This is a genomic window from Streptomyces sp. NPDC060064, assembly GCF_042736455.1.
Lineage (GTDB): Bacteria > Actinomycetota > Actinomycetes > Streptomycetales > Streptomycetaceae > Streptomyces.
The window spans coordinates 1-56,965 of record NZ_JBHWWF010000040.1; the positions used below are offsets into that span (position 1 = coordinate 1).

Below are 56,965 nucleotides of genomic sequence, written 5' to 3' on the forward strand. Positions count from 1 at the left end.
GGTTCGCTTCGCTCACCGCGCCCGGCTTCGCCGGGCAACTCCCTGCGCTTCGCTTCGGGAGTTGAGGGAGGCCGGCCGCGTCGCGGCCGGCGCGGCCCGGGGTTGACGGTGTGCCAGGTGCGGCTATTTGCGTTTTTATTACGGGAGTTGGGGAGTGCTTCGCACTCCTGAGGGCGGATCCGCTGCGCTCCCCCGCCCTGACAGTCCTTCAGGCTGCGCCTTGCGGTGCGTTAGCCCGCTGCCGCGGGCTGGGCTGGCTATCGGGGTGGGGGGTCGCTCGTCCGTGTTCTGGTTTCCGTGTAACGCATCGTCGATTTGATGCAGCATGTAGAGTTGGTGGAAACAGGAGACACACTCTGGCAGCGAGGGAGCTGGGCTCATGTCGGTCTACGAATATCTTCCGGCTGAAGTAGCCCGGCTTGGTGTGACGAGAAAGGCCGCCGGGCTCGTCTTAGGCCAGGTGCAGACGCATGCGCGGCTCTCCCGGGAGCGCGAGGAACGTGCACGCGAAGGACCGGCAGAGATCCTCAACTTGAGTGAGCTGCTGATCGCCATGTGGGAGTGCGTTGAATGGGAGCGGATCGCCCATGTGATGACGGAGCAGCAGATGCCTGTCTACGTACCGGGGCGGGATCCGCGTGTAGGCCGTCGTGAGGAGCAGCGGATGCAGCGTGTGGCTCTTGACGTGGCCGCTGCAGAGCAACACGGCGGGGCGCCGGCCGAGATGCTGCGTCATCGGGTCTACCGGATCGTCGCCCAGCGGGCCGGCTCTCCGGGCGAACCACGGCTCACCGTCCACATGATGGCCTCCTCTCTCGGTGAAGCCGCCCATCGGGCCTGGACCGTCTACGGGCGGCCAGGCGGTCTCTACCAGGAGGGCGCATACCGGATTACCTCGGTCGAGCAGGTCCTTCCCGAACCCGGAGAATTGCTGTGATTCAGCTTCAGAACACCAGGTGGACGCGAATACGCGTATCCGCAAGTGGGTGGGATTCCCTGCAAGATCATCTGTGTCCTCGGTGGGAGCGCGCGCCACGGTCGTGTCCGCCACCGGCTCCGGGAAGACGATCACTGCCGCTACGGCCGCGCTGGAATGCTTCCGGGGCGGGCGGGTCCTCGTCATGGTCCCCACCCTTGATCTTCTGGTGCAGACCGCACAGGCGTGGCGCCGGGTCGGTCACAACGCGCCCATGGTCGCCGTGTGCTCGCTGGAGAAGGACGAAGTCCTGGAGCAGCTCGGGGTCCGTACGACCACGAACGCGATCCAGCTCGCCCTGTGGGCGGGGAACGGGCCCGTGGTCGTGTTCGCCACGTACGCCTCCCTCGTGGACCGTGAGGACATCGACGCACCGATGGGCCAGCGGAAGGTTCGCGGGCCGCTGGAGGCCGCTCTGGCGGGCGGGGAGCGGTTGTACGGACAGTCGATGGACGGCTTCGACCTCGCCGTCCTGGACGAAGCCCACGGACTCGCCGGGGACACCGCCCGGCCCTGGGCAGCCATCCACGACAACACCCGCATCCCCGCAGACTTCCGGCTCTACCTCACCGCCACCCCGCGCATCCTCGCCTCACCCCGCCCGCAGAAAGGCGCGGACGGCCAGGAGCTGGAGATCGCCTCCATGGCCAGCGACCCGGACGGGACGTACGGCGAGTGGATCTACGAGCTCGGGCTGTCCGAGGCGATCGAGCGGAACATCCTCGCGGGCTTCGAGATCGACGTCCTGGAGATCCGCGACCCCTCCCCCGTCCTCGGGCTGTCGGAGGAGGCGCTGCGGGGCCGGCGCCTGGCACTGCTGCAGACCGCGCTCCTGGAACACGCCGCGCGCCACAACCTGCGTACCGTCATGACGTTCCACCAGCGGGTAGAGGAAGCCATGGCGTTCGCGGAGAAGATGCCGCAGACGGCCGCTCAGCTGTACGTCACCGAGGCGTCCGACCAGGCTCTGGCCGGCGCGGACGCATTGCCGAAGTCGCCGATCGACGCGGAGTTCTACGAGCTGGAGGCCGGCCGCCACGTACCCCCGGACCGGGTGTGGTCGGCGTGGCTGTGCGGCGACCATCTCGTCGCCGAACGCCGCGAGGTACTGCGGCAGTTCGCCAACGGCATCGACGCGGCGGCCCGCCGGGTGCACCGCGCCTTCCTCGCGAGCGTGCGCGTCCTCGGGGAAGGCGTCGACATCGTCGGCGAACGGGGAGTCGAGGCCGTGTGCTTCGCCGACACCCGCGGCTCCCAGGTCGAGATCGTCCAGAACATCGGCCGCGCCCTGCGGCCCAACCCGGACGGCACGACGAAGGTGGCCAGGATCATCGTGCCCGTCTTCCTGCAACCCGGCGAAGACCCCGACGACATGGTCGCCTCCGCCTCGTTCAAACCGCTCGTAGCCGTCCTCCAAGGCCTGCGCTCACACTCGGAACGCCTCGTCGAGCAGCTCGCCTCACGGGCCCTGACCAGGCAGCCACAGACCAAACGGCACCACCTCATCCGCGACGAAGACGGGCAGATCATCAGCGCCGACGGCGAAGGCGACGGCAAAGACCAGGAACAGGACGGCGCGCAGGGCGCGGTCGAATCGGAGCTGTTGCACTTCTCCAGCCCCCGCGACCCAGCGACCGTCGCCGCCTTCCTGCGCACCCGTGTCTACCGGCCCGAGAGCCTCGTCTGGCTCGAGGGCTACCAAGCACTCATCCGCTGGCGGACCGACAACGGGATCACCGGTCTCTACGCCGTGCCCTACAACGTGGAGACCCGGGTGGGCGTCACCGAGACGTTCCCCCTGGGCAGGTGGACACACCAACAGAGAAAGGCCCTGCGGGCCGGCGAACTCGACGACCACCGCAAAGAACTCCTCGACGCACCGGAAGCCGGAATGGTCTGGGAACCAGGCGACGAAGCCTGGGAGAATAAACTCGCCGCCCTGCGCAGCTACCACCGCGCCCACCACCACCTCGCACCCCGGCAGGACACCATTTGGGGTGACAACGACGCCGACCTGATCCCCCTTGGGCAACTGACCGCCAATTTGCGAAGGAACGGCGGCCTGGGCAAGAACGCGGAGCGGGCCGAGAAGCGCGCCGCGCAGCTCGCCGCCATCGACCCCGACTGGAACTGCCCCTGGCCCCTCGACTGGCAACGCCACTACCGCACCCTCGCCGACCTCGCCGACACCGAGGCCGGCGGCATCCTCCCCGACATCCAGCCCGGCGTGACCTTCGAAGGCGACGACCTCGGCAAATGGCTCGCCCGGATGAGAGAAGCCAGCACCTGGGCGCAGCTGTCCACCGAGCAGCAGGAGCGGCTGTCCCAGCTGGGCGTGAAGCCCGTCCAGGCGCCGTCTCCCGCCCCGGCGGCCACGCGTACGGCGAAGGGCCCGAGCAAGGCAGAACAGTCGTTCCAGCGGGGCCTGGCGGCCCTCGCGCAGTGGGTCGAACGGGAAGGCGCGGACCGGCCCACGCCGCGCGGGCACAGCGAGCAGATCGTGGTCGACGGCGAGGCGGAGCCGGTGGTCGTGAAGCTGGGCGTATGGAATTCGAACACCCGGGCGAGGTGGGACAAGCTCACCTCCGAGCAGCAGGCCGTCCTCGCCGCCTTGGGCGTGCCCTGGGCGAAGGCAGCGGTGCCGGCCCCGTCCAGCCCGGCATCGGTGGACGACGGTTCCGTGCAGCCCGCGCCGTCGGACGCGCAGGCGCAGGAGGAGGACGACCAGGCCGACACCGTGACGGAGGGCGAGGCTCAGGCGGCGCGGGGCAGGGCTCGGATGTCGCGCATGAACGAGCTGATGCGCAAGCACACCAAGGCCGAACTGCTGCGCATGGCCTACGCGGGCGGCCTGGTGAACCACAACTCCCCCGAGAAGTGGCGCAAGGACGAAATCGCCTCCGCCGTCGTGGACATCGAGTTCCGCGCGGCTGACCGGCCAGCCCTGGCTCGGCCCGCCGCAGTCACCGCGCGGCCCGTTCCGGCGAAGCCGCTGCTGGAGCGGGACCACCATGACGAGTGCGAGAAGGAGTTGTACGAGGGCGGCACCTGCACCTGCGACCTCATCGAGCAGTACGGGCCGCCCTCCGAACGGGACGACTACTGAGCCTTCCCTGACTGCACCCTCCCCACCACGCCGGACCCCGGGCCCTTTCTTCAGGCCTGGGGTCTCGTGCTGTCGGGTTCGGGCCGGGCGCAGTCGTACGGACCGCGTAGGCCGCTGGCAGCCGCGGGAGGAGACGTCACCAGCGACCGGCTCGAACCGGACTCGCCGCCGTGTTCTCCCAGGTACGGAGTCACGGCGTGAACTATCCAAGAGTTGGGCTCCAGAACATCAAAGATCACCTTCTGAAGCGTTAAAGGTTCCAGGTGCCAAGCAAGCACCTGCCTGCAGCTTCGGGCACCAATGGTTTCCTACTGGGGTCATCTGTTATCCCATGTTTTCCGATAGCCCGGTCTGAACGGGAGGCGGCCAAGCGGTCGCACCGGAATTCGACACCCGCTTCGTACGACCGATCGGTGAACATGGACTCCGTGAACACCGAACTGACCGTGCTCAAGAGGGACATGGCCGTGAGCCAGGACGACACGATACGGATGCTGCTGGAGCAGTCCAAGCGCACCGGCCGTGCCGTCCTCATCCGGCGTGCCTTCGTCCAGGATGCCGATCCCGGCCTCCGCCTGGTCACGCGGCCCGGCCCGTTCTCCAAGATGCTGCGCAGTAACGAGCGGCTGGATCTTTTCCTCCTGATCCACTGCGTCACCGCGCGCGCCGACTGGGGCGTCGCTCACCGGTCCGAGACCTGGGGCCGCGCTGCGGGGATCTCCTTCGCCACCAACGGCACGGCGAGCGCTGCGGTCTCCCGGCACCTGCACAAGCTCAAGGAACTGAAGCTGATCAGCACCGAGCCGTACGGCCGGATGACGAAAATCACCAAGTTGCTCGAGGACGGCTCCGGCGATCCGTACACGCTGCCGTCGGGCGACAAGGAGGGCTCCCGCAAGAGCACCTACTTCAAGGTGCCGTTCGCGTACTGGGAGCAGCACTACTACCGGTCGCTCTCGATGCCGGCGAAGACGATGCTGCTCATCCTCATGAGCCAGCGCAGCCCGTCCTTCGCCCTGCACAAGGCCAGGGAGTACGCGCTCTGGTACGGGGTCTCCCCGTCAACGGTCGGGCGCGGCATCGAGGAGCTGAAGAAGAAGCGCCTGCTGTACGAGTTCCTCTCCGAGCAGCAGTTGGACGGCTTCTCCGTCCTCGGGCAGAGCACGCACGTCCGCTGGGCTCTCGCCGCGCCATTCGACCTGAACGTCAACAAGACGGAGCGCGAGGCGGCAGAGGCCGCCTGGACTCCTGAGGGCGTCACCCGCACCGCGCTGCGGATCGGCTCCCGTATCCCCGCGCTCTCGGGGGCCGCGATTCCGCGATGAGCACCGCCGGGGCGCTACGGCCCCCGGCCCCACGACTCCCGGCCCGGCACACCCGGGTCGGGCGCGGCACAGGCCGCCGCCCCGCAAACGGGCGACGGCCCCCTGTTCCAGCAGGGAGCCGCCCAGTGAAGAAACCGACAGTCACTCGCCAGGGAGGCACCATCAGCATGTCCAACGATCCTAAGGGCACTGTCCAGCCGGCGTCGACCCGGCATCACCAGGGCAACGGCAAGCTGCGCCACATCTGGTCCGCGATCCGGACCCGGCTGCGGCAGCTGCTGAACGGCGGCCTCCGCCGTCGCCTGCGCGCCCTCGCCCGTACGGCGGGCCACGGCATCGTCCGCGGCTCCGCCGGCGCCGTGGGCGCGAGCGGGACCGGGTGGATCATCTGGTGGATCCAGCAGCGCTGACCCGGCGCACCCGCTGATCCCCTCTCCCCCGACCTGGTGGTCCCGGTCCCGGTCCCGAGGCCGGGGCCACCAGCGGAGCACACGCCGGTCGGTGACGGCACAGCGCCACCTATAAGGCTGTCGTCCAGCTCACCGAGCCGGACGGGTCGCAGACCACCGTAGAACTGGGGCTGTTCGTCGACAATTGCTGGCGCCGCGCCGACAAGCTCAGCCCGAGCGGCGCGCGGAACTCGACGCACTCGGCATGCGCGGGTAGCAGCAGCCGTCTACTGGACACGCCCATAGGCCACCCAGACCGGTGGATGGGAGTCTTAGCGATCTTCGACGATGAAGCACGCCCGCTGGTAGAGTTCGTCGAACGTGATGACCTCGACGTCCTGGATCGATGTCCGGTACAGCTCGAAGGAGTTGATCTTCTCCGGGTTCACGGCGCCGTTATGGGTGAACTCGCGCAGGCTCCCGATCACCACCACCTGCCGGGGCCGGGTGGTGGACAGTTCGACGCCGGTCGGGGTGCCGTCGTCGTCGTAGATGCGGGTGAGGAACTCGCGGGAGATGAGCTGCTGGGCCTTGCTGACCGTCTTCTGCACCTGCGCCACTCCGCCGCCCAGTTCTTTCGATGCCTGGTAAACGCCCGCGCGGTATGGGGTCTTGGCGAGCAGCTCCGTGTCGTGGGTCTTGATTTCGCAGAAGAGCATGCTGCTGATCAGGCCCTTGGAACGCATGATGGCGTCGATGCGTTTCCCGGCTCCGCCGAAGATGTTGGCACCGGTGGTGATGCGTTCCAGTTTGCCGTCGTCGATGGATTCGCAGGCGATGAGGTTGAGCCCGTAGCCGAAGATCCACTGGTTCGCCTCGAAAAAGGCCTGCCAGACCGCCTCCGCCCCGCGCGACGTTGCCAGGCTCTCCTCCTGCTGGAAGTAGTCCGGATCGGTCAGCAGCCGCTCGAACCTATGGAGCTGCTCTCTGCGGTTGCTGATCAACCGGATGTCCTCTTCGGTGAGCCCACCGCCGATCGCGGTCCTGACCGCACCGAGAACCATCGTCCGGTCCTGGCCGGTCAGCAGCTGGGTCAGCTGGGCCTGGTCCCCGGCCACGAGCTGGAGGGAGTCGCCTGGCGTGCTCAGCCCGGCGCAGCCCTGGAGGAAGTTGATGACCTTCCAGAAGTTCTCGTGGACATCCCCGGTGTCGACGAGCGCCTTGACGGCCCGGGTGGCCCCGGTGTCGGGCACCGTCTGCGTGGCGGAGACCTCCCCGGCCTTCTTCTTGTCCTTCTTCCACAGCTTGATCCTCGGCGTGAAGGTGTTGCCCTTCTTGATGATGGTGACGCTGCACAGTGTGGCCACCTGGGGCCGGTCGTCGAGGACGAAGTCGGTGATCATCCGGCGTGCGCGGGTGTCGTAGAGGTAGTGGAACCCGCTGCTGTCATGCGAGCCGCGGATCTCCAGGTCGGCGAAGTCCCCTCGGGTGACGTCGAACTCGGTGGTGGAGAAGGAGAGGCGCAAACCTCGAACGATGGGAGTGGCGGGTGCGGTGGCTTGGGCCCGCCAGTCCGGCGGGATGTTGGGCAGCGGCCGGGTATCGCCTTCAACCACGAGGTCCTGGACGTCGGTGCGTCCGAGCTGGCTGAGCAGGGTCTCCAGCGTCCGCCAGATCACCTCCTTCGTCTCCGGGGCGCAGGTGGGCTGGAGCTCGCGCTCCACGGTCAGGACCGCCGCGTAGGTGTCCGCCGTCCAACCGTCACCATGCATGGGGTGGAAGAAGCCGCCGTCGCGGCGCAGGGTCAGGACAGCTGTGCGCAGCAGGTCGCGTGCGGTCTCCTCGCCGGCGCAGTCCAGGAGGCTGTAGGTCTGCCCCAGGACCAGGTCGAGCTTGCCCGTGTCGTCGTCGTTCAGCGGCAGCGGGATCAACGGGCCCGTGGGCGGAAGTCGGACCGGCGTGTAGATAGGGCGGCCGGAGAGGAACTCGTAGGGACGCAGGCCCCATCCGTCCGGTGCCAACAGCCGGTTCAGCTCCTCGACCTGCTTCGTCGCCTCATCGACGTCGGCCGCAACCTCGGGATGGACGGTTCGTGCCAGGAAGGCGAGCAGCACCTCGTCCGGTCCGTCGGAGAGCTCCAACCGAGAGTCCTCGAAGATCCAGTCGTCGGGCAGGTCGTAGTTGTTAATCCGGTGCTGCTGGATGTCAGCGCGGACAGTCGGGAGCCGGCTGTTCTCGGACGTAGGTCGGTCCAAGTCGTAGAGGTCCTCCAGGAACGTGACCTCGTCCAGTTTCCCCCACCAGGGGCTCGATATCCCGCGCAGGTAGTTGAAGATGTCGTGCCGCGTCACCGTTGTGATCGATGGCTGCGCGTGTGCCGGGGCGGGGTCGCTGGACGTCATGTGTCCAGGATGGAGGGCAGGGCGGTCAGGCGCCGGTCGATCGGGACTTTCCATCTCCCGGACGAGACGTCAGGCGGCGAAGCGCAGCGCGATAGCGGGACGCTAGGGGATGTGTCCGTCGTAGGCGCAGTCCAGAGCGGTGGCGACAGCTGCGACGGTTTCGTGGGCGTACTTGAGTAGGCGGCCGTCTGACACGGAAAGCACACCAAGGCAGAACTGCTGCACATGGCCTACGCGGGCGGCCTGGTACAACTCCCCCCGACAAGTGGCGCAAGGACGAGATCGCCTCCACTGTCGTGGACATCGAACTGCGGACCGCTGCCCAGCCAGCCCCGGCCGGGCCCGCTGCAGACACCATGCGTCCCGCTCCAGCGAAGGGTTCTCATCCGTTCGAGTGAGCGGCAGTGATCGGAACATCTGCGCTTGTGCTCATGTACTTGGCTTCGGGTATGGAGCATCGCGGAGTTGTTGGCTTGGCCGGAGATGCGGCGGGCGATTTCGAGGTGTCCGCTGCGACCGTGGCTGCTGCCTGGGCAAGCGTCGGCGTCTGATCAAGGCGTACCGGAAACTCGCAACCTACGTACGGCACGACTACGTCGAAGGGCTGTTCGGCGAGCCCGCATGGGAGCACAAGCAAAGCGTCAAAGTGTATGGCGCCGATGAGCGCGACGAGGCAGTCCTTCGCGAGGTTGAGCTGACGGTGCGGGCCTGGCCGTTGGGCATGCTGGGGTACTTGGTGACCTGGTGCAACGAGGACGGCGAGGTGCTGATGCACTCCCTGACCACCCGCAGCCGGCTGTTCCGGCCACGGGTCACGGTCGGGCCGTACCGGATCACGCTCGGCAGGTCCCGGCTCGCCGATCTGCCCGCTACCGCACCCGAGGACTTCGGGCCCTGGCCAGCAGTCGGGGCACGACGGTTCAGTTACGCAGAGCAGCACTACTTCGGTAACCCGGGCGGCTATCTGCACTGGGTGGTCGGGGTCAGCGACGTGGGCTCGCCAGCCTCTCCGCCGGTCGGCTGCAATGAGTGGAAGCAACCGCAATTGGCGGACTACCGGGAGCATGCCCGCATCAACTCAGTACTCATCGTCGGCTCCACGATCGACCTCGACAGTGTCCTGCCGTACGGCATCGCACCCGACCACGACCGCGTCCGGCTCCTCGAACTACGCCATCCCTTCCGCGTCGCACTCGTGCGACGCGGAAGGGAAGCCCAGCAGTTCCTGCAGCGCTGGCGCTCGCGCACGCAGCCCACAGGCGCCCCTCTGCCCGGCCTGAATCGCACCGCCGACGCAGGGTCGGAGCCCGAGTCGGGCGGGCCGTAGCCCCACTACACGGTCCGGCGGCGCGTCAATTGTGACTGAGCGCTTCAGATGGCGGATGAGCGTGCGAGTCGGCGGACTGAGCGCCCGAGCGTCGGGACACCTGGCGAGCCGAAGCGCAGTCACACCGTTGTCAAGCAGCGTTCCTACTTCCCAAACCCTCGGCGGATCTCCTCGGCGAGGACGCCGTCCTCTTCGCTCAGACCGAGGTAGGCCCACGAGATCCCGGCGTCGGCGAGCGCCTCAGCGATGGTGGCCCTCCCGGGGTACCGGGCTTCGACAGCGTCCAGCTCGGCCGAGCGTTCTGCGATCCTTTGCATGGACGCGAGGCGAGCTTCGGCGGAAGCCGCCTCATCGACCCGCGCACGTGCCTCCTCCATGGCAAGGCGGGCGTCGATCTTCTCCCCCTCGAGGACGTCGAAGGCCATGTTCACAACCTCCCGCCCCTCCAAGTCGGGCCGTTCGGCGTGGATCTGGCGGAGCTTTGCCTCCAGGCGGAGCAGGGCACTCTCCGGCAGCATGTCGCGCACATTGTCGAGGGCCTTGTCGAGCTGGGCGTCGAACTGGTCAGTCATACCCAGGAAGCTAGCCCTGCCCGCTTTCCGACACCAGGACCGCTCTCGAAGCCGACGTCCCCGGGCACGCCTCAAGCCGCCAACTCAAACACTCAGTCACATCAATGTGGTCGACGGGGCTCGCTGTTCGGGGCCTACAGCTCGAAGTCGAGGTGTTCGATGTCGGTGAAGCGGACCTCTTCCAGACTGCCGGCACGGCGGCCACCGTCCTGGAAGTACACCTCTTTGAGCGCTTCGGCGGCGATTTCCTGGAGCTGCTGGTCGGTGGCGCCCTGCTCCTGGGCGTCGAAGAGACGGGCGGCGTATTGCGGCGGCAGGGCCACGGTGAGGTGGCGGAGCCGGTCCTGGTCGGTGCTGCCGATCGGGGCGGTGTAGCCGAGCCGTGCCTGGGTGTCGATGACGATGCCGCCGGTGGTGGCCGCCTTCTTCTTGGCCTGGGCGCGGATCTGCGGCTGCCACCGCTTCTTGACCTCGGCCTCCAGCCGGGCGGCGAGGTCCTTGCGGGGCTTTTTGATCTGGTCCTTGACGTACCGCTCGACGGTGCGCTGGGAGATACGCAGCATCTGGGCGACGGCCTTGGTGCCCTTGAGCTGCTTGACCAGGTACCGCATCTGCCCGCCGGCCGACTTCGGGATGGCGCGGGTGAACGCCTTCTGCACTGCCTTGTCGAGGCCGTCCCCGAACATGGTCATCGCGGTCTACTCCCCGTTGTCCTTGGTGGTGACCTGCCCGTCCTTGATGTACCGGGCGAGGTTGAGCTCCGGAGCGTCGAACTGCTCGCGTACGCCCTCGCCCCACAGCACGCTCTGGGTGCCCTCGTGCTTGACCATCCCCGGGCTGACACCCAACCTCCACCCACCCGGCAGCGGCTTGCCGTCCCGGTAGGGCAGGAAGTCCAGCGGGGACGGTCCATCAGCCGCGTACACAGCGCAGTCGGAGAGGATCGCGACCGGATACTGGCCCGTCGCCAGCGCGTGCTTGAGCAGCTTTCGGTGCATGTTGATCCGGGTTTTGGAGATGACGGCGGCGCGGATGTCCGGGCGCCACGTCGGCCGGGACAGGGCCCGCCACGGCTGGCCCGGCTTCCAGCCCTCGCCACGGGGACGCTCGCGCAGCTTGCCGATGCCGCCCTTCACGGTGGCCTTCACCGCGGACACCACGATCGCCAGCTGCTCATCGCGCTGCCGGTAGCCGTCCATCGCCGCCAGGAAATCGGCCGGACCAAGGTCGCCGGTGACGCCCAGGTCAGCCATCGTCGCCACGTAGGCGTCGCGCAGCCGGTTGTACCAGCCGTCCAGGTAACGCCCGTTCGCGTACCGCACGTATGCCTCGGTCGGGGCGACGGTGTAGCCGAGCTCCACCGCGTACGCCACGGTCGGTGTCGCGTACCAGGCCGGCCCCGTCGGTCTCTCGCCCTTCGGCGTGAACGGACTGGGCAGCAGGTCGTCTTCGAGCTGCTGCCACTCCTTGCCGACCAGCACGCGGGACAGGTCGACGTGGCTGAGGTCGACCAGCCACGAGCCGGGCAACTTCGGGTCGAAGACCGGGTTCTTGACCTTCGTCGGCGCGCCCAGGCCCACGATCGTGCCGTTCGCGCCCGCGGCGAACGCCATGTTCACATCGATGCCCACCAGGTTGCGCTTGAGGCACTCCGCGTCGGTGAGCGGCCGCGCCCAGTCGTACGCCTCCTCCATCAACACCTCGGCCGGGCCCCGCGGGTGGAAGCGCGGCAGGTCCTTGAGCAGCGGGTGCCCGTCGGGAGCCTCGCACGGCGCGCAGTCCACCGGGTCCTTCCCGAGAGAGCCGGGGTTGTGCTCGCTGTGCCTCACGCCGTACTCGTCCGGCTCGCTGGCCCGGGTCGGCGGGTGCAGCGCGGTCATCAGCTCCAGGCCGGTCACGGCCGTGGAGCCGCGCGGCGTCATCACCCGGGACGCATACGTGCCCAGGAGCCGGGCGAGTTCCGCCGGCGGAAGCTGCCCCGCCTCGCCCCAGTGCCGGGTGTCGAGCGCGCCCCAGGACGGGATGCACAGCTGCACACACAGCCGCTCGGATCCACGGGCCGGGCGGTAGATACGGGCCCACGGCCCGAAGCCGCGCTTCGTCAGCTGCCACTCCGCCCGCGCCAGCTGCTTGATGACCTTGTGGCCCTCCGGCAACCGTCCCGACAGGCGCTCCTCCTCACCGAGGTGCAGCGGCAGGCCGTAGCGCTCGCACGCGGCCTCCGTGAGCACGATCAGCGGGTCCGCGTCCTTGCCCGGCCCGGACAGCTTCGCCTGCCCGAGCCTCGCCTGGGACAGGGTCCAATCGACCAGGGAGGCAATGGACTTGGCGGGGACATCCAGGATCAGGCCGCCGACGCAGTACGCCGACACCTGCCCGTCGCAGACGTCGACGACAGCGAGCGGACCATGCTCGAACCGCGGGTCAACGGCGGCCGCCGAGGCAGGCTTTGCCGTCGCCCCCTTCGCTGCCGGGCGCCGCGACGACGACGTCCTGGAGCTGCTGCCCGCCCCCGGCCGGGACGGCGCCTGGGCGAGGGCGGACGTCTGCTCCGGCCCGGCTGCCGGGCTGGCGGCCGCTGCGGGCACGTACGGCTCAGGCTCTGGCCCCGGGGCCAGAGCCTGCAGTGCGGAGGACGTTTCGGGCACAGGGCCTTGCTCGTTGCCGGAGGACGTGACCGGCGCGGGGTAGCGGTGGGCAAGGCCCTCGAGCAGTCTGCGGTAGGCCTCCAGGCGCTCCCCCTTCGGCTCCGCCCGGCCTGCCTCCCACGCGGTAATACTCGGTACGCGCACTCCGAGCGCCTGGGCGATGGCGACCTGGGTCAGGCCGGCCGCTTCCCGCAGCCGTTCCCGCTCGGCCGGGGCGGGCAGCACGGTTCCGCCGTCGACGGCGGCGAGCAGCGAGTCGACGGCCGCGAACAGCTCATCGGGTTGGTCCGTCATCTGCCCTCCTTCACCTGACGCCCTGACGGATCTCTTCGAGCCGTGTCATCACGCGCTGATAGCGCTGCGAGGCGGCCTGGGAGGAGTTCAGGCCCTGGTGTTGAGCAATCTGCCGCCAGTCCATGCCGCGCCGCCGGGCCTCGATGACGACCTGGGTCTCCAGCCGGTCGAGCTGCTCCCGCATGTCCTCGAACAAGCCGAGTGCTGCGCCCACATCGTCCGCAAGCACATCCGGCGCCTGCCTGCCGCCGGTCTGATCGCCGGCGGCTGCCGACAGCAGCCGGCCCAGCAACGAGGCGTCGCGCTCCAGACGGCGCGCCGCAGCAGTGTCGGCCGTGGGAACGTCCGCCAGCGCGGACAAACGCTCACGGGCTTCTTGACGGGAGTCGCGTGCCATACCCGCACCCTACCGCAACCAGACAAGCAAACAACGGAGTGTTGTTTCATTGTTCATGGCCGGTGTGACCTCTGTGCCGCAGCACCACGGGCACGGTCAGGGTGGCGCGCAGGCGGCACCGGTCGGGTGCAGCCTCTCCATGCCGGCGAGGGTCGCGATGACGCGGTGGTCGCAGTGCCGCAGCAGATGCGCGAGGTCGTCCGGGAGTTCGGCATGGTGCACGAGGACCAGTTCCGCGTGGGTGGTGCGGTGCAGGTGAATCAGGTCTGCCCACAGGCCAAGCCTTATCCGGTGGGCGCGCAGGACCGTCAACTGGCAACCAGCCACGTCATGCAGGGCTGCGTGGACCGCACGCTCCTGTTCGTCCCTGGACCGGCGCCCCCAACGACTCTGCCGCGGCCCGGCACAGGTCAGCGCCCCGGAGCTGCCGGTCACTGGTGCCGTTGGTCCGCCCAGGACTCCCCCGATGTCCCCGCAGGCGGGTGCAGCGCCCGCACGGCGGCGTAGGCGGTGAGGATGCGGTGGTCGCAGTGGCGCAGCAGATGCGCCAGGTCCACGGGGAGTTCGGCGTGGTGCACCACGGTCACGTCCGTGCCGGTGGCGTGGTGCAGGGCCATCAGATCCGCCCATACGCCCAGTCCGATACGGTGCGCGCGCAGGACGGTCATCCGGTGCACGGCCGCAGCCTTCAGGGCGGTGCGCGCCGACCGCTCCTGCGCGGGTTCGGTACCGAGGGCTGCGCAGGACGGGGCTCTCAGGGGCCGGCCGTCGGCCACCGCGTGCAGGACGTCGTGCCACAGCAGCCGGTCGCCCCCACCGACGGTGGGATGGACCACGACCCGTCCCGCCGCCGGATGGTGGGCGGCCAGCACAGTGCGGGTGAAGCGCACGTCGTCTGCACGGTCCACGACCACGGTGAAGGGCGAACGGCCCGCCGTGCGCAGCGTCTTGCGGGGCGGGCAGCGCCGGGAGGCAGCCGGGCCGCACGCCAGCACGTCCACGGCGATCTCACCGAGCGCGTTGATCGGATCCAGCAGCCCCACCGCAGTCCGCCTCCTCGCATTCCACCGGTACTCCCGCACACGGGCGATGAGCCACGGGCCGCGCGCGGCCGGGCATCAGACGGAGCCGCCCAGCCGGCCGAACGCCCACCGCAGCACCTCCCGGTCCACCCGTGGCCGGCCCGTACGGGACAGCGCCAGACGCACGTGGGCCGTGAGGCGGCGCGGCGGTTCACCGGGCAGACCGAGCGCGGTGAACAGCTCGTAGCGCACGGCCCGGGCGGTGGGGCGGGCGCGGAAGGTGACCCGTCGGACGTCCTCGCCCGGTTCGAGTTCACGCAGGCAGGTGTTGACCGCGAGCGTCTTGCCGTGGCCGGCGCCGCCGTGGATGCACATCATGGCGCGGGCGGCGACGGTGTCGGTGATGTTCTCCCGCGCGGTGAGCAGGGCCCGGGTGGTGACGACGGCCGCGTCGGGCAGGTCGACGTACTGGTAGGCGTCCTCGGTCATCAGGCGTCTCCTGCGGGTCGGGAGCCGGACTCCGGCGCAACGTCCGCCGACGGGTCGGCTGGATCGGGGGCGGGCGGGGGCGGCGCTGTGCCGGCCGCCAGGGCGGGCGGGGTGCGCCAGTGCGCCGGAGGTGGGGCGGGCGGGATCAGGTCGGGCAGTGCCAGCCGTGCGACGTCGGTGTAGTCGGAGGCGGCGAGTTCACGCTCGGCCTGGGCGGCCGTGACGGCTCCCAGCCGCTGGGCGGGCTCCGCACGGGTGGTGGGGGCGAATCGCTGGCGGCGCAGGCGTTCGGCGGCCTTCGCGTCGGCGCGCAGGCGCCGGGCGCGCTCCGCGCGTGCCTCGCGCAGCGCCTGCAGCTGCTCGGGGGTGGCCGCGTCCGCGAGGTGCGCCGGGCCGAGGTGGCGGCCACGGGCATCGCAGACCTCAATCTCGTGGTCGTGGTGCGGCATGTAGCGCACGCGGACCTGGCGGCCGGCCTGGCCGGTCATCCACGCGGCGGTGTAGGTGCGGCCGCGCCAGCTCACGCCGTGACTGGTCAGCTTCCGGGGCCGGCCCTCGTCCTCGAGGGTGAAGGCCCACAGGTCGGCGGCGGCGATGTCGGTGACAGGGGTCGGATCGGCCTGCCACGCCTCCAGCGGCGTACGGCCCGACAGGGCTTTCGGGCGGTGCGCGGTGTTCCACCAGTTCGTCCACGCCAGGACCTCCGCGGTGAAGTCCTGGAACGACAGGGCGGACACCGCCCCTGCGGTACGTCCGCGCCGCTCCGAGCGGGGCCTGGTGGGCCCGGCGGTGTAGCCGGGCAGGGCGGCGAACAGCATCCGGTCCGCAGCCCGGTTGAGGCTTTCCACCGTTCCTTTCAGATGCGGGCTGTAGGCGGGCAGGTCCTTGACCGTCACGCCCATCGCGCCGAGCGCGGTGGTGACGGCGGCCGACAGGAAGTCCTTGCCCCGGTCCATCCTCACCAGTTCCGGCACTCCCCCGGCCGGGCCGTAGGGATCGTCCCGCACCACTGCGGCGCGCAAAGCGGCCAGTACCGACGCGCGGGAGGGATGGCCCGGGGTGACAGCGGTACCGGTGATGACCTTGGTGGCGGTGTCGATGAACCAGGTGATCCATGGGCGCACCAGGTCGCCGTCGGCGTCGACCAGCAGCGGGGCCTGGACGTGGTCGGTCTCCCAGGCGTGGTTGCGCCATGCCGCCGGCCGCTTGCCGAACACGTCATGGGCGCGGGCTGCCTCCGGTCCGATGGCGAGACCGGCGCGCTCCCCCGCCGTCAGGTCGCGGCGCAGCGCGCGCAGGAACGTCGACAGGGACGGGACCGGATCCAGCAGCGGCACCTGCGACAGGGCTGCCCCGCCCGGAACAGCCACCAGGTCCGGCGGGACGGACACGGCAGCGCCGGACGTCTGCGCGCGCACGCCCCCTGCCTCGGCCGCGGCGCGCTCCATGAGCTGGCGGTGGACTGCGGAGGCGTTGCCGTGCCAGTACGCCAGCAGCACCCGGATCTCCGCGGTGATCTCGAACCGGCCGGTGTGGCGGGCTCCGGGGTGCGCAGCCGCCGCCGGGCTCTGGGCCGCCTCGGCCAGCCACCTCCACACCGTGCGCTCCGATGCCCCCAGGCACTCCCCCGCCAGCCGCACGTGCTGCCGCGAAAGACCGCCCCGGGCCCGCAGCGCCAGCAGGCGGCGCACCGCAGGTGCCCGCAGCGCAACCAGCGACTGCTTCCCGAGCACACCAGCCGGATCCCCCGGCGGCGGCCACTGCCCTCCCGCGTCAACGCCGTGGCCGCCGTTGATGTCCTGCGGTCCGTTGTCCGTCATCGCGCCGTTCCTTCTCCTCGCCGAACGGGGTGAGGTTCTCTGCCGTCGGAACCGGTGCGTCCCGGGCGCGTGAGAGGGGCGGTCACGAGTACGGGCCGAGCCGGGCGCAGGCCTGGTCGATCGCGTCCCGCCCCACACCCGCACCGGGGTCGCGGCCCCGGGCTGCACAGACATGCGAGGTGATCTTCGCCCAGGTACGGAAGTTGCCGCGGGCGGTCTGCTCATCCGCCCGCCCCAGGTCGACCGGGTCAGCGTCCTCCCACACCGGGTGGAACAGGCGCAGCGTCCGCGGCACGTCCTCCGTGTCGAGGCGGCTGACCTGGTGCCAGGTCAGGACCCGGGAACGCATCGCCGCTGCCCGGGCGAGCGCCCGCTCGCTGCCCGCCCCGCACAGCACCAGGGCAGCCGCACAGCCCGGCGAGTCCCACAGCTGCCGCAGGTAGTCCAGCACCGGCGGCGACAGGCGCTGCGCGTCGTCGAGGAACAGCACACCCGGCTCGGCCAGCGCCTCCGCCAACGCCTGGTCGGCCGGTCCGGCCCGGTGCGTCAAGGACCCCGACGGCAGCCCCAGCGCCTCGCACAACGCGGCCCGCACCTGCGGCAGCCCGGGCCCGACCCCCACCACCGCCCGCCACACCGGCACCCGGCCGGGCAGCAGATGCAGAGCCTGCTCGACCGCGACCGTCTTCCCCAGCCCCGTATCCCCGTACACGCAGCCGATCCCCCGCGCGGCGACCGTGTGCCCCACCGCCTCCACCACGGCGGCCACCTGCCGCGTGGACACCAGCCGCGCCCCCGGCGCGTACAGGCGTACCCCACCGGACACCCGGGGACGCGTCACCGCGCCGGGCCGCTGTTCACCGCCCGTACTGGACGTCTCGGTATCCGGGCCGTCCGCCACCGGCGGGCCGTTCGCGCCATCTACGAAGCCGAGTTCGGCCAGTGCCCGGTCGTACCGGCTCGGCTCCACCCGGCCCGACGCCGCGCGGGCGACCTGAAGCACCCGGCCCGCCCGCAGTTCGTCCTTGATCGCACGGTGCAGCGTCGCCAAGGACGGCACCAACTCCGCCCCCCAACGCTCCAGCACGCCCTCGTCCTGCGCCCGGAGCATCCTGCGGCGCAACTCGGCGACGTTCCCGCCCACCTGGGTGAGCACCTCCCACAAGGCGTCGCCCACCATGAACCCGCCCTGCCACGGCCGCGCCTCCACCCGCCCCTCGCGCCCCTCGGCCAGCCACCGCCACACCGTCCGCTCCGTCACCCCCGCCAAACCTGCCGCGATCCGCACATGCAACGACGACAGACCGCCCTCACCCCGGTCCACCGCCAGCAGCCGCCGCACCACCACCGCCCGCTCCACCCGCCCGGCCACCGCCAGAACAGCCGGACCCGGCACCGTCTCCCCCACCGGGGTTCCCGAACCCGTCACAAGGCCAACCCCACCGCCCCGGCCGCCCCTCCACACGAAGACCGGCAAACCCAACACAGCCGGACCGCGATCTGCTAGCCGCACCGTGACAGCCACCTGGTCACCCCATGACAGCAGCCGGTCTGCACGTCGTCACCGATCCCAGACCGGAGCAGCTGCGCTGTCGGGCAGGATGGGCCGATGCCCGGTGAGCGCTTCTTCAACGATGACCCCGTCGACGGGAGCGCCGACGCTCCTGACCTGCTGGGGCGCCGGCAGTACGCCCGACATGCCGTCGAACTTCTTCACCAGGTGCGCGAGCAGAGCGAGTCCGGAGTCCTCGCGCTCATCGGGCCCTGGGGGTCCGGCAAGTCATCCGTCCTGCAGATGGCGATCCAGCACCTCAAAAACGCGGTCGCCGGTGCCGACACCAGCGTGTGGTCGGTCGCCGAGCTGAACCCGTGGATGTACTCGGACCTCGAATCACTGACGCTGGCGCTGTTCAGCGAGATCCGCGCCGCCCTCCCCGACGATGGCCAGTGGTCCGAACTGCGCAGGAAGGTCGGAGCGTTCGGCCAGGCGGTCAGTCCGCTGGGAAAGCTCACGGGACTGCTCGGTCTGGACTCCTCGGAGCTGATCAAGCTCGTCGCCGAACGCGTGGCCGGGGACACCAGCGCCTCGGCCGCCAAACGCACCGCCGAGACGGCCCTGCGGCAGGCGGGCCTGCCGGTGCTGGTGGTCATGGACGACCTGGACCGGCTCGCCCCCGAGGAACTGCTGGTCGTCTTCAAGCTCATCCGCCTGGTCGGCCACCTGCCGAACGTGTACTACCTGATCAGCTTCGACGAGCAGACCCTGCTGGACGTCTTGCAGCGGACCGACCTCGTCGGCTCGAACGACCAGCGCGCCCAGGAATTCCTGGAGAAACTCATCCAGGTCCGGCTCGATCTACCGGCCTTCCGTGACCGCGACATCGCCGCCATGACCACGCGTCTCCTCAACGCACTGCTGGACTCCCACGGGGTGTCCATGACCCCGGACCAGGAACGGCGCTTCTCCGAGGCGTATTTCCGCCACCTCCAGGACCGGCTGAGGACCCCGCGGGCCATCAAACGCTACTTCGGACAGGCCGGCGCGACGCTCGGCTCGCTGGCCGGGGAGGTCGACATCGTCGACTTCCTGGTCGTCACCTTCCTGCGGACCAGCGAGCCAGGCGTCTACCGGATGCTGGGACGCCACCGCGCCGAACTGACCGGCACCAGCACCGACCCGGCGCCGCACCTCAACTCCAGACCCAGTGAGCACGCCGACCGATGGAAGGAACGCCTGCGCCAGGCCGGCGTTGCCCAGGACAACCTCGACGGAATGCTCGCACTGCTGGCACTGCTGTTCCCCGCCGTCCAGCAGAGCATCGGCAACGGCAGCGACCCCCACGCCGCGGCCCGCCGACGCGGGATCGGCAGCCAGGACTACTTCGACCGGTACGTCGTCTTCACCGTCCCCGCCGACGACCTCCCAGAAGCCGTCTTCCAGCAGGCCCTCGCCCAAATGGCATCAGGGACTGAAGGCGATGAAGCTGCACAGTTGCTGCTCCGGCTCAGAGACGACACCCACCGCATCATCCGGCGCATCGACCAACTACGCGCCGACGGCATCCCCGTACCCGCAGCCGCACTGCTCCAGGCCATGGCCGACAACTACGGCCAGCTGACCGCCGACCCGGAAGCCATGGGCCTGCTGGGCGCCGACAGAAGAGTGCGCTCCATGACCCCGAGCCTCCTCCTCGACCTGCCTCCCGACCAGCGTCCCGCCATGGTGGCGGCCATGGCAGCCACACCCGATGGAGCAGTCCTCGCCACCCGAACCCTCCACAGCGCCACCAACCCCGACGACACCGCCTCCGAACACGTGACGACCACCGAACCGTGGGCGGCCCAGGCCCGCGACGCCCTCACCGGCCGCCTGGCCGAACACCTCACACCAGCCGCCGCACGGCCCGCCCCAGACCTCACCGAACAGGACGACACCCTGATCTGGATGTGGCGCCACACCGACCCCGCCGGCATCCGCACCTGGCTACGCGACCGCCTCGACCACGGATGGGAACTCCTCCCGCTCCTGGCCGCACTCATCACACCCCAGCAGTTCCCCTTCCCCCTCATCGACAACGACACCTGGACCGGCCTCGACGCCATGTTCACCCACGACGACCTCTACACCCGCCTCACACCCCACCTCAACAACTCCCCCGACACCTCACCCCCCACCGACCCACACCAGACCAACATCCTCCAAGCCCTCCGCGACCGCCGACCCGACCCACACCAAACCACCCCCGACACCCCCTCCTGAACCCACCCCGCACCCCCACAGGAACAGCCACCCCCACAACAGCCGACCCACCCCGCACAAATCAGAAAACAGCAGCCGCTTGGTCACCCCATGACAGCGAACCCACCCACGTACCGGCACCCGGACCAGGCACTCAACACCCCCACCCCGCTGACACCCACCCAATGCCACCAACGCGCCCACTCACACTTCGGGAAGGGTGTTCTCGGGCTTGGGTTACTGCTGGCTCTTTAGCCGAGGCCGCAGTTGGTGTCTTGGCTATGCCTGAACTGGCCGGGGATAGCGGCTTGGTGTGAGAGATCTGGGAAAGCAGACGGCCGCCGTGCACCAGCCATCGCGGTGGCAGAACGCTCGGGGGCGGGCATGGGTGAGATCGTCAAAGGGCTCGAGCGGGCGTTGCTGACCCGCCCCGTGCCTACGAGGGATGCCGCTGTGCGTTTCCTGCTCAGGGCGGAGAAGGGCTCCACGAAGAACGTGGCTGTCCTCCTGGGGATCTCCCAGCGCACGGTACAGAGGTGGGTCACCACCCGGCCGGGAATGCGCCGCCGTCCCAGTGCCGTGCATGCGGGGTTGATCAATGAGGCTGTCAGAGCACGGTGGCAGCCCCTGGTGCGCGCCCGCCGGCGGGCCCGGGCCGAGGCCGACGGGTTTGTCTTCCACACCAGGGCGCGGTTCGGATTCGCCGCTCCGGCAGGCTCGTCGGACGATCCGCGGGTACGGCTGATCACCCAGTACCTGTCGGGAGAAGTGGCCCGCGAGCTGTTCGCCGCCCGGGACGCCGGCGGGGGCGAGCAGCAGCAGTTGGTGATCCTCGCCCGTGCTCTGGGGCATGCCTACTTCCGGGACGGAGGCCGACGTGCTCACGGTCTCGGGATCGCCTTCACCGACGTGGAATTCGCCGATTTCTCCATCGACTGACGTGCACCTGGGGCCGGGTTCAGGACGAGGGCGGGATCTGGCGCCGTGTCAGCATCGCGTCATAGCGTTGTGCTTCCTTCCGTTCGCGCCAGTCCCACTGGATACGGCCGGTGCGCGGGCCGGCGGACGGCTGGGGCGGGCGGAGCCTGGCCGCCTCCGCTACGCGCAGCAGATGCGTGCGGTCGTGAAGGCCGGCCAGCAGATGCTGGTCCTGGCCAGGAGCGAGCCGAGCGAAGCAGACGGCGGCCTTCAGGAAAACGCGCGCCCACGGCGGCACGCGGTGGGTGGCACAGCCGTCGGTGTAGCGGGCGCGGTCATGCAGGGCCAGAGCGGCCGCCGCGTCGTCGTAGTCGCCGGGGCGGGCGGTGGCGAGCTGCTGGAAAGATGCGCCGGTGAAGAGCGCGGCGGCCAGGGCGGCGGCCAAGCGGGGGTGAGCGGTCACGGTGGCCAGGCGTCCGGCGATTTCCCGGGCTGTCTGCTCGGTGAGCGGTGCGGGTGGCGGGCGGTGCCGGAAGGTGATCGCCGGCGGCATGCACGGGGCGGTGCAGGGAGCAGGGCTGTCGTAGGAGACGAGGCGGTCCAGCACAGGCAGGGTGAGCCACCGGCCGGCTGGCCGGGCGGGCTCGTCAACAAGCTGGGGTACGGGGGCGGTCGCGCCGTAGTAGTGGCGGCGGGCGGCCTGGAAGTCGGCGGTGACGGCGTAGTCGGCCGTCTGCAGCGCCTGGTGCAGGGCGGCGGGCAGATGGGGGCGGTGGCAGACCAGGGTCAGGTGTATGCCGGTGAGGGCGCGCAGTTGCAGGAGGCGCATCGTGCGGCGGGCGGTGAGGCGGTGGGCGCGCAGGACGGTCAGCCGGGTGACGGGCAGGTCGACGTACTGGTAGGTGGCCGCGGTCACGAGGCGTCTCCGTCTTTGTCGGTGGTGGGACGTGCGGCCCGCCCGTCGGGGCCGTCCGGAGCGGGAGCGGAATCACGGCCGGACGGGAGCGGGGTGGACCGGTCCGGCGTGGCCAGCGCGGCCAGGGAAGCAGGGGTACGCCACCCGGCCGGCGGCGCGGCGGGCGGGATGAGGTCCGGCAGCGACAGCTGCGACAGGTCGGTGTCGTTGGCCTGGGCGAGTTCGGCCTCGGCCTGCGCGGTGGTCAACGCACCGAGCCGCTGAAGGGCCTCGGGCTGGTTCACGGCGGCGTAGCGCTCGCGCTGGGAAGCCTCCAGGTCCTTCTTGAGGCGGCGGGTGCGGGCGGCCCGTGGCCGCCCACTGTCCATCATCGGCCTCGCGGTCCACCGGCACGTAGGTGTGACCGTTCCACCGCCACAGACGGTTCGGGGCAAACAGGTCACGGGACAAGGCCTGCACAGCCTCACGGATCCACGGGGAACACTCTGGCCAGCCACCACGCTGTTTCATAGCGGCCGCCAGGCGCCAACGCATGATTCCGCTGATCACCGCCGCGCTGACGGGCACCGCGATCGGGTCGGCGTTCTACATCGTCTTCGCCGAGGCCGCCGAGGCCATCGCCGTCGGCATCACCATGACGTCCGTCGCGCTCCGCGTCGTGGAGATGCTGATCAGCCCGGTGCCCGTCTTCGTCGCCTTCTGCACCCGGGCCCTGAAGGCCAGGATGAAGGAACTCGCCGACGCGGTGCACGACCCCATCGACCGCTTCCTCAGCGGCTTCGGTGGTCCGGCGCCGTACGCGGTGAGGGCAGCCTGATGGCGACGACCCGGCCGCAGGGCCGCACGCACGGCCGGCCGCGGCGGCAGGTCCTGCCACCGATGACGCCCAGCCTGCAGCGCCTGGTGCAGGCGCTCGGGGACGGTCGCGGCGAGATGAAGCTGACCGACGTCGCCAAGATCACGCATTACTCGATCAGCGCCTTGTCGGATGCCACCTCGGGCAAGCGCATCCCCACGGTCACGCTGATCGAAAGGTACGCGGCCGCGTGCGGCATGGACCCGGCGCCCCTGCTGGCCCTGCGCCAGCAGGCCGTTCAGGAGAAGAACGCCGCGCCCGCGCCGGCGCAGGACGAGTCCGCCGCGTCGTCGGCCCTCGCGGTGCCCCACGCGACTGCCGAGGTCGTGCGGCAGACCATCGGCAGCATGTCGCTGCCGAAGATGCGCGGCGCCCGCCGTGAGGAGGACACGCCGCCGTCGGCCGAGCCCCCGCCGGGCGTGGTCGACGTGCACATGGCCACCCTCATCCAGCAGGCCATGGCGAGCGCGGGGCGCACCAGCGTCCCCGTGCACGTCGATCCGATCACCGGGGCGCTCTCGCTGTGCACCGTGCCCAAAGACCTCATGGAACTCCTGCGTGCCCTGTGGGCGCAGAGCGAGGTCAGCCTGCGGGAGATGGAACAGCGGGTGCGCCGCTTCGACCTCGCCATCTCCCGGAGCTCGCTGCAGAAGATCCTCAACGAAGACCATCTGCCTCCGGTCGACGTCCTCGCCGCCATCGTCGGCGCCTGTGGCAAGGCGCAGGACCAGATCGACGTCTGGCTGTACCACCGGGCCCGGCTCGAGATCGCCGAAGTACGGCACCGGCAGAGCACCGCGACCGCCAAGTCGGTCGACAGCCCCGGCAACACCGCGGCCCTCACGAGGATCTCGTACGGCACCGGCAAGAGCCTGCAGATCCTGATGGCCGCCTGCAGCCTCATGGCCGCCCTGGTGCCGCTCCTCATGCGCCGGTAGTCCACCCTCGCCCGCTCGCCGGTGGGCCCCGGAACCAGGTGGTTCCGGGGCACACCGGGTTTTCACAGAGCCCAGCGGCGCCAGTGCCGCCGGAGGTACATGAGCCGGAGGCGGTCGTCCAGCGGAAGAATCAATGCTGCACACGACCACGCTCCCGTCTGCGGCGTTGTTCCTCGAACTGCCTCGAACAGACGGTGCCGCGGGCACTCTCACGTCGCCGCAGCAGTTTGCAGAAGTCTCGATCCGCCTGCGTATCAGCTCCGCCCATGAAACGATTTCAGGTAGCGACGCTCGTGGGTCTGGTCCATGCAGTCGTCGGCGAGAGGAGCCATCCCCGCAGACTTTGTGTGTCTACCGTTGAGCACCGGGAGAGAGTGGCGTTGGGGCTCATTCTCTGGGCCGCGGCCGGCTCGTTCGACGAGTTCAGTCAGCAAGCGGGTGCCGGTGGCTCGATGATGTGCTGGGGTTCTTTCCGGAGGCCGTTTGCCTCGGCAGGTGCGTGCTTCTTCGGTTCAGGGAAGCGATGGAGTGGGGGCTGACGTTGGCCGCAGTGACTTTGGTGCACGGGATCGGGAACTTGCAGAAGGGCATGTCGTCGGATCGTGCTGCGACGCTCCTGGCCGGAGCGGCTCGGCCGAAGCTGGAGCTCGGGCTTCGCAAGGCGGGGCTGGCTCATGTCGCAATACCGGAACTGGTCATGGCCTATTACGCCGACCTGCTGGCCGATGGGATGGAGTCTCAGTCGGGGGCACCGGCCGGGGGGCTGGAATCCTTGTCGCCGGCCGAACTGAGTGTGGTGTGGGAGTGGCTGCTGGCCATGGGTGTACCGGAGCCTGAGGAGCCGCAGGCAGCGTGGCTGGCGCCGGTCCGCCAGGGCATGGCGTGGTTGATCCGCACGAAGGGTGGCGCTGAGCGGGCCCAGACATCGCGAGCAAAGGTGATGGATCGCCTTGAGCGTGTCGTCTGCGCTCTGATCCAGGAAGTGGACACCTATACGTCGCGGCCCCAGACGCGTGCAGCAGCCCGTGCTCGCGTCGCGGGTGCCCTGCAGGCGGGCGGCGGTTGTCAGGTTGTCGTCGCGCATTCACTGGGGTCGGTGGTGGCCTACGAGACGCTCCACGCTTTCCCCGAGATCAAGGTCGAGCTGCTGGTGACGTTGGGGTCGCCTTTGGGTCTTCCGGCTTTGAGTCGCACACTCGAGCCTGCCTTGCAGTACGGGAAGGGCGCCAGACCGCCGGGCGTGGGGCGTTGGGTGAATATCGCAGATGTGGGTGATCTGGTGGCGTTGCCGCCTGAGCTCGGAGGGCTGTTCGCTGTGGACGCGCATCACAGCACTGATATCGGCCTGTTCGACCCGCACACTCTCGGCGCCTACCTGAGCAACGGAATGGCAGCCGCCGCTATCGCCGCGTATCTTCAGGACTGACAGTTCATCACGCGGCATACTCCTGGGCGGTTACAGCTTGCTGGCAGGGCGAAGGCCGCAGCAGTGAGGAGGGCTGCCGCCGGTGCGCTCATTGGTCATCGGGGCCGGAGGCTCTGAAGCGGTCTTCGTCGATGAGGACGACGTAGCGCTCGGCGAGGAGCCTTTTACCTACTTGCCCAGTGTGGCCGGTGCTGTCGAGGGGGTCGCCCGTGCGCTGCACCAAGCCGGCATCGAAGCCCGTGCCCCAGTTCTGAATCCTACGGCCGACGACTTCACGAAACTGTGGGACACGGCATTGAGCAGCGCGGCTGGGCGGCCGTTGATTGTGCACTTCAGCGGGCACGGTGAGCAGCAGGAGGGCACTCTCTACCTGGCTGTTCGGGGAAGTCAGCGTGGCAGCAGACTACGGGCCACGAGCGTGGAGGTGAGTGCGCTCGTCAAAGACGCTCTGGCGGCTGCGTCGCCCGTCCTCTTTCTGCTCGACGTGTGCCAGGCGGGGCAGGCTGTCACCGAGCAGCTGGTGCGGGAGCTCATTCTGACTAGTGGTGCCACGCGTGGGGACAGGGCCCGCAAGGTGTGGATGATCGGGGCGTGCTCGGCGCATGAGATCACACAGCAGGCGGTCTTCAGCCGAGGTGCTACGGCCGTGCTGCACCGGCTCGCGGGAGGTCTGCTGGACGTATCCCCTGCCTTGGAATTCGTGCCGGTGGAGACCTTTGCGGCCGAGGTGGCACGGGAGGTTGCACGCTCGGGTGGGCTTGGCCAGTCCGTTGTGCGCACGCCCACCGATGTCGCGCTGGAGGAGGTTCCCGGGTTTTTCCCCAATCGTTCTTTCGCGCGGGACGCGCCGAGCCGATTCCTTGCCGGTGTCAGCATGGCTCTGCAGCAGCTCGCGCTGGCCGTTGACCCGGGTATTGACCTGCTGCACTTCGCGTCGCGGGCTGCTGGCAATCAACGAGTGGATGTCTGCCAGTTCTCGGGCCGCGCCACACACCTGAAACGCATCCAGGAGTGGATCGACAACGCACAGAGGGATCAGGCGAGGCTTCTGGTCATCACCGGCGGTCCCGGCACGGGCAAGTCTGCTCTGCTCGGCGTCACTGCCTGTCTCCTGCACCCCGAGCTGCGGCCGTTGAGGCGGCAGATCCGCGCGCGCCTGCCCGACTTCGATCCTCGCCCCGCGGCGAAGGTTCTCGCGGTACACGCCCGACAGCTGACGACCCAGCAGATCATTCAGTCCCTCTGCCGCCAGCTCGCGCCTCCCGCTTCCGAGACGGGGTCCGGCAACGGCGAGCCACGGCGAGAGGGCACGACCCATGCGCGAGGAGGCGTCGACGACCTTGTCACGCTGATGCGCGACAGCGGCGCGGTCGTCATCGTCCTGGACGCCCTGGACGAGGCCACCGATCCTGCTGCCGTCGTACGTGACCTCATCACGCCTCTGGTGGGCGACTCCGAACAGGAGGGCGTGCCCGGCTGCCGCGTCATGGTCGGCACACGCCCGTGGTGGGAAATCCTGAGCCAGCTCCACGAGCGCGCTTTCAGTCCGGTCGGCGACGTGCTCGCGCTTGACCCGACGACCCCGGCCGACCGGGAACGTCTCGCCGACGACCTGGCTGAATATCTGAAACAACTGCTGGACGAGCGCTACCCGGTCACCACGCCACGCGCTGTCGCCGACCGTCTCGCCACCCACGCGCAGACCGGCGCCTTCCTCATCGCTGCCCTCTTCGCCGACCATCTTGTCCAGCAGGCCACGGCCGGCCGGCCCCTCAGCGATGCCGAGATCCGCACACGTCTGCCCTGCAGCATCACCGAGGTCTTCGATCTACATACGCAGAACCTTGCCGCCACCGACCACTGGTTCCTGCCGGTGCTTCAGGTCCTGGGACAGGCCCGCGGCATGGGGATGCCGCTTGCGCTGCTCCACGAGGCGGCCCTGGCACACGCCGCTCCGGCCAGCGGCACCGGGCTGGCCCCTACGCAGGACGACACGCGCCAAGTCCTGCTCAAAGCCTCGTTCTATCTGCGAACCGCTCCGGACAGTGACCATCGTCTGCTCTATCGGTACTTCCACCAGGCCCTCAACGATCACACGACGGCTGCCATCGACCCGGTGACCATGCACAAGGCACTGGTGGCCAGTGTTCCGCTGTCTGCCGACGGTAGGCCGCAATGGGAATTTGCTCATCCGTATCTCAAGCGTCACGCCGCCGCGCATGCTCTGGCAGCAGGTGTGGAGCACTTCGATGAGCTGCTGCGAGACCCGGGATTCCTGCTGCACGCCGACCCTGACAGTCTGGTCGCCTACCTGCACCGTACGGCGACGGACACGGCCGTTCACCATGCCCACGTCTACCGCAGCACACTCCCCCAGCACCCCAAGCGCGGTGACGTCTCCAGCCGACGGGGGCTTCTCGCCCTCGATGCAGCCGCCTGGCACGATGCCTCGCTGGCCGCGGCACTTGCGCTCCGCCCGCTCGAAGACGGGAGACTGCCGGCCGTTCCGGTCTGGGCGACCAACAGCACCGCTCACCCTGCTCTCCTGCATACGTTCAGTGGACTCGCCGGGACGGCGGGGGCAGTGTCCGCCGTGGGCCCGCACCGGCGTTCAGTGGACTCGCCGGGACGGCGGGGGCAGTGTCCGCCGTGGGCCCGCACCGGGGCCGCGCTCTCGCGGTCAGCTCCGACGGTGACAGCGTCCAGGTGTGGGACATCACCACCGGCGAGCGGATCAACCGTGTCGACCAGCCGGCCCGTGCCCTCGCCACCGTCGCCTTACGCGACGGCAGCGCCTTGGCGGTAACCTCCGACGGCGGCAAAGCACAGGTATGGAACATTGTCACGGGCGAACGGGTGAGTATTCTCGACGGGGCAACTCGCTCCATCGCAGCGGTGGCCCTGCCCGACGGCCGTGCGCTCGCGCTCACCACGGACGGCGGCCGGGTCCGGGTGTGGGACCTCAGGACGGGGCAGCATCAGCGTTTCCTGCCTGCTCGCGGCCGGCCCGGTGCCGCAGTGGCCGCAGTAGCCCTTCCCAGTGGCCGTGCACTCGGCATCACCGTCGACCGCACCCGAAAGGCACTGGTGTGGGACCTGTGCACCGGTCAACACCTGATGACCCTGAGCAGCCACTCCGCCGCGGTCCGTGCGACGGCGGCCGTAGCACTTCCCGACGGCCGCGCGTTCGCGGTAACCGCCAGCGCCGGAGGGGCTGCCGTCGTGTGGGACCTTCTGACGGGCAAACAGCAATACAAATTCAACGGCCATGCCGCTGCCGTCCACAGCGTGGCAACAGTCGTGACCGAAGACGGTCGCCCTCTGGCCGTCACCACCGACCGCACCCGAAAGGCACTGGTCTGGGATCTGAGCACCGGCAAGCGTCTCATGTCGTTGACCGGCCAGCATCGCGCGGCGGATGGGGTCACCGCCATCGCTCTGCCCGACGGGCGCGCCCTCGCCATCACCGCGGATCGTGCCGGCCTTGCAACGGTGTGGGACCTGGCCTCCAGTGCCCACCCACAGCGGCCGGTGCCCGGCCACAGCAGCCCGGTGCACTCGGCACTGCCGACTACCTTGCCGCACGGCCAGGAGATCGCCATCACGTCCGGAGGCAGCGTCACCTATGTCTGGGACCTCAAAACCGGCCGCAAACTGCACACGCTCCATGGCCACGAAGGACTTCACACCGCCGAGGCGCTTGAAATCGACGGCCATGCGCTGGCATTGACCACTGACCGGCAACGGCCGGGCAACGAGCTGATCTGGGACCTTGAGACCGGCGCCTGCCTCAATCCTCGCAAGAATGCTGTCCCCGGCACCAAGCCCGGCCCACTCCACGTGGCCCTCCCCAACAAACCCGTGCTCACCATCACCACCGGGGCCGGTGGCGTGGCTCGCGTTGAGGACCGTGTCACCGGCGAGGTCGCGCGCACAGCAGCGCGTTCCCGGAAGGCGATCGATCGACGGGTGATGCTCCGCGATCCTCAGCCTGACGGGGGGTGGATCTTCTGGGATCCCGACAGCGAAACGTTGCTCAGGGCCGTGATCGGATCACCCCGATCACAACCGGTGGAAGACCTTCTCGAGCAATGGCAGAACCACCCGGCGCAGCAAGGTGCCGAGATTCGACGATGGCTGGACAGGGGCGACTTCAGGCGGGGCCTGTACGAGAGGTTGCAGGATCCACGGACGCGAACCCTCTTTCTCGAGCGTCTGTGGTGGAGCCACAACCGCTACGCCCGGTACGTCCACCGCATGGTTGAGGCCGATCTCAGCGACCCCGAAAGCATTGATGACTTGCACCGTTACCTCCACTGGGACGCTCTGGAGGCGGCACAGAGCCGAGTCTTCGCAGTCGTCGAAAACGTGCATGATGCCGAGGTCTGGGAGCTGCCGGGACATCGAGACGTCTACCGCCTGCGGCACTACACCAGTTCGGTGAAAGCGATGACCGTCACGCATCTCCCTGACGGACGCCCTGCAGCCGTCCTTGCCGACCAGGAAGGGGAGATACGCCTCTGGGACCTGACCGAAGATCGCCAGATCGGCTCCCCCCTCACCCTGCCCAGGCCAGCGCAGGTCGTGACCGCGACAACTGCTGGGCTCATCGCGGGATACGGGTCCGAGATCGCTTACCTGTCATGGAACACGAACAAGGACGGCCCGCTGAGCCCACGCTGATCACCTGGTCGGCACGCGTCAACACTTCCCGACCGTTCCCTTCAGTGCGCCGTAGCAGCGTGGGTGGCTAGCTGTATTGATCACGAGCGTTGTTGACACGCACGGTCTTGATCATGGCGAAGGCCTCCGTGTGTGGTGGAGGTGTCGAATCTTCACCGCCCGGAGGCCTTCGTGTCCCACCGTAATGCCCGGTTGACTGTCTTCGGGAGGCAGTTGCTGGTTGAACGTGTCTGTTCCGGACGGCCGGTCGCTCACGTGGCCGCCGAGATGGGGATCTCGCGGGCCACGGCTCACAAGTGGGTGCGCCGGTGGCGGGCGGAGGGCGATGCGGGTCTGCAGGACCGCTCCAGTCGGCCGCACACCGTCCCGCACCGCACGGCCGCCGCTGTCGAGGCTCGTGTCTGCGAACTCCGCCAGGCCCGCAAGCTTGGCCCGGCCCGCATCGGCCCGATCCTCGGCCTGCCGGCCTCGACCGTGCACCGCATCCTCGCCCGCCACGGTCTGAACCGGCTGGCCTGGCTGGACCGGCCGACCGGCGAGCCCATCCGCCGCTACGAGCGGGCCCGGCCCGGCGAGCTGGTCCACGTCGACATCAAGAAACTCGGCAACATCCCTGACGGCGGCGGCTGGCGCACGGTCGGCGGGACGGCCGGCGACCGCAACCGGCAGGCCACCACCGACCGGCGCAAAAGCTGCAAGCCGGTGATCGGCTACAGCTACATCCACTCCGCCGTCGACGACCACTCCCGCCTGGCCTACAGCGAAGTCCTGACCGACGAACGCCAGCACACAGCGATCGGCTTCTGGCAGCGGGCCCACGCCTTCTTCACCGACCACGGCATCACCGTCGAACGCGTGCTCACCGACAACGGCGCCTGCTACAAGTCCAAGCTGTTCACCCAGACCCTCACCGCGGCCGGCATCACGCACAAGCGCATACGGCCCTACCGGCCCCAGACCAATGGCAAGGTCGAACGCTTCAACCGCACCCTGCTCGACGAATGGGCCTACCTGCGGCCCTACACCAGCAACACCGAGCGGACCACCGCCCTGGCAGACTTCCTGCACACCTACAACCACCACCGCTGCCACACCGCACTCGCAGGCCAGCCACCCATCAGCCGCGCGAACAACGCTGCAGGTCAATACAGCTAGCTCGCTTGTCTGCCTACCGGCGCCACTCAGCACTGGGCTACCGCACCCCGATCGAGTACGAACTACTCTTTGAGCAAGACACCATCCCCGCCGTCAGTTAGCCACTGCGGCTGGAACCCAAACCGTGGGGCACGTCAACCTGTCACCCGATCGTGCAGCAGACCCGGCTGTGCCCCAGCGGTCGGTGACCGCGGTGGCGTGGCCGACCAGTCAGGGACGCATATCCGCTGCCAGGCGGGCCGAGCCTTGCACGAGTGAAGCGGTGAACCCGTGCCGCGGCACGGTGAGCACCTGTTGCGCCGGTCCCTGCTCGATGAGCTCACCGGCGTCCAGTACGGCGATCCGGGCGGCAGTCGCGGCGGTGTCGAGGTCGTGGGTGATCAGGACCAAGGCCAGTTCGGGTTCGTCGCGCAGCAGCCCGGCGAGTGTGTCGAGCAGGCTGCGTCGGGTGACCGCGTCGAGGCCGGAGGTGATCTCGTCGCAGATCAGCACCCGTGGCCGGGCGAGCAGGGCGCGTGCGAGCGCGGTCCGTTGGAGTTCGCCGCCGGACAGCCGGCCCGGCCTGCGACGTACCAGCTCTTCCGTGAGGCCGAGGCCGGTCAGGGTGTTCAGGGCCTCGGCAAGAGCCTCTTGCGGGTCCGCTCCTCGCAGGCGGACCGCTGTGCGTGCCACCTGGTCCAGGACCGGTCGGAATTCGTCGAACGCGGCCTTCGCGTCCTGGAAGACGTACTGGACCGCGGCCAGTTGCTCACGGGTCCGGGCGCGCAGGCTGCGCGGGAGCGGGGTGCCGTCGAGCAGGACATCGCCTGTGTGATCCCGGTGGAGTCCGGCCAGGCAGCGGGCGAGCGTGGTCTTGCCGCTGCCGGAGCGGCCGACGACGGCCAGGCACTCGCCCGCGCGGAGGGTGAGTTCGGGGATGCGCAGTACCTCCTTGGTGCTGCGGGTGCCGTCGCGGTGCCGCGCGGTGAGGCCACGTACCTGGAGTGCCGCGTGTCGTTCACGCGCGGACGGGCTGTCACCCGTCTTCCTTTCTGCTGCCAGGAGTTCGGCGGTCCAGGGGTGCCGCGGTGCGAGCCACAACTGCTCGGCGGGAGCCGACTCGACCACTCGGCCGCCGCTCATGACCAGAACCTCGTCGGCAAGGGCCCGGACGACGTCCAGGTCGTGGCTCAGCAGGACCACGGCGATGCCCTGCCGGGCAACCGCCGCGAGCTGGTCGACGATGCGCCGCTTCGTCAGCACGTCCTGCCCCGTGGTCGGCTCGTCCGCGACCACGGCCCTCGCACCCAGCAGTAGTGCCTGTGCCAGGACGAAGCGCTGCTGCTGGCCACCCGAGAGCTGGTGCGGATAGCGGCGCAGCAGGGACTCGCCCTCCGGGAGCTGGGCGACGGCGAGGGCCTGCTGGATGCGCGTTCGAGCGGCTGCCCGGCGCTCGGGCCTGGGCAGCGTCCGCACCTGGTCGCGGGCGATGTCCCGCAGCAGTAGGCCGACCCGGCGTGCGGGGTTGAGGACGGCGCCGGGGTGCTGGGGTACGTATCCGACGAGGCCGCCTGGTACGCGTACGTCGCCTGTCACCCGGGCACCCGCCGGAAACTCGCCGAGCAGTGCGAGGCCCGTGGTCGTCTTGCCACTGCCGGACGCGCCGACGAGCGCGGTGACCTTGCCGGGCCGGACCTGAAAGCTCACCCCATCGACGATCGCCCGGCCGCCGATCTCGACTCGTAGGTCCTTGACCTCAGCGACCGCGTTCACGCCCGTCTTCTCTCTTCCGGTGAGGCTTTTCCAGTACGGCGTCGAAGAGCAGGTTGCTCCCCATGGTCAGGGCGACGATCAGCAGGGCAGGAACCACCACGGCCCAGGGCTGGACGAACAGCCCCGTACGGTTGCGGTCCACCATCACCGCCCAGTCGGAGGCGTCCGGCGCGACTCCCACGCCGAGGAACGCCGCCGTGGCCACCAGGTAGAGCACGCCTGTGAGCCGTACGCCCGCGTCGGCGGCGAGTGTGCGCGCGATCGACCTGCCGACATAGCCGACGGCCATGCGCCACCACGTCTCTCCCTGCATGCGCAGCGCCTCGACGGCCGGGCGTGAGGCTGCCTCGGCCGCGGCCGCTCGGACGATCCGCGCGGCGTCCGGGAAGTTGACCAGGGCCACCAGCAGTGAGAGGCCCATCGCCCCCGGCGAGAAGACGGCGGCCACCAACAGGATCAACAGCAGTGACGGCACGGCGAGCAGCACGTCCACGGGCCGCATCAGCAGCTCTTCGAGCCATGTCCGGTGGGTGAGCGCGCTGACGAGTCCGAGCGGCAGGGCCACGAGGTAGGCCAGGGCCGTCGCGGCCAGGGCGACGAGGACCACGGACCGCCCGCCGAGCAGTACCTGCTGCCACACATCCCGGCCGACGAAGTCGGTGCCGAGCCAGTGTCCGCCGCCGAGCGTGAAGGAGGGCGCTCGTGGCCCGGAATCGCCCGCGAAGAGCGGCCCGAGCAGCGCGAGGGCGAGCGGTACGGCGACGATCACCAGGCCGAGCGTGAAGCGTCCCGGACGGGCGCCTGCGAGCGTTTTCATGCCGCCACCCCCGCCCGGGGTGCGAAGCGGTGGGCGACCAGGTCGGCGCCGAGGTTGAGGACGACGGCGGTCAGCCCGAAGACCACGGCGAGGCCCTGCACCACCGGAACGTCCCTTTCCGCGACAGCATTCATCAGCACCGTTCCCAGCCCGGGGATCACGTAGAGCGCCTCCACGACGATGACCCCGCACAGCAACCAGTCGACTGTCCGGGCGAGTTGCTGAGCAGCGGGCGCGATGGCGTTGGGCAAGGCGTGCACGTAAAGGATGCGGGCGCCGGAGATTCCGTAGCGGCGGGCCTGGGCGACGTACGGCGAGGCCAGCGCGTCGATCATCCCGGCGCGTACCAGGCGGGACAGTGAGCACACCGGCCGCGACAGCAGGACGAGGACGGGCAGGACCAGCGCCGCAGGGTGGGCGAGCAGATCGGTGCCGTATCCGACAGCGGTCGGCGGCAGCCAGCCAAGACGCAGGGCGAACACGGTGATCAGCAGCACGCCAAAGGCGAACTCCGGGACCGCGTACACCCCCAGCGTCACCGAACTGACGATCCGGTCCACGAACCGCCCCTCGTGGCGGGCGGCCAGTACACCGAGGCCGACCCCGGCCGGCACCAGCAGCACCATCGTGAGCACGGCGAGCAGCACGGTCGGCCCGAAGCCGTCCGCGATGTACGAGCTGACCGGCCGCCCCGAGGCCAGGGACGTGCCGAAGTCGCCGTGCAACAGCCCGGCCGTCCAGTCCGCCAGGCGTTCGTACGCGGGCCGGTCCAGGTGCAGCGCCTCGCGGATGGCCGCGATCCGCTCCGGGTCGGGCTGGTCGCCGGCGAGCGCCACGGCGGCGTCGCCCGGCAGCGCCTCGGTGAGGGCGAAGACGAGCAGCACGACGGCTGCCGTCTGCGCCACGCCGAGCAGCAGCCGCCGGGCGACCCAGGACCGGAGTGCGATCACGCCAGCCAGACCTTGTCGAAGCGCGCCCAGTCGAGGGAGTTGGCGGGCGCCTTCTGCTCGATGCCCCGGACGCTGCGGGCGGTGCCGAGGATCCAGTCGGCGAAGCCCCAGATCAGGAAGCCGCCCTCGGTGTGCAGGCGGCGCTGCATGCGCTCGTAGACGGCGGTGCGGTCCTTCTTGTCCTTGGTGGACTGTGCCTGCTGGTACAGGGCGTCGAAGTCCTTGTGCCGCCAGTTAGTTGCGTTGGTGGTCGACGCCGTGAGCAGGCGCTGGGAGATGTGGGACTCGATGGGCATGGCGCCGGAGCGGTAGGAGGCCAGGGTCCCGGAGTCGAGAATGTCCTTCCAGTAGCTGTCCTTGCTGCCGGTCCTGATCTCGATTCTCACTCCGGCCTTGGCCGCCTGGTCACGGAAGATCGCCGCGGCCTCGGTGAATCCGGCGGCAACGGGGGAGGTGTCGAGGGTGACCTTGAGCTTCTCGGCGCCGGCCTCTTTCAGGAGCTTGCGGGCCCGGTCGAGGTCCTGTTCGCGCTGCGGCAGGCTGTCGGCGTAGTACTCGTAGCCCTTGCCGAAGAGGTCGTTGCCGATCTCGCCCGCGCCGGACAGGGCGCCGTCGACCAGTTCCTTGCGGTCGGCGATCAGGAAGAACGCCTCGCGGACCCGCTTGTCGTCGAACGGCGGCCGGTCGGTCTTCATGACGAAGCCCTGCATGGCGCTGTTGCGCAGCCGCACGATCTGGATCTGCCCCTTGTTCTCGTGGGCGCGGGCGGTGGCGGGGTTGAGTTCGTGGGCGTACTCGACCTGCCCGCCGAGCAGGGCGTTGGCGCGTGCCGATTCCTCGTTGGCGACGACGAACTCCAGCTCGTCGAGGTGGGGGGCGCCGTCCCAGTAGGCGTCGTTGCGCTTGAAGACCGCGGACTTGCCGGGCGCGAAGGACACGAAGCGGAACGGGCCGCTGCCGACCGGCTTCTTGTCGAAGTCCTTAAGCCCGTCGGGGACGATGTACGCGCCGAACGCGGCGAGCACGTTGGGGAATTCGGCGGTCGGGCGCTTGAGGACGAACTCGATGGTCCGCTCGTCAAGGGCTCTGCTGGCCTTCAGGTCGATGGGCTCCAGCGACGCCTTGGCCCGGAACGCCTTCGCCGGATCGGTGATGCGGCGGTAGCTGTAGAGGACATCCTGGGCGGTCACCGGCTTGCCGTTGTGGAAGGCGGCCTTGCGCAGGGTGACCTTCCAGCGGTCCAGGCTCGCGTTCGGTTCCCACGCCGAGGCGAGCCGGGGCTGTGCGGAGAGGTCGGGGCCGTAGTCGGCGAGCTTGTCGAAGAGGGCCTTGGCGCGGGCGGCATCGGCGAAGAGGTTGGCCAGGTGTGGGTCGAGGGTCTCGCTCGCACCGCCACCGGCGAAGGCGGCGCGCAGCCGTCCGCCGCGCTTGGGCTTGCCGTCTGCCTTGGCGGGGTCGGCGGAGGTGCCGGAGCCGGTGCAGCCGGCGAGGGCGAGCGCGCCGAGTCCGGCCGCGCCTCCGGCTGCGGCGAGGAAGCCCCGACGGCGCAGGCCGGGGAAGCGGGAGTCGTTGACGGGGACGTCGTTCATGTGGGTGTCCTTGCTGTGCGAGCGGTTGTCGGCGTGGGGGGCGACGGCGTGTGGGGTTCAGCGGGCGCGGCGGGCGACGAGATGGAGCCGGTCGGCATCGGCCGTGGCGGCCGGCAGGTCCCCCTCCCGCCACGGCGGCTCCGTACGAGGACCGGGCCCGTCGTACAGGGCGATCACCTCGAAGCCGTGAGCGGCAAGGAGGTGGCGCAGTTCTTGAGGGAAGAGCAGCCGCCACGCGGAGCGCTGCTCGACCGGCGGCGATCCGTCGTCGGCGGTCCATACCCGGGTGCGGCGCAGCAGTTGCGCGGCCCGGTCCACGTGCAGGGTGGTGGTGGACCGGTAGGAGGTGCCCTGCCAGGTGAAGCCGTTGAGGGACGGGCGGTCGAGGAGTTCCGTACGGCCGAGGAAGAAGGCCCCGTTGCGCATCTCCGCGACAAGCAGCCCGCCGGGTGCCAGCGAGCGGCGACAGGAGCCCAGGAAGCCGTCGAGCTCCTCGTTGGTGTGGCAGTACAGCAGGGCACTGTCCAGGCACACCACGGCGTCGAAGGACCGGTCTGCGAGGTCGAATCCGCGCAGGTCTGCCCGGACGTACTGAGGACCGGGGTGGTGCACGCGCGCGTGCGCCAGCATCGCCTCGGACAGATCCGCGCCCACGACCGTCCGGCCGGCCCGGTGCAGATATGCGGCGTCACGGCCGGTGCCGCAGCCGATGTCCAGGACCCGCGGACCGGCCCCGTACCGCCGCAGACAGTCCTCCGCCCAGCGCCCTGCCAAGCGCGCCTCGTCGGGGAAGCGGGCCTCGTACAGGACCGGGTTGTCGGTCAGCAGGTTTGCGCTGCTCATACGTGTCTCCTCATGCCGGCACCGGTACGGGCGCCACGTGGGCGGGAAGCACTCGCCTGCGGTGCAGCCAGGCGACGCCGGTGGCGGAGGCGAATCCGAAAGCCAGACAGCACGCCCAGGGCAGCCACTGCGCGCCCGCGCGCTCACCGGCGTCCATGGCCCAGCCGACGACCGTGTTGCCCACGGCCGCGGCGATGCCCGAGACCACGTAGAACAGCCCGAAGTAGGTGCCGGTGAGCTCCGGGCGGCCGAAGCGGGGGATCAGCTCCATCACAAAGGGCTGGGCGATCATGACGCCCAGGTAGAGCAGCAGCGCTCCGGCCAGGACAGGCAGCGCGCCGAGCACCGCGTCGCCGACGCCGCCGTGCGCTGTCCCAGCCCCCGCCACCGTCATCGGCGGTATGAAGGCCAGCCCCATCAGCGTGAGCCCTGCGCTGATCCATCTCGCCCTGCTGCCCCTGCTCTTCAGCGCCCGCGTGATGCGCAGTTGCAGCCAGAGGTTGGTGAGGGTGCCGACGAGGAAGACGATGCCTGCCGCGCCGTCCCAGCCGGTGGCCCGGCGCGCGCCGTCCGGCAGCAGCAGATACAGCTGGTTCTCCATCGTGAACATGCCGACCATGGCAACGGCGAACGCCACGAAGCCGCGGTTGGCGGTCACCTCGCGCCAGTCCCCGAGGACGCTGTTCGCGGAGGGTGTGACCTCGCGTGCCGGAATCACAGCGGCCTGGGCGACCGTGAGCACCGCGAAGATCCCGGCCGCGGTGAGCGCGGAGACGCGGAAGTCGACCAACAGCAGGGCGCTGCCGAGCAGCGGCCCTATCAGGGCGCCGGTGGTCGCGAAGACGTTGAACAGGGCGAACGCCTCGGCCTTGCGCTCCCCTGCCTCCAGGGCGAGATACGCCCGTACGGCCGGGTTGAACAGCGCCCCGGCCAGTCCGCTGAGCACGGAGGCGGCCAGCAGCACCGTCAGTCCGTCGCCGAGTGCGAAGAGCCCGAAGCCGACGGTGCGCAGCGCGCATCCGGCGATGATGACTCCGCGCGCTCCCAGCCGGTCCGATGCCGATCCGCCGATGAGGAACAGGCCCTGCTGGCTGAGGTTGCGTACGCCGAGCACGATGCCGACGACAGCGGCCGACAGCCCGAGGTCTTCGCTCAGATGCACGGCGAGGTACGGGATGAGCAGGTAAAAGCCGGTGTTGACGCCGAGCTGGTTGACCAGGAGGAGCCGTATCGCGAGGGGGAAGCCGCGTATCTCGTGCCACGTCCTCACGCGCGTTCACTCTCCGCTTCGGTGCGCGGGCGCACACCGAGGCCGGGGTGGCGGCTTACCCGTACGGTGCCGTCGGCGCCGCCGATACCGGTCCACGGGTCCTGAGCAAGCAGCAGATGCCCGTCGAGGTCGATCCACCGGGCTCGGTCGGCGAGATGTACGGCGGGGGCGATGCCGAGTGTGCTGGCGGTCAGGCAGCCGAGCATCAGCTCGGTGCCGGTGCCCTCGATCAGTTCGGCGATCCGCAGTGCCGCGGTGACGCCGCCGCACTTGGCGAGCTTGACGTTGATGCCCTGCACCCGCCCGGCAAGTCGGCGAGCGTCCTCGTAGCCGACCGCGTCCTCGTCTGCGATGACCGGCAGCGGCGAGCGTTCGGCGAGTTTTGCCAGCGTTTCGGGGTCGCCGGGTGCGATCGGCTGCTCCACGGCCTCGATTCCCAGCTCCGCGAGGCGGGGCAGCAGCCTCTCCGTCGTGGAGACGGTCCAGGCTCCATTGGGGTCCAGGAGCAGCCGAGCGTGGGGAGCCGCGGCGCGCACTGCCCGTACGCGCTTCAGGTCGTCCTCGGGGTCCGGTGCCCCGGCCTTGATCTTGAGTACCGAGAAACCGTCCCGTGCCAGGCGGGCGGCCTCGGCTTCGGCCTGCCCCGGCGACGTGATGCCGATGGTGCGGGCTGTCGCCGCGGAGGGCGGGGCAGTGGTGCCGAGTAGTTCGTGGACCGGGACGCCTGCGCGCTTTCCGGTCAGGTCGAGCAGCGCCGACTCGACGGCAGCGGTCACGGCGGGGGGCATGCGGTTCGCCGACAGCGCGCCGGTACGCAGAGCACCCAGGGCGGTCTCGGGATCGCCGAACCGGGCCAGATCCAGAGCCACTTCATTCAGCAGCCGCACGATGGTGCGTGCGTCGAGGCCGTAGTACACGCTGGTGACGGCTTCTCCGCGGCCGAGTTGCCCTTCGTATTCGATGAACAGCCAGACGGCGTCACGGGCCGCCATCGTCGAGCGGGATATGCGCAGCGGCTCGGTGAGTTCGAGGTGCACGGTGCGCTGACTGACCTTCACGGGCTCTCTTCCAGACATGGGGTTCGGCGCTCCAGCGGATCGGTGACGGCGCGGCAGCGGGCCCAGCCGGTGGCCTCCACGGCCCGCGGATGCGGGATCTCGACGGGGCGCCTGGCCGCGGTGGACGGGTCGAGCCCGTGGGCGGCGGCGAAGTCGTCGTCGTAGACGCTGCCGAGATAGCGATGCGGCCCGTCGGGGAAGACGGTGGCGACGACGGCTCCCGGGTGGACGCGAGCGGCCCAGGCGGCGACAAGCGCTACGGCTCCGGTGCTCCAGCCGCCGCTGACGAAGTTGCCGACAGCGAGCCTTCGGCAGGCGTCCGCGGCCTCGGCCGGGCCGACCCAATGGACCTCGTCGAAGGCGCTGTAGGCGACGTTGCGTGGATGGATGCTGCTGCCCAGGCCGCGCATCAGGCGGGGTCTGGCGGGCTGGCCGAAGATCGTCGAGCCGGTGGCGTCCACGCCGATCAGCCGGAGCCCGGGCCAGTGCCGCCGCAGCGGTCCGACCACACCGGCGCTGTGGCCGCCGGTGCCGACGCTGCACACCAGTACGTCGAGGTGGTCCAACTGAGCGGCGAGCTCGGCAGCGAGGGAGGCGTAACCGGAGATGTTGTCCGGGTTGTTGTACTGGTCGGGCCAGTAGGCGTGCGGCAGCGTCGACAGCAGTTGGCGCAACCGGGCCAGCCGGGCGGCCTGCCATCCCCCCTCGGCCGCCGGGCGGTCGACCAGCTCCAGCCGGGCGCCGTATGCGCGCAGCAGCTGTCGCATCGAGGGCTCCAGCTCGGTGTCGCCGACCAGCACGATCGGATGCCCCAGGGCCTGACCGGCGAAGGCCAGCCCGATGCCGAGCGTTCCGGAGGTGGACTCCACCACCGGGGCCCCGGGCCGCAGTTCGCCGCGCTCCTTGGCCCCGAGCAGCATGGAGACTGCCGCTCGCGCCTTCATGCCGCCTACGCCGAGACCCTCCAGCTTTGCCCAGAAGCCGGGCTGCGGGCAGGGCAGGTCGACGGTGATACGGGCGAGCGGGGTGCGGCCGAGCAGGGCAAGCAGTTCGCGGTTGCCGGCGGGGCTGAGGACGGCCGTGGTCACAGGGCGGCTCCGGAGCGCTCACCGGCGCCGTAGCGGTGGATGATTCCCGGACCGCCGTCGAGCCAGAAGAAGGGGTACGGCTCCGCGCACACCGCGCTGACTCCGGCGCCGATGAGGCGCGGCAGCACGGCGCTGCCGGTCTGTGCGAACATCACCAGCGGCTTGCTGTGCAGCAGTGCGTGCTTCCGTAGCGGCTCGAAGCTTCCGTTGCCGAGCGTCATGCCGGAGGCGAGGACCGCGTCACAGCGCTCCAGTTCCGACAATGCGTCGGTCCGTACCGGCTCGCCCCACTCCGTGGTGCCGCCCTTGAGGTCGCAGGGTATGTACGCAAGCCCACGCGCCCGCAGCGCTTCCAGCAGCGAGTTGACCACGCCCACGACGAGCACGGTGCGTCCCGGGGTGACATCGAGCAGATCGACAACAGCCGCAGCCCTGGCCCGGGACTTGTCCAGGGAACTACCGGCGGGCAGCGGACAGGGGTGTGCTCCGCTCGCGGGTACGTGGGGCAGGACGTGCATCAGGTAGGTGTCGAGTGCGGCCACCCGCACCGGCAGCAGTTCGTGTGCCAGCAACCGCGCAACGTCCGCGCCGACGCAGTCGTCGATGGTGCTGTCGGGGAGTCCACCGGGCTCGACCGCGCACGAGCCGACGGCTTCGGCCAGCCGCAGGCTCAGCACTTCGTTGCGGTAGCCGCCGCTTCGCCCGTCGTGCCGTACGGCCTGGCGCGTGGTGAACGCCACGGCGATCCGCTCAGTCCTCGGATCGGGGCCGAAGGTGCCGCGGAGCACACGGTCGACGAGTTCGTCGTACGAGGGCGCGGTGACATCCGTGTGGGTGATGGTGGTCATCGGCCGACCACCTTCGGACAGAGCGCCGAGAGCAGCGTCTCGACCCGATCGCGGGCCCCGAGGCCCTCGGCGTCGCCGGCCATGACGTGGCCCAGGTATTCGTTGTTGCTGCCCGCTGCCTTGACCACCTTGCCGGGTTCGGAGAGCTGGAGCTCCAGCAGGCCCGCTGCCGTGCGCACGTCGTCGGCGCCGTCGATGGACTCCAGCACTCCCCCGGTGTCCGGCACCAGGAACCCGATGGCGGCGCTGCGCAGACCGGTGGCTCGTCGGCGCAGGTCCGGTTCGCGGCCGAGGGCCACGTCGACGCAGGCGGCGGCGAGGTCGATCCCCGTCACATGACGGATGAGTTCGGTGATGCGGTTACCGGCGGGGCGGGGGTTGACCTCGACCACACGCGGGCCGTCGGCTGTCAGTTTGATCTCGGTGTGCGCCACGACCCCGTCCAGGCCGAGGGCCTTCAGCGCGTGAATTGCCGTCTCCGCAGCTGCCTCGGCATCAGCGGCAGCGAGCGCCGCGGGGAACATATGGCCGGTCTCGATGAAGGCCGGTGCCCCGCTGACACTCTTGTCGGTCACCCCGACCACCTGCGCCGCCCCGGCGAACGACACGGTCTCGACGCTGACTTCCGGCCCCCCAAGGAGCTCTTCGAGTAGGACTACAGGCTCGCGGCGCTGGCCTCGCGCGTTGACGTGGAAGTCAGCGAGCGCCCTGTAGGCGCGGGCCAGCTCCGACTCGTCGTCGACGCGGCGTACGAACATCCCGGCGCACAGGTCCACGGGCTTGAGCACGAGCGGGTAGCCGATCTCCCGCGCCGCATCGGCGGCCTCGGCCCAGTCCGCGCAGACCGCGAACCGCGGCCCCGGCACTCCGGCATCGGCAAGGACACGACGGGTCGCGTCCTTGCGGCAGGCGTTCTCGACCGCCGCGGAGGAGGGGCCAGGCAGCCCCAGACGTCCGGCGATCCGCGCAGCCGTCGGAAGGTAGTAGTCGCAGGAAGTGATCACCCCGTCGAAACCCAGTGCACCGTGGGCGCGCTCGACAAAGGGCAGCAACGGCTCAATGTGGTTGGTGTCGGCAGTCAGCACGTTGTGTGCCGCGAGCAGCGGGTGCCCCGTGCCCTCAGGGGCGGAGCGCAGGTAGTGGTGCAGGTCACGGGTGAGGAAGGTGAACTCGTGCCCGCCCTCGCGGATCGCTCTTGGCAACAGCCTGCTCATCGATCCGACCCAGCTCTCGACCATCAGCAGATGGGCCACGGCTTCCTCTTCTCAGAACGCGGGTTGAACGCAGGACGCCTCGGCGGCACCCGTCCGGATGGCCCGCCTTGACGAAGCGACACGTTATCGACAATCGTTTTCATTGTCATCTGATCCAGTGTCGATTCTCTGAATGCGAGACCCGTGACTCCCGCTGTTCGCCACCGGGGCGTGCTCTGCGCCCTCGTGGCCACCGCCGCCGCCCTGGTCCCGGCCGCCCCGGTCCACGCCGCCACTGCCCCCGATCCATCTCTGCGTTTTGGTCCCTGTCCGGAGTCCATGCCGGTCCCGGCCGCCCCCGACCGGGTGGAGTGCGGATGGCTGAGCGTCCCGCTCGATTGGGAACACCCGGACGTCGGGCGTATCCGCATCGCTGTCTCGCGTGTACGCGCGTCGGGACCATCCGAGGGGCGGCGCGGCATTCTGTTGGTGAACCCGGGCGGGCCCGGCGGGCCGGGATTGGCCTACGCCGTCACCAAACGGGCCAAGCTGCCCGAGCGTGTGCGCCGCTCGTACGACGTCATCGGCTTCGACCCGCGCGGCACGGGGCAGAGCGCGCCCGCCGACTGCGGGCCGATGGGCGGCCTCTTCGACAGCCCGGGACCCGAGCCCGTACCGTTCGGCCACACTGCGGAAGAGGCGTACCTCGACTCGTTGAGGCGCATGGCGGACGACTGCGCCGCAGGCGCCGGCGACACGCTGGCGCATCTGTCGACCACTCAGACCGCCCGGGACATGGACGCCATACGCTCCGCACTCGGCGAACGGCGGATCGGCTTCCTGGGTGTCTCCTACGGCAGCTACCTCGGCGCCGCCTATGCCGCACTCTTCCCGCAGCACGTGGGGCGCATGGTGCTCGACAGCGTCGTCGGCCCAGGGGGGTGGTACGACTTCGACCTGCGGCAGAGCCGGGCATTGCTGCGCCAGCGCGACGTGTTCTTCACCTGGGTTGCCCGGTACGAACAGCGCTTCGGTCTCGGCGGCAGCGCCGGTCTGGTCCGTTCTGCCTACAGGCGGGTGCGCCAGGAACTCGCAGCCCGCCCCGGGGAGGGCATCGGTCCCGCCGAGTTCGACCGTGCCGTGTACCGGGCGCTTGGCCGCACAGAACGCTGGGAGGGCCTCGCGGCAGGCATCCGTGCGTACCTGCACGACGGCAGCACCGAACTCCTGCGCCCCGCCGCCCCCTTCGACGGTGCCGCGTCACGTACCTATGAGTCCGCGAACCGCGTCGTGAAGTGCGCGGACGGGCCCGGCCCGACGCCGGGTCGGGTCACGGCCGACCTCCGGCGCCTGCGGCGTCTCGACCCGCAGCCGATCGTCACAGGAATCGAAGCCTCGGCTTGCGCCTACTGGCACCACATACCCGCCCAGAGCACCCGGCTCGGCAGCCCCGAGGCGCCTCCGGTGCTGCTGATCGCCTCCGAACACGACCCCGTCACACCCGTCGAAGGCGCCCGACAGCTACGGCAGTGGCTGCCGGGCTCGCGCCTGGTCACGCTCCACGACGACTACTCGCACGGCATCTTCGCCAGCCGGGGCAACGCGTGCGTGGACAGCGCCGCCGCCGCGTACCTGGTCGACGGGACCGTCCCCGCGACGGATGTGCACTGCGACGGACCCGGCCTGCCGACACCCCGAGTCCCCAACGAATGAGTTCTCAGCGAAAAGGAGTTACACGATGACCGACGCCCTGCAGAACCCCGCGCACACCGCGTACATCGTGCGCCCCGCCACGGTGGCCGACGTGGAAGGAGCGCGCCGCGTGATGCTCGACACCTTCTACCGGGAATTCGGCTACGGCTACGTACCCGAATGGCACCGCGACGTCGTCGACATCGTGGGCACCTACCTGGACGACCCCCGGCATCTGCTGCTGGTGGCGGTGCACGGCGGCGAGGTGGTGGCCACGACCGGCGTGCGATCGGTCGGTCCGGCCCATCCGCCGCACCCACGCTGGCTCGCTGAGCGCTACCCGCCGGGAACGACCGCGCAGATCGTCCGTGTCTACGTCAAAGCCGAGCACCGGCGGCACGGTCTCGCGCGGACCCTGGTGCGCAGGGCATGCGGGTTCGCCGCCACAACCGCCGGCTACGACAGCATCTATCTGCACACCAACGTCCATGTGGAGGGCGCCGAAGCCTTCTGGCGGAGCATGGCCAAGGAGGTCTTCGACGCCCGGACGACCGGTGAGCACGGTCCCGGTGTCGGCACGGTGCACTTCGAGATCCCGATGCCTGAGTGACGCACGCCTGGCTGCATTGGAAATGGGATCCATTTTCATATAACGTCGGCGTCGCGCCACCAGAGAGGACCCGAACCCATGGCCGTACCCAAGCGGAAGATGTCCCGCAGCAACACCCGCCACCGCCGCGCCCAGTGGAAGGCCAGCACACCGCAGCTCGTGCCGATCACGGTCGACGGCGCCGCCTATCTGGTGCCACAGCGGCTGGCCAAGGCGTACGAACGCGGTCTGCTGCGCCCCGAAGGCTGACGGGCATGACCGAACGACTGCCCGTCACCGTCCTGTCCGGCTTCCTCGGAGCGGGCAAGACCACTCTGCTCAACCACGTTCTGAGCAACCGCGAGGGCCTGCGCGTCGCGGTCATCGTCAACGACATGAGCGAGATCAACATCGACGCCGCACTTGTGCGCGGCGGCGAGGCCGCCCTGTCGCGGACCGAGGAACGCCTGGTCGAGATGACCAACGGATGCATCTGCTGCACCCTGCGCGACGACCTGCTCGAGGAGGTCGACCGTCTCGCCCGCGAGGACCGCTTCGACTACCTCCTCATCGAGTCCAGCGGGATCTCCGAACCGATGCCCGTCGCAGCGACTTTCGCCTTTCCCCGCGACGACGGCGCCACGCTCGGCGATCTGGCCCGCCTCGACACCATGGTCACGGTGGTCGACGCCGCGAACTTCTTGCCGGAACTGGAAGGCGGGGACGGGCTCGCCGAGCGCGGACTCGACCAGTACGAGGACGACGAGCGCACGGTCAGCGATCTGCTGATGGACCAGATCGAGTTCGCCGACGTCATCGTCGTCAACAAGCTCGACCTCGTTGATGCGGCGAGCGTCGACCGGCTGCGCGCAGCCCTCACTCGTCTCAACCCGGCGGCCCGGATCGTGGCCACCACCCGAGGGCGCGTGGAACTCGGCGATGTTCTCGGTACCGGGCTGTTCGACCTGGAGCGTGCACAGCAGGCCCCCGGCTGGGTCATGGAACTCAACGGCGATCACGTGCCGGAGACCGAGGAGTACGGCATCTCCAGCACGGTCTTCCGCTCCCAGGCGCCGTTCCACCCGGGCCGCCTGTGGAGGTTCGTCACTGAGGGACTCGACAGCGGGACCTTCGGACAGGTCCTGCGCTCCAAGGGGTTCTTCTGGCTCGCCAGCCGCCCGGGCGTGACCGGCCTGTGGTCACAGGCGGGTGCCGTCGCCCGCTTCGAACCCTCCGGCGCCCGGGACACGGACAGCGCACAGGGCCAGGAACTGGTCTTCATCGGCACCGGTCTGCGCCCCGAGGCACTTCAGGCCGCGGTGGCCGACTGCCTCATACAAGAGGGCGAACGCCTCCCGGCCGTCGATCCCTTCCCTGCGTGGGACACCTACGGCATCGACGACGTCTGCGAGCACGAGCACCCCGAACTCGTACCGCAGATGTGAGGACTCCGGGTTGGGCAGTGGTCGCAGCCACGGTACTGCCCAACCCGGTATGCCCGATCAGCCATCGCCGGACTCGCGGCACACGAGGGCGGTGAACTGCCATGCCGACTCGACCATGTGTCCAACGATGGCGAGCTCAGCCAATCTCCGGGATGAGCGGATCCCGCGGCTATCGTGATGTCTCTCTCAGACAACCGGAGCCGATGTGAACAAACCGGATGGGTTGGTGAAAGACCTTCGGGTCGACACATCCGCGCAGCCCGGGGCGGGCACCAGCCCGGGGCGCCCCGCCCCGGCATCCGTCCTCGCCGCGGGCTCTGCCTCGGTACTGGCCGTCGGCGGCCTCGCCTGGGCCGCGGGAGCAGCGGATTGGCTGGCTCACCCCGGCTTCCGTGCCTGGCAGACGATCTGTGTGGCCGTCACCGTTCAGGCCCTTCCGTTCCTGATCCTGGGCACGCTGATCTCCGGAGCGGTCAACGCTTTCGTACCGGCGCATGCGTTCAGTAAGGCGCTGCCGCGCAACCCCGTCCTCGCGGTGCCGGTGGCGAGCGCGGCCGGGATCGTGCTGCCGGGCTGCGAGTGCGCCTCGGTGCCTGTGGCGGGGAGTCTGATCCGGCGGGGTGTGACACCGGCTGCCGCTTTCGCGTTCCTGCTGTCCGCGCCGGCCGTCAACCCGATCGTGCTGGCCTCGACCGCAGTTGCCTTCCCGGGAAAGCCGGAGATGGTGGCCGCCCGGCTCATCGCCTCACTTGCCACCTCCGCGGCGATGGGTTGGCTGTGGCTGAGGCTCGGCCGCTCGGAGTGGCTGCGGATGCCGGCCCGGCACACCGGTCACCAGCAGGGTCACAGTCGTTGGGAGGAGTTCCGGCTCGGCTTCCAGCACGACTTCCTGCACGCCGGCGGGTTCCTCGTCCTCGGCGCCATGGCCGCGGCCACCTTCAACGTCACCGTGCCACGATCGGTGCTGGACACCTTCTCCGGCTCGCCCTGGATGTCGGTGCTGTTCCTCGCCGGGCTCGCGATCGTCCTCGCCGTCTGCTCGGAGGCCGACGCCTTCGTCGCCGCCTCGCTGACCGGCTTCTCGCCCACCGCCCGTCTGACGTTCATGGTCGTCGGCCCCATGGTCGACGTGAAACTGATCGCCCTGCAGGCAGGCACGTTCGGCCGGTCCTTCGCCGGCCGGTTCTCGGCAGCCACCTCAGTGGTCGCCATCGTGTGCAGTGCCCTCGTCGGGTGGTGGCTGCTGTGAGACGCACCTTCCAGACCCTGCTGCTTCTGCTGATCGGAGCCGGGCTCCTGCGGGTATCCCTGTTCAGCGACGTCGGCCTGCGCTACGTGAAGGAAGGGCTGCAGCCCTTCCTCGTCGCATCCGGGATCATCCTGTGCGCAGTGGGGCTGATCAGCGCTCGGCGTGCCGGGCTCCGCCCTCGCGAACGCCACCAGGGGCATGACGGGCCCCACAGCGAAACCGCCACGCAGTCAGAGCATGGACACGACCACTCCCATGGCCCTCGGATCGCCTGGCTCCTGCTACCGCCCGCGCTCGCACTGCTCCTCTTCGCCCCACCGGCCCTCGGCTCCTACACGGCGACACGTGACAATCCGAAGATCGTCGAGGATTACGAGCGCTTCGAGCCACTCCCCGCTCACGGCCCCGCCCCGCTCTCCCTGACCGAATTCATCGCCCGGGCGCAGCAGGACGACAAGCAGAGCCTCAAGGACCGCACCGTACTCATGCAGGGCTTTGTCACGCCGGGCAAGGACGGGACCTGGGATCTGACCCGGCTCCTTGTGTCCTGCTGTGCGGCCGACTCACAGTCGTTGACCGTAACGATGCACGGTACGAAAGCGCCGCCTGCCGACACCTGGGTGAAAGTGACCGGCACCTGGCACCCGCTCGGCGCTCTAGGGACCACCTCCGCAGCCCTGGCACTGGACATCGCAACCATCCAGAGAATCCCGGAGCCGCCCGTCCCGTACATCGACAGGGCCCCGGCCGGCTGACAGCACGAAACCGCACTGCCCGGAGAGGCGCCTGCTTCGATGAGCGGATCCATTCGAGGACGACCTGTTTCTTCCTCAAGGAGCACGTCGGCGGCGACCTCCTTGCGTACTGCGCACACCCCTCGTGGGTGCGCTCAGGAGCAGGGACTCGCCCGTGGCGATCTGGAGCCGCACAACCAGCACATCCTGCGCCAGCTCCGCGCCGCTCTGTCGACGGCCGCACCAAGGACTGGGCGGCGTTCGAGAAGCATGCCGTCGAATTCCACTTGCGCAACGCCACAGCCTGGGCGAATGAGGCCACCGGAACCGACCTCGTCGCACAGATCGACCCCGGCTCCCAGCACGGCCCCACCGCCCTGACGCCCGGCGCGTGAACCGGCGCAGGAAACAGGCCCGGCGGCGATGCGCTCCATGGCGACAGATCCTCCCCGTCAGTCCATGCTCGGGAATGAATGGTGTTCGTGCGCCACAACCCAGCGTCCGCGTTCCTTGCGCAGCCCGACCGTCAGCACGCCGCTCACTTCTCCGGGGAAAAGGTGCGGCTTGGCGTTTTGCAGTCCTGCCGTGAGATCTGAACCGTGGCTGGGCCTACGCCCTCATCCACAAGCGGGCCCGATCGGCTGTTGGCCGTGACTCCGCCGAGTCACGGCCAGAACAGCCAATCCGCCGCCAGGGCGGCACCATCACCAGGACGACTTGGTGACTCCGGGGAGGAATCCGGCGTGGGCCTGCTCGCGCATGCGGACGCGGGACAACCCGAACCGGCGCAGGTGTCCCCGGGGCCGGCCGTCCACGCTGTCCCGGTTGCGTACTCGGGTTGCGCTGGCGTCGCGCGGCTGGCGCCGAAGCTCCGCCAGAGCAGCAGCCCGCTCCGTGTCCGGGGTGCCCGGACGGCGGATGAGGTCCTTCAACTCGGCCCGACGGGCGGCATACCGCTCGACGATCGCCTTGCGCTTCTCGTTCTTCGCGATCTTGCTCTGCTTGGCCATCAGACCTTCACCCCGCGGGCGCGGATGCGGGCCACGGCCGCCTCGACACCGATGCTGTCGATCGTCTTGATCGCCTTGGTGCTGAGCGTCAGGCGTACATGCCTGCCCTCGCTGGGCAGCCAGTACCGCTTGCGCTGGATGTTGGGGTCGAAGCGCCGGGACGTACGCCGGTGCGAGTGGGAGATGTTGTTGCCGAAGCCCGGCTGGGCGCCGGTCAGTTGGCAGTGGGCGGACAAGGTGTTACCTGCCTCTCTTCAGACGGTTTCTTTTTGGTAATGGAAACCATTGTCATATACTAGCGCCCATGGCTCGCAACGAAGTACGCCCGATCATCAAGCTCCGCTCCACCGCCGGGACCGGCTACACCTACGTCACCCGCAAGAACCGGCGAAACGATCCCGACCGCATGGTCCTGCGCAAGTTCGACCCGATCGCCCGCAAGCACGTCGACTTCCGCGAAGAACGCTGACCCAACCACCCCTGCACTGAAGGACCACACCATGAAGCCCGGAATCCACCCCCCGTACGGCCCCGTCGTCTTCCGCGACAAGGCCGCCAGCTCCGCCTTCCTCACCCGCTCCACCGCCACCAGCGACAAGACCATCGAGTGGGAGGACGGCAACACCTACCCCGTCATCGACGTCGAGATCTCGAACGTGAGCCACCCCTTCTACACCGGCACCGCCCGCGTCCTGGACACCGCCGGCCGCGTCGAGCGATTCGAGCGACGTTACGGCCGACGCGAGGCGAACTGATGCACGACAAGCCCCGGCTGCCCGTCGTGATCGTCGGCGGGCTCCACTCCGACGCCCGCAAGGAAGTCGTGGACCGCCTCCTGCGAACCGTCCCCGGCAGCGTCGCCCTCCACCACGACCTGGCCACAGCGGCCGAAGGCACCCTGCGGCGCCTGATACGCGACTCCTCGGGCGAGCTGTCCTACGGCGATGCCCCGCTCGTCAACGACTGCGCCTGCTGCGCGCTGCGCGAAGACCTGGTCCCCGAGCTGGAGCGCCTGGCAGCCGGCGGTCTGACCCGGCTCGCCATCGTCGAACTGTGGGACTCCGTCGAACCCAAGGCGATGGCAGAGGTCGTCGTCGTCGCGCACGGCGGCGACACCCTCGATCTCACCAATGTGATGACCGCCGTCGACCCCGCACTCGTGCTGCCCTACCTCGCCAACGGCGACGACCTGGCCGAAGTCGGTCTCGCCGCTGCCGCCACCGACCAGCGCACGATCGGCGACACCTGGGCCCACCAGCTGGAGTACGCACCCGTCCTCGCTCTCGTCGACAGCGAAGACACCGACGACGAGGACCGCGCGCTCCTCGCCCAACTCCACCCGACCGCACGCCAGGTGCCCGCCGGATCAGGCTAACTCGCCCAACTGGCCTTCGTCGGCTTCGACGTGGAAACGGCGTCCGCCGCCCAGCACCCGGCCTGCGCCCTGCTGCCCCAGGAGGCGGACGAAGCGGGGGTCGCCACCCTCGTCTGGCACCGCCGCCGCCCGTTTCACCCCGAACGCCTCTACCAGGCACTGGAAGACCTGTGCTGCGCCGCCGCCCGCAGTCGCGGCCGGTTCTGGCTCGCCGACCGCCCCGACACCCTGCTCGCCTGGGATGCCGCCGGCGGCGCGCTGCGCGTGGAGAACGCCGGGCCCTGGCTGGCCTCCCTGCCGGACGCCGCCTGGGAGATGGTGCCGCCGATGCGCCGAGCCGCTGCCGCACTGGACTGGCATCCCGAGCACGGCGACTGCTGCCAGCACCTCGTCTTCACCTCTCCCGGCCTCGACCGCGACGGCCTGGCACAGCTTCTCGAATCCTGCCTGCTCACCGACGACGAGTACGCCGCCGGTCCCGAGGCGTGGAAGCACCTGCCGGCCGCGTTCGACTCCCTCCTCGACCCCGTCTCGTAATCCCGGCACCAAACACCCGTCCGAAGTCAGCACCGAAGCAGGAGCACTCATGGCCCGCCGCCACAACCCCCACAAGCCGCTCAAGTCCCGCCCCAACCCCCTGGACGCCGCCAAGATCACGTACATCGACTACAAGGACACCGACCTGCTGCGGAAGTTCATCTCCGACCGCGGGAAGATCCGCAGCCGGCGCGTCACTCGCGTCACCGCCCAGCAGCAGCGGCAGATCGCTGCAGCGATCAAGAACGCCCGGGAGATGGCGCTCCTGCCATACGGTGCTCGCGTCGGCGCGCAGTAAGCCGGCGACGCTGCGCGAGAGTGGTCTTGCCACAGCCCGAGGGGCCAAGCTCGGCGGCCAGGGAACTGCTGGGGACGGTGAGGCCCCGTGACGCCAGCCGCGACGAGGCGGTAGCGAGGGGACCTCAGTCCTCGATGTGCCCGGCCACGTCGGAGGCCGACGCGTTGGAGCGCAGTAGCCGATTCGCGACGGAGGCAGCCGCAGCAACTCTCAGCGGATCAGTCCACGGGGCGGGTTCCTGTGTCAGGCCCGGTCCGCGGCGTGACCGGAGATGGCACAGGAGTGCCGGGTCCTCGCCGCGACGACGCATCATGGCCGGAGTTACGAGCATGAGAGCGGGCCGAGCAGCGGGCGCAGCAGCTCGCCGCCATCGACCCGGACTGGAACTGCCGCTGGCCCCTGGACTGGCAACGCCACTACGCCGTGCTGCGTGACCTGGCCGAAGCCGACGGCACCCTGCCCGAGATCCAGCCAGGCGTGCTGTTCGAGGGTGACGATCTGGGGCGCTGGACGGAGCGGCAGGCGAACAGCTGGGCGCAGCTGTCGGACGAGCAGCAGGAACGGCTGTCCACGCTGGGGATCCAGCCCGCTGAGCGACCCTCTGCGGCCCCGGCCCGCAAGGGCGCGGCCGCTGGGGCGGGGAAGGTGCCAGCGGCCTTCCAGCGGGCGTGGCCGCCTTGGCGCAATACGTCGCACGCGAGGGCGCCGACAAGCCGGTGCCGCGAGGACACCTTGAACCGATCGTGGTGGAGGGCCAGGAGGAGCCCGTGGAGCACCGGCTTGGCGTATGGGTCTCGAACACCAAAAGCCGCCGCGACAAACTCACCGATCCCCAACGCGCCGCCCTCGCGGAGCTGGGCATGGAATGGGCGTAGGCCTGGGGAGCGTCAGCTGCGGTTCTCGTTACGGATCATTCTGCGGAGGCTGGTCCGGGCGGCGGCCAGGTCCTCTTCCAGGCTCGCGACGCGGGCCTGGAAGGCAGCATTTTCGGAGGTGGCTTGCTGAAGTTGGCTGGCGAGCTCGTGGTTGTGGTGAGTGAGTTCGTCGACCCGGGCGGTGAGGTCTTTGGTGGTGATCGCGTCAAGTCGCTGCCCAAGTTGGTGCCGTACGGCCTGATGCAGCTGCTCTTTCTCCTGCCTGAGTTGCCGAATCTCTTGGCGAGCCGCAGGGACCTGTTGGCGGCTTCGATGTGCTCGCGAATGCCTTAGCTTGGCGGGGCGGCGCCTGCGGGGTCCACGGCGGGAGCGGATGTGCGGGATGCCGCGGATCAGCGCCATCAGGGCTTGGCTGCCGTGGAGGTTAGCCCCGGAGATGCCGACCGACAGGGGAAGACCGTTCCGGTCGGTGACGAGGTGGATCTTCGGTCCTCACTTGGCCTTGGCCGAGTCAGCGATGGCAGGGTCATACTGCATCCCTACGTAGCTCGCTACGACGCTACGCACAGCCCCTCGGCCTGCTCGATCGCGCTTCCATCGAGGCGGAAGCGCCGCGGCTTGCTGCGGCCAGGGGGCGGTTGTCAGCGCCTGGATCAAAGGGTGCCGTGACGATCCTCCAGTCGCCCCAGCCGGTACTTGACCGATCATCGACTTGCTACCTGTGAAGGCGCTGCGCTCCTTTGCCAGGAAAGACTCGGGTTGCCGGTGGAACATGGGTAGGAGGAAACAGGTAAGGGGTTCTCCATGGCTCACGCTTCCACCGTCGCTGTTCTCGGAGCCGGCGCACTGGGCGCCGCGATGGCAACGCGGCTCGGAGATACTGGCCACGAGGTAAGGCTGTGGAACCGTACGGAGGAGAGAGCCCGTGCGGTGGCGGATGGCGCTGCCGGGGTCACAGCAGTGAGCGCGGTGGGCGATGCGGTCTCCGGGGCGTCCGTCGTCATGACTGTGCTCCGTGACGGCGATGCGGTCGCGGAGGTCATGTCAGACGCCATCGACCGGCTCGACAGAGATGCCGTCTGGGTGCAGGCGAGCACGGTAGGGCCACAGAGCGCCGGCGCCCTGGCCGATCTGGCGCGTGATCACGGTGTCGCCTACCTCGACGCACCAGTTTCGGGAAGCACCGCGCCCGCTCGGCAGGGCAAACTTGTCTGGCTGGCCGCCGGCACCGAGGACGCCCTCGCGCGGGCGCGACCCGTTCTCGACGATCTTGGCTCGTCCGTGCTCCACGTCGGGACGGGGACCGAGGGCAGCGCCGTCAAGCTTGCAGTCAACGCCTGGATGGCTGCCTCGACGGTCGCCATGAGCGATGTCCTTACGTTGTGTGACGCTCTCGGCGTCGACCACGCGACGTTCGTCCGGGTGCTTGAGGCGGGCCCGCTCGCCATGCCGTACGAGTTGCAGAAAGTAGGCCTCATGGACGACGCCTCTTACGCGCCCGGATTCGCGGTGCAACTCGCACTGAAGGACATCGACCTGGCCGCGGCAGCTGCCGCCCCCAGCCCGCTGCTCCAAGTGGTCCGGGACCGCCTGGAAGCAACCGTCGAGGCCGGCCACGACAACGACGACCTCGCCGCCGTCGACTACCTGCGGAAGCCGCCGCCGTAGTCCGCCTGCGGGCCGTCATTCGCTGAGGCCCGTTGAGGAAGGCACCGCATGCGCAAACTGCTGACTGATGCCGTTCATACGCTCGTCCCGCCGCGCGAGGATCCTCATGGGCCCCTCCCGCCGCTGATGCTCACACTCACGGTGGTGACAGGCCTGGTCGATGCGGTGAGCTATCTGGGACTCGGCCACGTTTTCGTCGCCAACATGACCGGCAACGTCGTATTCCTCGGGTTCGCACTGGCCGGTGCCCAGGGCCTGTCGGCGCCCGCCTCCGTCACCGCCCTTGGCGCCTTCCTCGGTGGTGCGTTCGCCGGAGGCTGCCTGCACGCCCGGCTGGGCACGCATCGCGGTCGGCTGCTCACCCTCGCCCTCGAGGCACAAGTGCTCTTGGTGGCCGTGACGGTGGTCGTGGCTGCGGCCACCGACGACAAGGTGACTTCGGGCGTCCAGTACGTGCTCATCGTGCTCCTCGCGATGGGCATGGGGGTGCAGAACGCTGTCGTCCGGCGCCTCGGCGTCCCCGACCTCACCACGACCGTCCTCACCCTGACTCTCACCGGACTCGCCGCCGACTCCAGGGCGGCAGGCGGCACAGGACCGCGACCCGGCCGTCGCGTCCTGTCCGTTCTGGCGATGTTCCTCGGTGCCCTCATCGGTGGCCTTCTCCTCCTGCACGTCGGCCTCACCACGCCTCTGGGCCTGGCACTGCTCCTGCTCGTTGCCACCGCTGCATTCACCCATCGGCTCTCGACTTCCGACGCCGCATGGACCCGGCCTCCCACGTCATGACTGGCGAATCGGGAGCAAGCACCATGATCCATACGTCTAGGACCGCAGCGTCGATCGAGGCCAACGGGGGCGGACGTCGGCCCGAACGCCGCTATCGATCTGCTACTTGGTCCTGCGATATATCGGCTGGTCACCAGGCATTCACTGCTGGAGAACGCGGCTACGGGTCGCGTGGGATTGGAAGTATTCGATCTGGCCTAAGGAGGTAGCTATGCACACCACCACGTTGGGCAGGTCCGGCCTGAAGGTGTCCCGCATCGCGTTCGGCACCTGGCAGCTGGGCGGGGACTGGGGAGGCTTCGCCGAGGAGGAGGCCAAGGCCGCCATCCGCCGGGCGCGCGAGCAAGGGGTCAACTTCTTCGATACCGCCCAGGCTTACGGTTTCGGCGCGTCAGAACGGCTGCTCGGCGACGCCCTGCGGACCGAGCTCGGCAGGAATCGCGACGAGCTGGTGATCGCCACCAAGGGCGGGCTGCGCAAGACGGACAACGGCGTCGCTCGCGATGCCGGCCCCGATTCGCTGCGCAGGGGCGTGGACGCCAGCCTGGCGGCACTCGGCATCGACTACATCGACCTCTACCAGGTCCACTGGCCGGACCCGAAAGTGCCAGTCGCCGAGACCGCCGGTGCGCTACGTGAGCTGGTCGAGGCGGGCAAGATCCGGCATGTCGGCGTATCCAACTACAACACCGAGCAGATGTCGGAGTTCGCCGAGACCCTGCCGGTGGAGACAGTCCAGCCGCCGTACCACCTGTTCCGCCGCGACATCGAGGAGGCGATCCTGCCCTACACGCGCCGACACGACATCGGCGTGCTGGTCTACGGTCCGCTGGCTCACGGACTGCTGACCGGAACGTTCGACGAGAACACCGTCTTCCCCTCCGACGACTGGCGCAGCAAGAGCAGTGTGTTCCGTGGTGAGACCTACCGCCGGAACCTTGCCGTCGTACGAGAACTGCAACAGTTCGCGTCCGCCCGAGGCATGACGGTCAGCCAGCTGGCCATCGCGTGGACGCTGGCTCATCCGGCAGTGCACGTGGCGATCGTCGGCACTCGGCGGGCCGAGCACGTCGACGAGAGCCTCGCGGCAGCGGACATCTCGCTGAGTGAGGAGGACCGCGCGGACATCGACAAGATCATGGCTGCGGCCACGCCGGTCGCTGGCCCATCCCCGGAGGGAATGTGATGGCCGAGCCCGCCTCATGCATCACTGGTACTGGGCGCGTGCCAAGGTGGGCGACTACACCGTGATCGCCGATGCCCGACCCCTGTCGGCCACCGCGCAGGCGCTGCAGCAGCCGATGGGCCTCATCGCCGAGGCGGTCGCCTGGACCAGCAGCTCACCGGCGCCGGGGCCTTGCCGGGGGCTCGGCCGGACACCCACCCATGTCGACGCCCTGGGAGAACTTCCCCAGGGCTGAACCGCACACCTCTGCGGCGTGCCCGGGCAGGGCTGCGCCACGGCTCCGAGGAGCACCAGGGAGAGGGGTGCCCGCCCCAGCAGGAAGGCGGTGCCGCATGCATGGCCTGGAAGTCACCGTGGTGATCCTCGCGGCTGTGGTGGCCATGACGTGGCTGGCTCGCCGCCTGCGCTGGAACGAGCCGGTCCTGCTGGTGGCGGGCGGCTGCCTGCTCGGTCTCATCCCCGACTTCCGCACGCTGGTCCTGCCTCCCGAGGTCGTCCTGCTGCTGTTCCTGCCTCCCCTGCTCTACTGGGAATCGCTGACCACCTCGCTCCGCGAGATCCGGACGAACGTGCGCGGCATCATGCTGCTCGGCACCGGACTGGTGCTGGCCACGGCCGCCGCCGTGGCTGCGGTGGGGCACGCGCTGGGCCTGTCCTGGCCGCTCGCGTTCGTCCTGGGCGCCGTCGTGGCCCCCACCGACGCCATCGCTGT

At 69.5% G+C, this 56,965-nt stretch carries 52 protein-coding genes and 4 pseudogenes (1 of these 56 cut by a window edge); 30 read left to right on the forward strand and 26 right to left on the reverse strand.

Translation table 11 applies throughout. The features are described 5' to 3' along the window. Positions 1-379: 379 nt before the first annotated feature. From ACFWDI_RS34100 to ACFWDI_RS34115, 4 genes and pseudogenes are all read left to right on the forward strand, one after another. A complete protein-coding gene (locus ACFWDI_RS34100; protein ID WP_385310035.1) occupies positions 380-937 on the forward strand; it encodes a hypothetical protein in 558 nt (185 codons plus the stop codon). Positions 938-956: 19 nt separating this feature from the next. After that, positions 957-3,605 (forward strand): annotated as a pseudogene (locus tag ACFWDI_RS34105) (Helicase associated domain protein); the annotation flags it as partial. Positions 3,606-4,510: 905 nt separating this feature from the next. After that, positions 4,511-5,407: a hypothetical protein gene (locus ACFWDI_RS34110; protein WP_385310037.1), complete on the forward strand. Its 897-nt coding sequence runs from the start codon at positions 4,511-4,513 to the stop codon at positions 5,405-5,407. 167 nt (positions 5,408-5,574) lie between these two features. Further along, positions 5,575-5,817, forward strand: coding sequence for a hypothetical protein (locus ACFWDI_RS34115; protein WP_385310039.1), 243 nt, complete (start codon positions 5,575-5,577; stop codon positions 5,815-5,817). Positions 5,818-6,128: 311 nt separating this feature from the next. Here the strand turns inward: ACFWDI_RS34115 and ACFWDI_RS34120 are convergent, their stop codons facing one another. Continuing rightward, positions 6,129-8,198, reverse strand: a complete 2,070-nt coding sequence (locus ACFWDI_RS34120; protein WP_385310041.1) for a Shedu anti-phage system protein SduA domain-containing protein — start codon at positions 8,196-8,198, stop codon at positions 6,129-6,131. A 394-nt stretch (positions 8,199-8,592) separates the two neighbouring features. Between ACFWDI_RS34120 and ACFWDI_RS34125 the strand changes: the two genes are divergently transcribed. After that, a complete protein-coding gene (locus ACFWDI_RS34125) occupies positions 8,593-9,525 on the forward strand; it encodes an ETEC_3214 domain-containing protein (protein WP_385310043.1) in 933 nt (310 codons plus the stop codon). Between the two features lie 143 nt (positions 9,526-9,668). Here the strand turns inward: ACFWDI_RS34125 and ACFWDI_RS34130 are convergent, their stop codons facing one another. From ACFWDI_RS34130 to ACFWDI_RS34170, 9 genes are all read right to left on the reverse strand, one after another. Continuing rightward, entirely contained in the window at positions 9,669-10,097 is a 429-nt protein-coding gene (locus tag ACFWDI_RS34130) for a hypothetical protein (protein WP_385310045.1), read from the reverse strand. 134 nt (positions 10,098-10,231) lie between these two features. Next, positions 10,232-10,789, reverse strand: coding sequence for a telomere-protecting terminal protein Tpg (tpg, locus tag ACFWDI_RS34135; protein ID WP_385310047.1), 558 nt, complete (start codon positions 10,787-10,789; stop codon positions 10,232-10,234). Positions 10,790-10,795: 6 nt separating this feature from the next. Continuing rightward, positions 10,796-13,039, reverse strand: coding sequence for a telomere-associated protein Tap (tap, locus tag ACFWDI_RS34140; RefSeq protein ID WP_385310048.1), 2,244 nt, complete (start codon positions 13,037-13,039; stop codon positions 10,796-10,798). 10 nt (positions 13,040-13,049) lie between these two features. Further along, the gene (locus tag ACFWDI_RS34145) at positions 13,050-13,436 is read right to left on the reverse strand and encodes a hypothetical protein (protein ID WP_385310049.1); all 387 of its coding nucleotides are present in this window, start codon (positions 13,434-13,436) and stop codon (positions 13,050-13,052) included. Positions 13,437-13,532: 96 nt separating this feature from the next. After that, positions 13,533-13,763 carry a hypothetical protein gene (locus ACFWDI_RS34150; RefSeq protein WP_385310051.1) on the reverse strand — a complete coding sequence of 77 codons (231 nt, stop codon included), beginning with the start codon at positions 13,761-13,763 and terminating at the stop codon, positions 13,533-13,535. Positions 13,764-13,867: 104 nt separating this feature from the next. Then, a complete protein-coding gene (locus tag ACFWDI_RS34155) occupies positions 13,868-14,479 on the reverse strand; it encodes a hypothetical protein (protein ID WP_385310052.1) in 612 nt (203 codons plus the stop codon). Between the two features lie 75 nt (positions 14,480-14,554). Continuing rightward, a complete protein-coding gene (locus ACFWDI_RS34160) occupies positions 14,555-14,947 on the reverse strand; it encodes an AAA family ATPase (RefSeq protein WP_385310054.1) in 393 nt (130 codons plus the stop codon). Continuing rightward, positions 14,947-16,767 (reverse strand): Mu transposase C-terminal domain-containing protein, encoded by a 1,821-nt coding sequence (locus ACFWDI_RS34165; protein ID WP_385310056.1) that lies wholly within the window; start codon positions 16,765-16,767, stop codon positions 14,947-14,949. Before ACFWDI_RS34165 ends, ACFWDI_RS34160 begins: the two co-directional genes overlap by 1 nt. A gap of 82 nt (positions 16,768-16,849) precedes the next feature. Further along, the gene (locus ACFWDI_RS34170) at positions 16,850-18,175 is read right to left on the reverse strand and encodes an AAA family ATPase (RefSeq protein WP_385310058.1); all 1,326 of its coding nucleotides are present in this window, start codon (positions 18,173-18,175) and stop codon (positions 16,850-16,852) included. Positions 18,176-18,376: 201 nt separating this feature from the next. Between ACFWDI_RS34170 and ACFWDI_RS34175 the strand changes: the two genes are divergently transcribed. Continuing rightward, the gene (locus ACFWDI_RS34175; protein WP_385310059.1) at positions 18,377-20,527 is read left to right on the forward strand and encodes a P-loop NTPase fold protein; all 2,151 of its coding nucleotides are present in this window, start codon (positions 18,377-18,379) and stop codon (positions 20,525-20,527) included. Positions 20,528-20,890: 363 nt separating this feature from the next. Beyond that, positions 20,891-21,445 (forward strand): telomere-protecting terminal protein Tpg, encoded by a 555-nt coding sequence (gene tpg, locus ACFWDI_RS34180; protein ID WP_385310061.1) that lies wholly within the window; start codon positions 20,891-20,893, stop codon positions 21,443-21,445. Positions 21,446-21,464: 19 nt separating this feature from the next. On the opposite strand, the gene ACFWDI_RS34185 is transcribed toward tpg (ACFWDI_RS34180), so the two are convergent. Together ACFWDI_RS34185 and ACFWDI_RS34190 are read right to left on the reverse strand one after the other, a co-directional pair. Next, entirely contained in the window at positions 21,465-22,340 is an 876-nt protein-coding gene (locus ACFWDI_RS34185; RefSeq protein WP_385310063.1) for a hypothetical protein, read from the reverse strand. Then, positions 22,337-22,711 carry a hypothetical protein gene (locus ACFWDI_RS34190; protein WP_385310065.1) on the reverse strand — a complete coding sequence of 125 codons (375 nt, stop codon included), beginning with the start codon at positions 22,709-22,711 and terminating at the stop codon, positions 22,337-22,339. Before ACFWDI_RS34190 ends, ACFWDI_RS34185 begins: the two co-directional genes overlap by 4 nt. Before the next feature lie 161 nt (positions 22,712-22,872). Between ACFWDI_RS34190 and ACFWDI_RS34195 the strand changes: the two genes are divergently transcribed. The 6 genes from ACFWDI_RS34195 (at position 22,873) to ACFWDI_RS34220 (ending at position 31,398) form a co-directional block, all read left to right on the forward strand. Continuing rightward, on the forward strand, positions 22,873-23,157 hold the full coding sequence (locus ACFWDI_RS34195) for a hypothetical protein (protein ID WP_385310066.1): 285 nt from the start codon (positions 22,873-22,875) through the stop codon (positions 23,155-23,157). Beyond that, entirely contained in the window at positions 23,157-24,134 is a 978-nt protein-coding gene (locus tag ACFWDI_RS34200; RefSeq protein WP_385310068.1) for a helix-turn-helix domain-containing protein, read from the forward strand. The genes ACFWDI_RS34195 and ACFWDI_RS34200 overlap by 1 nt, the downstream gene beginning before the upstream one ends. Positions 24,135-24,684: 550 nt before the next feature. Further along, positions 24,685-25,560 carry a hypothetical protein gene (locus ACFWDI_RS34205; RefSeq protein ID WP_385310070.1) on the forward strand — a complete coding sequence of 292 codons (876 nt, stop codon included), beginning with the start codon at positions 24,685-24,687 and terminating at the stop codon, positions 25,558-25,560. An 82-nt stretch (positions 25,561-25,642) separates the two neighbouring features. Further along, entirely contained in the window at positions 25,643-28,366 is a 2,724-nt protein-coding gene (locus tag ACFWDI_RS34210) for an AAA family ATPase (protein WP_385310072.1), read from the forward strand. Continuing rightward, a complete protein-coding gene (locus tag ACFWDI_RS34215; RefSeq protein ID WP_385310074.1) occupies positions 28,267-30,243 on the forward strand; it encodes a WD40 repeat domain-containing protein in 1,977 nt (658 codons plus the stop codon). Before ACFWDI_RS34210 ends, ACFWDI_RS34215 begins: the two co-directional genes overlap by 100 nt. A gap of 171 nt (positions 30,244-30,414) precedes the next feature. Then, complete coding sequence (locus ACFWDI_RS34220; protein WP_385310076.1) at positions 30,415-31,398, forward strand: IS481 family transposase; 984 nt, start codon at positions 30,415-30,417, stop codon at positions 31,396-31,398. Positions 31,399-31,608: 210 nt separating this feature from the next. Here ACFWDI_RS34220 and ACFWDI_RS34225 read toward each other — a convergent pair whose 3' ends face one another. From ACFWDI_RS34225 to ACFWDI_RS34270, 10 genes are read right to left on the reverse strand one after another with little or no spacing between them, the layout of a single operon-like run. Continuing rightward, positions 31,609-33,150, reverse strand: a complete 1,542-nt coding sequence (locus tag ACFWDI_RS34225; RefSeq protein ID WP_385310077.1) for an ABC transporter ATP-binding protein — start codon at positions 33,148-33,150, stop codon at positions 31,609-31,611. Beyond that, complete coding sequence (locus ACFWDI_RS34230) at positions 33,134-33,967, reverse strand: ABC transporter permease subunit (protein WP_385310079.1); 834 nt, start codon at positions 33,965-33,967, stop codon at positions 33,134-33,136. The genes ACFWDI_RS34225 and ACFWDI_RS34230 overlap by 17 nt, the downstream gene beginning before the upstream one ends. Further along, complete coding sequence (locus tag ACFWDI_RS34235; RefSeq protein ID WP_385310081.1) at positions 33,964-34,917, reverse strand: ABC transporter permease; 954 nt, start codon at positions 34,915-34,917, stop codon at positions 33,964-33,966. The genes ACFWDI_RS34230 and ACFWDI_RS34235 overlap by 4 nt, the downstream gene beginning before the upstream one ends. Next, positions 34,914-36,506, reverse strand: coding sequence for an ABC transporter substrate-binding protein (locus tag ACFWDI_RS34240; protein WP_385310083.1), 1,593 nt, complete (start codon positions 36,504-36,506; stop codon positions 34,914-34,916). Before ACFWDI_RS34240 ends, ACFWDI_RS34235 begins: the two co-directional genes overlap by 4 nt. A gap of 57 nt (positions 36,507-36,563) precedes the next feature. Then, positions 36,564-37,349, reverse strand: a complete 786-nt coding sequence (locus tag ACFWDI_RS34245) for a class I SAM-dependent DNA methyltransferase (protein WP_385310085.1) — start codon at positions 37,347-37,349, stop codon at positions 36,564-36,566. A gap of 10 nt (positions 37,350-37,359) precedes the next feature. Continuing rightward, complete coding sequence (locus ACFWDI_RS34250) at positions 37,360-38,619, reverse strand: MFS transporter (RefSeq protein WP_385310087.1); 1,260 nt, start codon at positions 38,617-38,619, stop codon at positions 37,360-37,362. Further along, complete coding sequence (locus tag ACFWDI_RS34255; protein WP_385310135.1) at positions 38,616-39,677, reverse strand: dipeptide epimerase; 1,062 nt, start codon at positions 39,675-39,677, stop codon at positions 38,616-38,618. Before ACFWDI_RS34255 ends, ACFWDI_RS34250 begins: the two co-directional genes overlap by 4 nt. Beyond that, on the reverse strand, positions 39,674-40,765 hold the full coding sequence (locus ACFWDI_RS34260) for a PLP-dependent cysteine synthase family protein (RefSeq protein WP_385310089.1): 1,092 nt from the start codon (positions 40,763-40,765) through the stop codon (positions 39,674-39,676). Before ACFWDI_RS34260 ends, ACFWDI_RS34255 begins: the two co-directional genes overlap by 4 nt. Then, complete coding sequence (locus ACFWDI_RS34265; protein WP_385310091.1) at positions 40,762-41,613, reverse strand: Rossmann-like domain-containing protein; 852 nt, start codon at positions 41,611-41,613, stop codon at positions 40,762-40,764. The genes ACFWDI_RS34260 and ACFWDI_RS34265 overlap by 4 nt, the downstream gene beginning before the upstream one ends. Next, entirely contained in the window at positions 41,610-42,866 is a 1,257-nt protein-coding gene (locus tag ACFWDI_RS34270; RefSeq protein WP_385310093.1) for an ATP-grasp domain-containing protein, read from the reverse strand. The genes ACFWDI_RS34265 and ACFWDI_RS34270 overlap by 4 nt, the downstream gene beginning before the upstream one ends. Before the next feature lie 144 nt (positions 42,867-43,010). Here ACFWDI_RS34270 and ACFWDI_RS34275 point away from each other — a divergent pair, with 144 nt between their 5' ends. The 6 genes from ACFWDI_RS34275 (at position 43,011) to ACFWDI_RS34300 (ending at position 48,536) form a co-directional block, all read left to right on the forward strand. Continuing rightward, positions 43,011-44,519: an alpha/beta hydrolase gene (locus ACFWDI_RS34275; RefSeq protein WP_385310095.1), complete on the forward strand. Its 1,509-nt coding sequence runs from the start codon at positions 43,011-43,013 to the stop codon at positions 44,517-44,519. 25 nt (positions 44,520-44,544) lie between these two features. Then, positions 44,545-45,108, forward strand: coding sequence for a GNAT family N-acetyltransferase (locus ACFWDI_RS34280; RefSeq protein ID WP_385310097.1), 564 nt, complete (start codon positions 44,545-44,547; stop codon positions 45,106-45,108). Between the two features lie 78 nt (positions 45,109-45,186). After that, the gene (rpmF, locus tag ACFWDI_RS34285; protein ID WP_385310099.1) at positions 45,187-45,357 is read left to right on the forward strand and encodes a 50S ribosomal protein L32; all 171 of its coding nucleotides are present in this window, start codon (positions 45,187-45,189) and stop codon (positions 45,355-45,357) included. Between the two features lie 5 nt (positions 45,358-45,362). Further along, positions 45,363-46,532, forward strand: coding sequence for a GTP-binding protein (locus tag ACFWDI_RS34290; protein WP_385310100.1), 1,170 nt, complete (start codon positions 45,363-45,365; stop codon positions 46,530-46,532). A 226-nt stretch (positions 46,533-46,758) separates the two neighbouring features. Next, on the forward strand, positions 46,759-47,781 hold the full coding sequence (locus ACFWDI_RS34295) for a permease (protein WP_385310102.1): 1,023 nt from the start codon (positions 46,759-46,761) through the stop codon (positions 47,779-47,781). Beyond that, positions 47,778-48,536, forward strand: a complete 759-nt coding sequence (locus ACFWDI_RS34300; protein WP_385310104.1) for a TIGR03943 family putative permease subunit — start codon at positions 47,778-47,780, stop codon at positions 48,534-48,536. The genes ACFWDI_RS34295 and ACFWDI_RS34300 overlap by 4 nt, the downstream gene beginning before the upstream one ends. Positions 48,537-48,967: 431 nt before the next feature. Here the strand turns inward: ACFWDI_RS34300 and ACFWDI_RS34305 are convergent, their stop codons facing one another. The 3 genes from ACFWDI_RS34305 to rpmB all read right to left on the reverse strand — a co-directional run bounded on the left by ACFWDI_RS34305 (position 48,968) and on the right by rpmB (position 49,761). After that, complete coding sequence (locus tag ACFWDI_RS34305; protein ID WP_385310106.1) at positions 48,968-49,057, reverse strand: nuclear transport factor 2 family protein; 90 nt, start codon at positions 49,055-49,057, stop codon at positions 48,968-48,970. A 162-nt stretch (positions 49,058-49,219) separates the two neighbouring features. Next, a complete protein-coding gene (rpsN, locus tag ACFWDI_RS34310) occupies positions 49,220-49,525 on the reverse strand; it encodes a 30S ribosomal protein S14 (RefSeq protein WP_385310108.1) in 306 nt (101 codons plus the stop codon). Further along, complete coding sequence (gene rpmB, locus ACFWDI_RS34315; protein ID WP_385310109.1) at positions 49,525-49,761, reverse strand: 50S ribosomal protein L28; 237 nt, start codon at positions 49,759-49,761, stop codon at positions 49,525-49,527. Before rpmB ends, rpsN begins: the two co-directional genes overlap by 1 nt. Positions 49,762-49,829: 68 nt before the next feature. On the opposite strand from rpmB, the gene rpmG reads away from it, so the two are divergent. The 6 genes and pseudogenes from rpmG (at position 49,830) to ACFWDI_RS34345 (ending at position 52,610) form a co-directional block, all read left to right on the forward strand. Further along, positions 49,830-49,994 carry a 50S ribosomal protein L33 gene (gene rpmG, locus ACFWDI_RS34320; RefSeq protein WP_134028780.1) on the forward strand — a complete coding sequence of 55 codons (165 nt, stop codon included), beginning with the start codon at positions 49,830-49,832 and terminating at the stop codon, positions 49,992-49,994. A gap of 31 nt (positions 49,995-50,025) precedes the next feature. Beyond that, positions 50,026-50,280 (forward strand): type B 50S ribosomal protein L31, encoded by a 255-nt coding sequence (locus tag ACFWDI_RS34325; protein ID WP_385310111.1) that lies wholly within the window; start codon positions 50,026-50,028, stop codon positions 50,278-50,280. Next, a pseudogene (locus tag ACFWDI_RS34330) lies at positions 50,280-51,437 on the forward strand (CobW family GTP-binding protein). Before ACFWDI_RS34325 ends, ACFWDI_RS34330 begins: the two are co-directional and overlap by 1 nt. A 49-nt stretch (positions 51,438-51,486) precedes the next feature. After that, on the forward strand, positions 51,487-51,735 hold the full coding sequence (gene rpsR / locus ACFWDI_RS34335; RefSeq protein WP_385310113.1) for a 30S ribosomal protein S18: 249 nt from the start codon (positions 51,487-51,489) through the stop codon (positions 51,733-51,735). A 423-nt stretch (positions 51,736-52,158) separates the two neighbouring features. Next, positions 52,159-52,254 (forward strand): annotated as a pseudogene (locus ACFWDI_RS34340) (hypothetical protein); the annotation flags it as partial. Between the two features lie 158 nt (positions 52,255-52,412). Next, positions 52,413-52,610 (forward strand): helicase associated domain-containing protein, encoded by a 198-nt coding sequence (locus ACFWDI_RS34345; protein WP_385310115.1) that lies wholly within the window; start codon positions 52,413-52,415, stop codon positions 52,608-52,610. Positions 52,611-52,913: 303 nt separating this feature from the next. Here the strand turns inward: ACFWDI_RS34345 and ACFWDI_RS34350 are convergent. Then, a pseudogene (locus ACFWDI_RS34350) lies at positions 52,914-53,102 on the reverse strand (IS5/IS1182 family transposase); the annotation flags it as partial. A 312-nt stretch (positions 53,103-53,414) separates the two neighbouring features. Between ACFWDI_RS34350 and ACFWDI_RS34355 the strand changes: the two are divergent. The 5 genes from ACFWDI_RS34355 to ACFWDI_RS34375 form a co-directional block, all read left to right on the forward strand. After that, on the forward strand, positions 53,415-54,278 hold the full coding sequence (locus ACFWDI_RS34355; RefSeq protein WP_385310116.1) for an NAD(P)-dependent oxidoreductase: 864 nt from the start codon (positions 53,415-53,417) through the stop codon (positions 54,276-54,278). A 48-nt stretch (positions 54,279-54,326) separates the two neighbouring features. Then, positions 54,327-55,067 carry a YoaK family protein gene (locus ACFWDI_RS34360; protein ID WP_385310118.1) on the forward strand — a complete coding sequence of 247 codons (741 nt, stop codon included), beginning with the start codon at positions 54,327-54,329 and terminating at the stop codon, positions 55,065-55,067. Between the two features lie 211 nt (positions 55,068-55,278). Continuing rightward, the gene (locus ACFWDI_RS34365) at positions 55,279-56,253 is read left to right on the forward strand and encodes an aldo/keto reductase (RefSeq protein ID WP_385310120.1); all 975 of its coding nucleotides are present in this window, start codon (positions 55,279-55,281) and stop codon (positions 56,251-56,253) included. Between the two features lie 16 nt (positions 56,254-56,269). Next, a complete protein-coding gene (locus ACFWDI_RS34370) occupies positions 56,270-56,488 on the forward strand; it encodes a hypothetical protein (RefSeq protein ID WP_385310122.1) in 219 nt (72 codons plus the stop codon). Between the two features lie 97 nt (positions 56,489-56,585). After that, positions 56,586-56,965: the start of a Na+/H+ antiporter gene (locus ACFWDI_RS34375; RefSeq protein WP_385310124.1), read on the forward strand. 1,255 nt of this gene lie beyond the right edge of the window; 380 of the gene's 1,635 nt are visible here — the first part of the coding sequence; it begins with the start codon at positions 56,586-56,588; its stop codon lies off the right edge, out of view.

Bases quoted from the DNA above. Each gene is read 5' to 3' on its own strand.
- ACFWDI_RS34190 (WP_385310065.1), bottom strand. From the start codon at position 22,711: ATGATGGACAGTGGGCGGCCACGGGCCGCCCGCACCCGCCGCCTCAAG.
- ACFWDI_RS34165 (WP_385310056.1), bottom strand. From the start codon at position 16,767: ATGACGGACAACGGACCGCAGGACATCAACGGCGGCCACGGCGTTGAC.
- ACFWDI_RS34160 (WP_385310054.1), bottom strand. From the start codon at position 14,947: ATGACCGAGGACGCCTACCAGTACGTCGACCTGCCCGACGCGGCCGTC.
- ACFWDI_RS34265 (WP_385310091.1), bottom strand. From the start codon at position 41,613: ATGACCACCATCACCCACACGGATGTCACCGCGCCCTCGTACGACGAA.
- ACFWDI_RS34240 (WP_385310083.1), bottom strand. From the start codon at position 36,506: ATGAACGACGTCCCCGTCAACGACTCCCGCTTCCCCGGCCTGCGCCGT.
- ACFWDI_RS34280 (WP_385310097.1), top strand. From the start codon at position 44,545: ATGACCGACGCCCTGCAGAACCCCGCGCACACCGCGTACATCGTGCGC.
- ACFWDI_RS34360 (WP_385310118.1), top strand. From the start codon at position 54,327: ATGCGCAAACTGCTGACTGATGCCGTTCATACGCTCGTCCCGCCGCGC.
- ACFWDI_RS34120 (WP_385310041.1), bottom strand. From the start codon at position 8,198: ATGACGTCCAGCGACCCCGCCCCGGCACACGCGCAGCCATCGATCACA.
- ACFWDI_RS34100 (WP_385310035.1), top strand. From the start codon at position 380: ATGTCGGTCTACGAATATCTTCCGGCTGAAGTAGCCCGGCTTGGTGTG.
- ACFWDI_RS34175 (WP_385310059.1), top strand. From the start codon at position 18,377: ATGCCCGGTGAGCGCTTCTTCAACGATGACCCCGTCGACGGGAGCGCC.
- ACFWDI_RS34115 (WP_385310039.1), top strand. From the start codon at position 5,575: ATGTCCAACGATCCTAAGGGCACTGTCCAGCCGGCGTCGACCCGGCAT.
- ACFWDI_RS34365 (WP_385310120.1), top strand. From the start codon at position 55,279: ATGCACACCACCACGTTGGGCAGGTCCGGCCTGAAGGTGTCCCGCATC.
- ACFWDI_RS34230 (WP_385310079.1), bottom strand. From the start codon at position 33,967: ATGAAAACGCTCGCAGGCGCCCGTCCGGGACGCTTCACGCTCGGCCTG.
- rpmF (WP_385310099.1), top strand. From the start codon at position 45,187: ATGGCCGTACCCAAGCGGAAGATGTCCCGCAGCAACACCCGCCACCGC.
- ACFWDI_RS34355 (WP_385310116.1), top strand. From the start codon at position 53,415: ATGGCTCACGCTTCCACCGTCGCTGTTCTCGGAGCCGGCGCACTGGGC.
- rpsN (WP_385310108.1), bottom strand. From the start codon at position 49,525: ATGGCCAAGCAGAGCAAGATCGCGAAGAACGAGAAGCGCAAGGCGATC.
- ACFWDI_RS34290 (WP_385310100.1), top strand. From the start codon at position 45,363: ATGACCGAACGACTGCCCGTCACCGTCCTGTCCGGCTTCCTCGGAGCG.
- ACFWDI_RS34200 (WP_385310068.1), top strand. From the start codon at position 23,157: ATGGCGACGACCCGGCCGCAGGGCCGCACGCACGGCCGGCCGCGGCGG.
- tap (WP_385310048.1), bottom strand. From the start codon at position 13,039: ATGACGGACCAACCCGATGAGCTGTTCGCGGCCGTCGACTCGCTGCTC.
- ACFWDI_RS34145 (WP_385310049.1), bottom strand. From the start codon at position 13,436: ATGGCACGCGACTCCCGTCAAGAAGCCCGTGAGCGTTTGTCCGCGCTG.
- ACFWDI_RS34130 (WP_385310045.1), bottom strand. From the start codon at position 10,097: ATGACTGACCAGTTCGACGCCCAGCTCGACAAGGCCCTCGACAATGTG.
- ACFWDI_RS34245 (WP_385310085.1), bottom strand. From the start codon at position 37,349: ATGAGCAGCGCAAACCTGCTGACCGACAACCCGGTCCTGTACGAGGCC.
- tpg (WP_385310047.1), bottom strand. From the start codon at position 10,789: ATGACCATGTTCGGGGACGGCCTCGACAAGGCAGTGCAGAAGGCGTTC.
- rpmG (WP_134028780.1), top strand. From the start codon at position 49,830: ATGGCTCGCAACGAAGTACGCCCGATCATCAAGCTCCGCTCCACCGCC.
- ACFWDI_RS34195 (WP_385310066.1), top strand. From the start codon at position 22,873: ATGATTCCGCTGATCACCGCCGCGCTGACGGGCACCGCGATCGGGTCG.
- tpg (WP_385310061.1), top strand. From the start codon at position 20,891: ATGGGTGAGATCGTCAAAGGGCTCGAGCGGGCGTTGCTGACCCGCCCC.
- rpsR (WP_385310113.1), top strand. From the start codon at position 51,487: ATGGCCCGCCGCCACAACCCCCACAAGCCGCTCAAGTCCCGCCCCAAC.
- ACFWDI_RS34325 (WP_385310111.1), top strand. From the start codon at position 50,026: ATGAAGCCCGGAATCCACCCCCCGTACGGCCCCGTCGTCTTCCGCGAC.
- ACFWDI_RS34370 (WP_385310122.1), top strand. From the start codon at position 56,270: ATGCATCACTGGTACTGGGCGCGTGCCAAGGTGGGCGACTACACCGTG.